Below are 50913 nucleotides of genomic sequence, written 5' to 3'. Positions count from 1 at the left end.
TCAACTCGTCGTTACGCTCCTGGAGCCTTATTTGCAGCCAGATAATTATTAAACCTATTTACGGGATGTTGTACTAGAGACCTGTTCGACCGCATGATGATAAAGAGCCCGTTCCGATTCAAGTCGGAACGGGCTCTTTGCATTGTGCGTCCGGTCCTTCCCTGACCTCGAACCCGGACACGCGTAAGGTTTGAAGGCTGAGGCCCCGGTTAACCTAAACCGCCTCGTCGTCCGCGACATCAAATGGCTATCCGGAGTAAGGTTGTATTCGCACGCGGAAACCGCGTGCAGGTCAACTGACCATAAACGGACGGGCGGGTGCCGCGCGGCCTTATTTCGCAACACCCGGTCCATTTCATTTCCGTCTTTTGCACGACATTTACCGTGCACGCGTCCCCAAGCGAGACTCCCCATGAAAGCATCGGATCTGTTTGTCAAAGCCCTCGAAGCAGAAAAAGTCGAATACGTGTTTGGCATTCCCGGCGAGGAAAATCTCGATCTCCTCGAGTCGCTGCGCCGCTCCAAAATCAAGCTGGTCCTGACCCGCCACGAACAGGCCGCGGGTTTCATGGCCGCGACCTACGGCCGCCTGACGGGCAAGACCGGCGTATGCCTGGCGACGCTCGGGCCCGGCGCGACCAATTTCGTGACCGCCGCCGCGTACGCGCAGCTCGGCGGCATGCCCATGCTGATGGTCACTGGCCAGAAGCCGATCAAATCGAGCAAACAGGGCAGTTTCCAGATTGTCGATGTCGTGCGGATGATGGAGCCGCTCACCAAATACACGCGTTCGATGGTGTCTATCGGCAATATTCCGGCGTCCGTGCGTGAGGCGTTCCGGCGTGCCGAAGAGGAGCGCCCGGGCGCGGTGCACCTCGAATTGCCGGAAGACGTGGCGCACGAAGAGGGCGACGGCGCGCCGATCCCGAAGAGTTTCAGCCGCCGTCCGATAGCGGAGGAAAAGGCTGTGGAACGTGCCGTCGAGGCGATCCGCGAGGCGAAATATCCGCTGCTGATGATCGGCGCGGGCGGAAATCGCAAGACCACCACCAAGATGCTGCGCGAGTTCGTCGACCAGATCGGTATCCCGTTCTTCACCACGCAGATGGGCAAGGGCGTGATCGACGAATCGCATCCCATGTGGCTGGGCAACGCCACGCTTTCCGATGGCGACTTCGTGCATCGCGCGATCGATCACGCCGATTGCATCATCAATATCGGCCATGACGTGATCGAAAAACCGCCGTTTTTCATGCGCAGCGGCGACGCGGGCGAAAAGACCGTGATCCACGTCAATTTCCTGGGCGCCCAGGTCGATCCGGTGTATTTCCCGCAGATCGAAGTGGTCGGGGATATCGCGAACGCTATATGGCAGATGAAGGAACTGTTGAAAAAGAGCGAGCAAAACTGGGATTTCTCGCGCTTCAAGATGATCAAGGAACATTTCGACGCGCAGCTCGCGAAGGGCCAGAACGACGACCGTTTCCCGCTGTATCCCGTGCGGATCGTGAAGGATGTGTACGACACCATGCCGAAGGACGGGATCATTTGCCTCGACAACGGCATGTACAAGATCTGGTTCGCCCGTTATTACCGGGCGCACGAACCGAATTCCATTCTTCTGGACAACGCGCTTGCTTCGATGGGAGCGGGCCTGCCGTCTGCTATTGCAAGCAAGATCGTGCATCCGGACCGGAACGTGATGGCGGTCTGCGGCGACGGCGGTTTCATGATGAATTCGCAGGAACTGGAGACGGCCGTACGACTCAAGCTGAATCTGGTGATCCTCCTTCTGCGCGACGATGCGTTCGGCATGATCCGCTGGAAGCAGGAAAACATGAATTTCCCGGATTTCGGCATGACGCTGCAGAACCCCGACTTTGTCGCCTATGCGCAAAGTTACGGGGCGATAGGGCACCGGGTGGACTCGGCGGCGGCACTCGCGCCTTTGATTCGCGAATGTTTTGCGACGCCGGGCGTGCATCTGATCGATGTGCCGATTGACTATTCGGACAACGAGCGCGTGTTGAACCGCGAGATCAAACGGCTCAGCGCACAACTTTAGACTTGACTCAGAGGCTAAGCAGAGGCTGACATGCTGAAGAAAACCTATCCGTATTACCTGGCAAACGAACCCGTCGCGGCGAACACGGACCTGGAAGTCACCGATAAATTCAGTGGCGAAGTGGCCACCCGTGTGGCGATGGCCGACGCGAAGGCGATCGATGCCGCCATTGGCCATGCGGTTGCCGCCCAGCGCGCGATGCGCGAATTCAAGCCGTATCAGCGGCAAGCGGTGCTCGATCATTGCGTGAAGCGTTTCCGCGAGCGTTTCGACGAACTCGCCGAGGCGCTGTGCATTGAAGCGGGCAAGCCGATCAACGATTCGAAGGGTGAGGTCACTCGGCTGATCGATACCTTCCGGGTCGCGGCTGAGGAATCGGTGCGTATTGACGGCGGCATGATCAACCTGGAGATCGCGCCCCGTGCAGCCGGTTACCACGGCTATTACAAACGCGTGCCGATTGGTCCGTGCTCGTTCATCTCACCGTTCAATTTTCCGCTGAACCTCACGGCGCACAAGGTTGCGCCGGCCATCGCGGCGGGCTGCCCGTTCGTGCTGAAACCCGCGAGCCGCACGCCCGTCGGGGCTCTCATCATGGGCGAAATTCTCGCCGAAACCGATCTGCCGAAAGGCGCATTCTCGATTCTTCCGGCGCATCGTGATGGTGCGGATCTTTTCACCACTGACGATCGATTCCGTCTGCTGTCGTTCACCGGCTCGCCCGCGGTCGGCTGGGAACTGAAGAAAAAAGCGGGCAAGAAGAAGGTGGTCCTCGAACTGGGCGGCAATGCGGCGGCGATCGTCGATCGCGATCAGGCCAACCGGCTGGATTACGTCGTGGACCGGCTGGCGTTCGGCGCGTTCTATCAGTCGGGGCAAAGTTGCATCGGCGTGCAACGGATTCTGATTCACGCCGATATCTACGACGCGTTGCGCGAAAAACTCATCGCGAAAACGAAGTCGCTGAAAATGGGCGATCCGAAGGATGAAAAGACCTTCGTCGGCCCGATGATCTCGGAATCCGAGTCCAACCGGCTGGCCGGGTGGATGGAAAGCGCCGTGAAGAGCGGCGCGAAAATCATTGCGGGCGGTAAGGTCGACGGCGCAATGTTCGAAGCAACATTGCTGGAAGGCGTCAAGCCTGACCAGGATCTGTACCGGAAGGAAGCGTTCGGACCGGTCGCCATTCTCGAAAAGTTCACAGACTTCGGCCACGCTCTCGAAACGGTCAATGACAGCGACTTTGGCCTTCAGGCCGGCGTATTCACGGACAGCCTCACGAACGTGAATCTTGCGTGGGACGAGCTGGAAGTGGGTGGCGTGGTGATCAATGACGTACCGTCATTTCGCGTTGATAACATGCCCTACGGCGGTGTCAAGGACTCCGGGCTGGGCCGGGAAGGCGTGAAATACGCGATCGAGGACATGACGGAGTTGCGTCTGATGGTCGTGAGAGATGCACCGAAACCGGCACCGAAACCGGCGCAGAAAGCGAAATAGGCTGTTATAGCAACGGCGGCGCGCGGCGCCGAGGTCCGTCTGGCCGGGCTTCCGGGCCGCGTCGCCGGTTGAAGGCGCGTCGCCGATCAACGTGCTGGCAAGCGGGGGAGTGCTACAATAGCCGGCTTTCCCGTAGTCCGAACGCCTCAACCGGCGGGACTGGAAGCCGAGTCGTTGGGCTGGCAGGCCGGTGTTCTTTCATATCGCTTGCCAAGTTTTTTTCATGCCCGCGGCGGTTGCCGTCATGGCCACGCAGCTGCAGTACTTGCCACCGTACTTAGCCATTAGCACCCGCTTTGTACCAGCCATACGTACTACGCCATATATGTACTACGCCGTCCGGTTGCGTCAGACCGGACCTAAGCGATGATTCGCAGCGATCGACACCCTGCGGGTCTGAAGTCCGCGCGTTGATCGTCGTTTGCCGGTTGCATCGACGAAACACGCGGTTCTTCTTCATCCGATGTCCATGAGCGGTGGAATGACCGCTCGCGCGCCGCTCCGGCGCATTTTTAGCGAAAGCGAAAGCCACCAAAGTCACCATGTCCGATTCCGTCGCCACGAACCCGTCCGCCGCTTCATCATCTGACGCCGCACCCGGGGCTGATTCCAGCACTGAGGTTCAGGCAGGTCTTGCCATGCCTGCTGCCGCGCTCGAGTTGGGCGCCACTGAATCAGCCGTGCCTGGTCCCGTGCCCACGTTCGACCAGTTCGGCCTGTCTTCCGACATCCTGCGAGCGGTGGTCGATTCCGGCTACACGATCCCCACGCCCATCCAGGCGCAGGCTATCCCCGTGGTGCTGGCCGGCCGCGACGTGATGGGCGCCGCGCAAACCGGCACGGGCAAGACGGCGAGCTTTTCGCTGCCGATCATCCAGCGTCTTCTGCCCATGGCCAGCACGAGTGCATCGCCCGCCCGCCACCCGGTACGCGCGCTGATTCTCACGCCAACGCGTGAGCTCGCCGACCAGGTTGCCGCGAACGTGCAGGCGTATTCCAAGCACACGCCGTTGCGCAGCACGGTGGTGTTCGGCGGGGTCGACATGAACCCGCAATCGGAAGCGCTGCGGCGCGGTGTTGAAATTCTGATCGCCACGCCCGGACGGTTGCTTGATCACGTTCAGCAAAAGACGCTGAATCTCGGCCAGGTGCAGATTCTCGTTCTCGACGAAGCCGACCGGATGCTCGACATGGGCTTTCTGCCGGACCTGCAGCGCATCTTGAATCTGCTGCCGAAGGAACGTCAGACGCTGCTGTTCTCGGCTACGTTCTCGGGCGAAATCAAGAAGCTTGCCGCAACCTATTTGCGCAATCCGCAAACCATCGAAGTCGCGCGCAGCAACTCCACGAACGCGAATGTGCGGCAGATCGTTTTCGAAGTCGCGGAAAGCGATAAATCCGGCGCAGTGACGCAACTGATTCGTGAGCGCGGCCTGAAGCAGGTGCTGGTGTTCTGTAACAGCAAGATTGGCGCGAGCCGGTTGGCGCGCGTGCTGGAGAAGGACGGGATTGTGGCGACGGCGATTCACGGCGACCGCACTCAGGGCGAGCGCATGCAAGCGCTCGACGCATTCAAGAAGGGCGAGATCGAAGCGCTGGTCGCAACCGATGTGGCCGCCCGGGGTCTCGACATCACGGACCTTCCGGCTGTGATCAACTTCGACCTGCCGTTCAGCGCGGAAGATTACGTTCACCGGATTGGCCGTACGGGCCGTGCGGGTGCGTCGGGTGATGCGTTGTCGCTGTGCAGCCCGAACGAGCGCAAGCAACTCGCCGATATCGAAAAACTGATCAAGCGGCCGCTCGAAGTCATGGTGCTGAAGGTTGATGTTCCGGTGCGGCGCGAGTCGTCGGCGGCTCCCCGTCGCGAAGAGCGCTCGGGCCGGCCGGAGCGCGGTGAACATCGGCATGCGCGCAGCGAGGAACCGCGTCGTCGTTCTACGTCGTTCGAGCGTTCGCATACGCGTCAGCAACCTATCGACGATTTCTTCCTGAAGCCGTACGAGCCGTCGGCGGCATCGACAAGAAAGACGCAAGACGATGCGGCGGCTGAAGCCGAACGCAAGAACACGCCGCGTCAGCCGCTCGCAGCGTTGCTCGGCGGCCTGGGCATGCCGCGGAGAACGCCTTCGGGGTCTTGAGGGTATCGGCTGGGTTGAGGTGCAAGTGAAAACACGATGAAGCGGCAGAGATGCCGCTTTTTTGTTTTTCAGCGCCCTGAACTTGTAAACCGCTTTGCCCACTGCGCTGTTGCGTCGGAGTAAAACGTTTCGATCGATCCGGTCGCGCACGGGTGCAGGCCGAGGTGCTGCGCCGCTTGCATCAACGCAACCAGCGGCGTTCCGGTATCAAGCGCCGTGGCGCCGGTTTGCTTGCTGAGTTTTTCGCCTTGCTCGTTCACCACCACGGGCACATGCAGATAGGCAGGCGTTGGAACGTCCAGACAGCGCTGCAAATAAATCTGGCGCGCGGTTGAGTCCAGCAGATCGGCACCGCGCACGATATGCGTGATGCGCGCATCCGCGTCGTCGACAACAACCGCCAGTTGATATGCCCACTCGCCGTCCGCCCGCTTGAGCACGAAGTCGCCGACTTCGCTTGCCAGATCCTGCGTCTGCATTCCTTGCCAGCGATCCTCGAAGGTCAGAATGGCGGCATCGCCGTCCGGGACGCGCATCCGCCATGCGCGCGGCGGTTTGCCATGCAGCCCGTCGCGACACGTTCCCGGGTAAGCCAGCCTGGCATGCCGGGCGTGGCGGGTGTGGCCGATCGTGAGTGAATCGGCTATTTCACGACGCGTGCAGCCGCACGGAAACACGAACCCGTCCGCCACCAACTGCTCGAAGGCTGTCTGATATGCCGTTTCGCGCTGACTTTGCCAGACCGGTGGTTCGGCGGAATGCATGCCGAACCGGCCGAGTGTGTCCAGGATTTCCTCGGCTGCGCCCGGCACGGTGCGCGGCCCGTCCACATCTTCGATCCTGATCAGCCAGGTTCCCCGATGAGCGCGCGCATCGAGAAAACTCGCCAATGCGCTCACCAGCGAGCCAAAGTGCAGCGGCCCGGTGGGTGAGGGCGCAAAGCGGCCCCGATAGCCCGATTCAGGGTTCATCCCGCCCGCCGACCCGTGGTTTGGCTTGCAACGCGGCCATCAGATCAGCGCGGGGCGCGCGACGAAAGGTCGTGCGCCGCTGCCTGCGCGCCGGAGGCGGCCACATGCGCTTCGTGCCGGCTATTGTTCGGGCCCGGGAACGACGCCTGGCCGTCTGCCGTGATCGCGGCATGCGCCTCGTCCGTATCGGCGGCCTCGTCTTCCCTGCTTGCCGTGGCTGGCGCCGCTCGATCCTCGTCGTTCTGCGCAATTGCCGCGGGTTCGAGCGCGGCATTCAATGCCGTCCGGTGATCGAACACAAAACACTCACCGTGGTAATGCGCCCCGCCCACTTCCTCGAAGTACTTGAGAATGCCGCCCTCGAGCTGGTAGACGTGGTCGATGCCCACTTCCTTCATGTGGATAGCCGCTTTCTCGCAGCGAATCCCGCCCGTACAGAATGACACCACCGTCTTGCCCTCGAGGTCCGCGCGATGCGCTTCGATCACGCCCGGGAACTCGCTGAATTTCGCGATGCGGTAATCAAGCGCCTGGTCAAACGTGCCGACGTCGACCTCGAACGCGTTACGGGTGTCCAGCATCACGACGGGACGGCCCTCGTCGTCATGTCCCCGATCCAGCCACGACTTGAGCGTGGCCGCGCCGACGGACGGCGCGCGGCCCAGTTCCGGCCGGATGGCCGGCTTCTTCATGGTGATGATTTCGCGCTTCAGCTTGACGAGCATCTTGCCGAACGGCTGGGTGGCCGACACGCTTTCCTTGAACTCGAGATCGGCGAATTTGCCTTCGAAAAGCGGGTCGGTACGAAGGTAGTCCATGAACGCGCCAATCTGCTCTGGCTCGCCCGCGACAAACAGGTTGATGCCCTCCGGCGCGAGCAGAATGGTGCCGCGCAGGCCGAGTGCGGTGCACCGGTCGACAATCAGCGGACGCCAGTCGGCGCCGCTCTCGATGGTCACAAACTTATAGGCGGAGAGGTTGACAATGCTCATGACGCAAATGCTCTTAAAGTGCTGGAAAACGGGCGTTGCCGGAGGAAAAAGCGGTCTCGCCGAGCGCCTGGCGGCGTTCATCGAATCCGTATTATCCCGCAAACGGCGTGTGCTTCCGAGTCGACCGATCGGCTGATGAGCCCGCGCCGATGCGGCACTTTTTTCAACCCGGTTTTCGTTCCGCTTATTGGTCGACTTATTGGCCGACTTATTGGCCAAATTAATTAGCCCTGGCCGAACGGCTAACGCGGCCGTCGGGGCGAAATTCGCGAATAGGCGCATGTACAATATCGCTCATGTCAGATCCCCGCTTTGTCCATCTTCGTGTTCACTCCGAATTCTCGATTGCCGACGGCATCGTGCGCCTTGACGACGTCGTTAAAGCCGCTGCCAAGGACGGTCAGGGCGCGCTCGCGCTGACCGATCTCGGCAACGCGTTCGGCCTCGTCCGTTTCTACAAGGAAGCACGCGGCAAGGGTGTCAAACCCATTGCCGGCTGCGACGTCTGGATCACCAATCCTGCCGACCGCGACAAACCCGCGCGTTTGCTGTTGCTGGTCAAGAACCAGCGCGGTTACCTCAACCTGTGCGAGCTGCTGTCGAAAGCCTGGCTGACGAATCAATACCGGGGGCGCGCGGAAGTCGAATACGAGTGGCTGGAAAGCGGGTTGTCCGAGGGCTTGCTCGCGTTGTCGGGTGCGCAGCACGGCGATATCGGCATGGCGTTTGCCGCCGGCAGCGACCAGGCAGCGGTTCGTCACGCCGAACGCTGGGCCAAGCTTTTTCCGGGCGCGTTTTATATTGAATTGCAGCGCGCTGCACTGCCGGGCGGCGAGACCTATATTCAACAGGCCGTCGCGCTCGCCGCGAAGCTCAAGCTGCCGGTCGTCGCTACCCACCCAATGCAGTTCATGACGCCGGACGATTTTACGGCGCACGAAGCTCGCGTATGTATTTCCGAGGGCGATATCCTCGCGAATCCGCGGCGTCAGAAACGGTTTACGACCGAGCAGTATTTCCGCACGCAAGAGGAAATGTGCGCGTTGTTCGCGGACATTCCGTCGGCGCTTGCCAACACGGTCGAAATTGCGAAGCGCTGCAACCTGAAACTCGAACTCGGCAAGCCGAAACTGCCGCTGTTCCCAACGCCCGACGGCATGTCGCTCGACGACTACCTCGTGCATTTGTCGAAGGAAGGTCTCGAGAAGCGGCTGATCCAGCTCTATCCCGATGAAGCCGCGCGCGAAGCGCAGCGCGAGACGTATTACGCGCGCCTCGAATTCGAGTGCAAGACCATCATTGGCATGGGCTTTCCGGGCTATTTCCTGATCGTCGCCGACTTCATCATGTGGGCGAAGAACAATGGCGTGCCGGTCGGTCCGGGCCGTGGCTCGGGCGCGGGTTCGCTGGTCGCGTATGCGCTGTTCATTACCGACCTTGATCCGCTCAAATACAACCTGCTGTTCGAACGTTTCCTGAATCCTGACCGTGTGTCCATGCCTGACTTCGACATCGACTTCTGTCAGGAAGGGCGTGACCGCGTCATTCAGTACGTGAAGCAGAAGTACGGCGCGGACGCTGTATCGCAGATCGCGACCTTCGGCACGATGGCGGCGAAAGCGGCTGTGCGCGACATAGGCCGGGTGCTCGATCTCGGCTACATGTTCACTGACGGCATCGCGAAGCTGATCCCGTTCAAGCCGGGCAAGCACGTGACCATCGCTGACGCGTTGAAGGAAGAGCCCACGCTGCAGGAACGCTTTGACAACGAAGACGAAGTGCATCAGCTGATCGAACTCGCGCAGCGCGTGGAAGGGCTCACGCGTAACGTCGGCATGCACGCGGGCGGCGTGTTGATCGCGCCGGGCAAGCTCACGGACTTCTGCCCGCTTTATACGCAGGGCGAAGACGGGGGGGTGGTCAGTCAGTACGACAAGGACGACGTGGAGGCGGTCGGTCTGGTGAAGTTCGACTTCCTGGGCCTGACCACGCTCACCATTCTCGACTGGGCCGAGCGGTATATCCGCCGGCTGGATCCATCGAAGAAAGACTGGAATTTGTCGCAGGTTCCGCTCGACGACCCCGCGTCGTTCCAGATCCTCAAGAAAGCCAATACGGTTGCTGTGTTCCAGCTGGAAAGCCGCGGCATGCAGGGCATGCTGAAGGACGCACAGCCTGACCGTTTCGAAGACATCATCGCGCTGGTGGCGTTGTACCGGCCGGGTCCAATGGACCTGATCCCGAGCTTCTGCGCGCGTAAGCACGGCCGCGAGATCGTCGAGTATCCCGATCCGCGTGTGGAGTCAGTCCTGAAAGAGACCTACGGCATCATGGTCTATCAGGAGCAGGTGATGCAGATGGCGCAGATCATCGGCGGATATTCGCTCGGTGGCGCCGACTTGCTGCGTCGCGCGATGGGTAAGAAGAAGGCCGAGGAAATGGCCGAGCATCGCGAACTGTTCCGGCAGGGCGCGGCGAAGAATGGCCTGACCGCCACCAAAGCCGACGAAATCTTCGACTTGATGGAGAAGTTCGCGGGCTACGGTTTCAACAAGTCTCACGCGGCCGCTTACGCGTTGCTGGCGTATTTCACCGCATGGCTGAAGGCGCATCATCCTGCCGAATTCATGGCGGCGAATATGTCGCTCGCCATGGATGATACGGACAAGGTCAAGATCCTGTTCGAGGATTGTCTCGTCAACAAGATGGCCGTGTTGCCGCCGGATATCAACCAGTCTGCGTACCGGTTCGAACCGGTGGCCGAGGCGGACAGCACGCGTTCGAAAACCATTCGGTATGGCCTTGGCGCGGTGAAGGGCAGCGGGCAGAGCGCCATTGAAGAAATCCTGCGCGCGCGGGAAGAAACGCCGTTCACCGATCTCTTCGACTTCTGCATGCGGGTGGATCGGCGCATGGTGAACCGGCGCACGGTGGAAGCGCTGATCCGTGCCGGCGCGTTCGATTCGCTCCATGACAACCGGGCGCAATTGATCGCCTCGGTGCCGCTTGCAATGGAAGCGGCCGATCAAGCCGCGGCCAATGCCATGCAGTCCGGTCTCTTCGACATGGGCGACGAACCGCAGCAAGGCCACGATCTCGTCGATGAACCCATGTGGTCGGACAAGAAGCGTTTGCAGGAAGAGAAGAGCGCACTCGGCTTCTACCTGTCGGGCCATCTCTTCGACGCCTACAAGACGGAAGTGCGGCGCTTCGTGCGGCAGAAGATTGGCGAACTTAAGGAAGGGCGCGAGAAGCTCGTCGCGGGCGTGATCACCACCATGCGCACGCAGATGACCCAGCGCGGCAAGATGCTGATCGTGAATCTGGACGATGGCACCGGTCAGTGCGAAGTCACCGTGTTCAACGAGCAGTTCGAAGCGAACAAGGCGCTCTACAAGGAAGACGAGTTGCTGATCGTGCAGGGTCAGGCGCGTAATGACGCGTTCACCGGCGGCATCCGCTTCACGGTGGAAGCGGCGATGGATCTCGAGCGCGCCCGCAGCCGTTATGCGCAGGCAGTGAAGGTGGAAATGAACGGCAATGCCGACTCGCTGCGACTGAAGAAAGTGCTGGAAGCGCATAGCGCACCCCCGGAACAAGCTGCTGCACCTGCGGCGGCGGTACAGGCTCCGTCGCGTGGAGGCTCGCGAGGAGGCGGTGAGCGTGACGGCGGCCGTGGCCAGAGGCAACCGGTGCATATTCCGAACGGCCTGAACGTGAGCATTGTGTATCGCAGCGAGCATGCCGAGGGCGAAGTGCGGCTCGGCGATGCGTGGCGCGTGAAGCCTACCGACGATCTCATCACGGCATTGCGCGGCGAATTCGCCGGAAGCTCAATCGAAATCGTGTATTGATGCGCGCCGGAATGAAAGTCGCCATCTCCGCCAACGCGCTGAAACTCAGCGGCGGACTTGAACGTTACGCGCTGGACCTGATTCGAGGGTTCAACGCAGCCGGTTTCACCGGCGAGCGCAAGCCGGTATTTTTCGCCCGCAAGATTGATCCGTCGCAGCCGGAAAGCCAGATGGTCGACGCGCGCCGGATCAACGTGTCGTTGCTGCCTTCCAGGCTGCGCGACACGTATTTCAACTGGGCGCTCAAACGCTCGCGCAAGAAGGCGCGGGTGGATGTGCTGATTGGCTGCAATCGCGTGGAGTCCTCCGAGATTGCGATTTGCGGTGGCACGCATATCGGTTTTCTCGCCGCGACCGGCCGGCGCGAGCGGCGCTCGGACAGCCGCCAGATTGTGCTCGAGCGTCTGCAATACGAGCAAGCCGGCGTGATCGTCGCGCACTCGGACATGATGCGCGACGAATTGCGCTCGCTTTACGGTGTGGCAGATACGAAGATCCGCGTGCTTTATCCGCCCGTCGACGGCACGCGGTTTTCTCCGGTACCGGACGAAAAACGCAGCGAACTGCGCAAGCAGTTTGGTTTCGCCGATCACGAGATCGTGCTGCTGTTTCCGTCGAGCAGCCATGAGCGCAAGGGCTTGCCGCTGATCGAGGCGGCGCTGCGTGACAGCGGCCTGCCGGTGATTGTAGCGGTCGCCGGGAGGCCGCCCGCGCAGACTTCGGAGCAGGTGCGCTATATCGGTTATGCGAAGAATATCGAAGACGCTTATCGGGCGGCCGACTTCACCGTGCTGGCGTCGAAGTACGAGCCGTTCGGACTGGTCGGTATCGAATCCGTGATGTGCGGCACGCCGGTGATTTTTCCGACAAGCGTAGGCTGTTGCAGTGCGATTGCAGAAAACGCGAAATTTACGTTCAAGCCGGGCGATGCGGATGACTTGCGCAACGCTGTCCGGCGTGCACTGGATGCAAAAAATACCCACGTGACGGCGGCGTCCATTCTCTACGACACCAGCATTGCCGCGCACGTTTCGGCGTTGTTGACACTCGCCGAGGGCATTGTGGCCGACATGCCGGTCAGCGCATCCGGTTCAATTCAGCGAGCTTGAGAAACCGGTAATACACGGTCTGCGCGTTGAATACGGCAATCATGAAACCCGCGCGGCCATCGAGAAAACCGCGTCGCAGAAAGTAGGTGCGAACGAAGGCCCACGCCCCGCGCAGCACAGCGGTGCCCAGGCTGCCGCGTTTTCCCGCCGCGTGGCGCTGGCGTGCTCCTGCCGTGGAGTAGTTATCCAGCTTGCGCAGGACCGTCTCGAAGTCCTCGTAGGAGTAGTGCATCAGCCTGCCCTGCAGGCGCACGACCTTGGTTGCATCCGGGTTCGCCAGCACCAGCCGCTCGTGGACGAGGTCATCCGAGAAGCGGGCTGTGCCACGCTTGAACAGGCGCGGAATCCAGTCCGGATACCAGCCGCTGTGCCGCACCCATTGTCCGCAGAAATTCGACAGCCGGTCGACGGAGTAGACATCGGCTTGCGGCTTCGACACCGCCGCGCGGATCGCCGCGCCCAATTCCGGCGAGACCACTTCATCTGCGTCGATTGACAACACCCAGTCGGTGGTGAGTGCATCGAGTGCGCGATTTTTCTGCGGGCCGAAACCCGGCCAGTCGGGCGCCTCGATCACGCGTGCGCGATGCGCCTCCGCTATGCCGACTGTTGCGTCAGTGCTGCCGCCGTCGATCACGACGATTTCATCGGCGAAGGAAACCGCTTCGAGACACTGCGAGAGGCGTGCGGCTGCATTGAAGGTGATGAGGGCAATACCAAGCGTTGGACGAGTCATGGGGCGTAAGCGTGAGGTATGCGAATTGCTATAATTTGATGCGAAAAGTTCCAGCGGTGAATGCTGCGTTTATAGTCGCTGTCTCGTCGGGTTTTCTCGTCCCTTACAGGGCGGGCCGGGCTCGCGAGGCAGGGTAAATTGACGCCATACGCGTCCCGCGTCAATGTTTGCCGCCCGGCCACCGTTATACCAGACCCATGGCCGCATGCTGCGGCCGGCAGGGCCTCGGGCCTGAAAAATCGCGGGATGCCGCGAGCCCAAGTGTGCGCAGGTAAGCACAAGTGAGCGCGAATGCGCCGCTGAAAAAGACGCTAACGGCTGCAGCTTCAGCGCACAAAACAGACGAAACGCAGGGCCAGCGACCCGGCATCCGGCGCTCGGCGCCATTCACCTTGAAACCATCAAGATTTACTCGGAGTTCGCCATAGTAATGAAGCCGCTGAGAATTCTGCACAGCGAATCGTCCAACGGCTGGGGCGGTCAGGAACATCGGACGTTCAAGGAAATGCTCGCGCTGCGTGAACGCGGCCACGCGCTTGAACTCGTATGCGTGCCGGGCGCGCGGCTCGGCGAGCGTCTCGGGGCTGAAGGCTTTACGGTCCACACCACGCCCATGCGTTCAGGCGCCGATCTCACCGCGATTGCGCACATGCGGCGCATTCTCAAGCAAGGCCGTTTCGATGTGCTAAACACCCACAGCGGCCGCGACAGTTTGCTTGGCGGCGCCGCCGCGCGGCTCTCCGGCACGCCGCTGATCGTGCGTACCCGCCACCTGGCGCTCGCCATCACGTCGCGGGCGACCTACACGTGGCTGCCGCACAAGGTGGTGGCGGTGAGTCAGTCGGTGATGCGGTACCTGGTGTCCGAAGGTGTGCCGCAGGAGGACATCGTCACAATCTATACGGGTATCGTCAAGCCGCAGCCGGTGAGTCGCGCGAGTTCCACGTTGCGCGCGGAACTGGGTCTCGGCGAGGACGCCGTGATCGCGGGCACGGTGGCGATCATGCGCGACAAGAAGGGGCATCCCGATCTGATCCGCGTCGCGAAGCGGTTGATCGAACAGCGGCCGAACCTGCATTTTGTCTTCGCCGGCGACGGTCCGCTCTTCGACGACATCCGCACGCACGTGCAGGCGCAAGGGCTTGCCGATCACGTCCATTTACTCGGCTTGCGCCGCGATATTCCGAACGTATTGGCGGGCTTCGACCTGTTTGTGCTGCCGACCCATCAGGAGGCGCTGGGCACGTCGTTCATCGAGGCAATGGCCGCAGGACTTCCGGTGATCGGGACGGCGGTGGACGGTGTGCCTGAAGTGATCGATAACGGCGTGAACGGCCTGCTTGTGCCGGCGCACGACGACCACGCGCTCGCTGCTGCACTGCTGCGTCTGGTCGATGCTCCCGACGAGCGCCGCCGGATGGGCGAAGCGGGTTTGCGGACCACGCAGACGCGCTTTTCTGTCGATACCATGGCGAGCGAGATGGCTGCGTTTTACCGGAGCAGCCTGAGCGAGCGGGGCGTTGCATGAATAACGCGCGCGCCGTGCCAGTGCTGATGTATCACCACGTGAGTCGGGCGGCGGGCGCGCTGACGGTGTCGCCGGTGCATTTCGCGGACCAGATGGCAATGCTCGCGCGTGAGGGTTACACCACGCTCGGCGCGGCGGCGTTCGGGGCGTATCTGGCGGGCAAGCCCGTGCCGGAGAGGTCGGTCGTGCTGACCTTCGACGACGGTTATCTCGACAACTGGGTTCACGCGCATCCGGTTCTCGCCAGACACGGTTTTACGGCGCTCGGATTCCTGGTGTCGGCTTGGGTGAACAGTGGCCCGGTGCGCCCGAACGCGGCGGACCCGGCGCCCACCGGGAACCTGCTGGATCACTCAGCGGCGAAGGCGGCGATCCAGGCCGGCGACACCGACAGGACCATCATGCGCTGGTCTGAAATCGACGCAATGCGGCAAGCCGGGACTTTCGAGTTCCACAGCCACACGCACACGCATACGCGCTGGGACCGGGTCAGCACCAACGCGGCAGCCAAACGCGCGAGCCTGCGCGACGACCTGCAGCAAGCCCGGGCGACGCTCGAACACCACCTTGGGGGCGTATCGGATCATCTTTGCTGGCCGCAAGGCTATTTCGATACCGACTACGTGGAAGAGGCTCACGCGGCGGGGTTTCGCCATCTGTACACCGTTGAACCCGGCACCAACCAGCGTCACGGCGATCCGGCGCGCATCTTGCGCCTCGACGTGCGCGACAAACCGGCCACGTGGCTGAAAAGCCGTCTGTGGGTACATGGCCGGCCGCTTCTCAGCCGCCTTTACCTGAAAATCAAATGATGGCTTGCCCATGCCCTGCCAGTCCCCTGCGGACCCGTCTGCCGCTACCCCCGGGCTTGACCGTCCTGCCCATTCCGAGCACTGATTACCATGCATGATCGCCACGTTTCCGTCATTGGCCTGGGCTATGTGGGGTTGCCCGTCGCCATTGCATTCGGCTTGCAGCGCCGCACGATCGGGTTTGATACGAGCCCGGCCCGGCTCGCCGATCTGCGCGCGGGCCTCGATCGCAATGGCGAAATCAGCCGCGAGGAACTGGCCGCTGCTTGCCTTGAACTGACCGGCAGCATCGGTGTGCTGCGGCAAGCCAATTTTCATATAGTCGCGGTGCCAACCCCGATCAGCGCCGGTGCACAGCCGGATCTGACGCCGGTGAAACAGGCGTCGGAGACGCTCGGCCGGGCGTTGAAACGCGGTGATGTGGTGGTGTACGAATCAACGGTCTATCCCGGTGTGACCGAAGAGATCTGCATACCGATCCTCGAGCGCGAATCAGGCCTCAGGCTGGGTGCGGATTTTACGGCGGGCTATAGCCCGGAGCGCATCAATCCCGGCGACAAGCAGCACACGTTCCGCAATATCGTGAAGGTCGTGTCCGGGTCGGACGCCGCGACCCTCGATCTGGTCGCCGAGGTCTATGGCTCGGTGGTGACGGCCGGCGTCTACCGTGCGAGTTCAATCAAGGTGGCGGAGGCCGCGAAGGTCATCGAGAATACGCAGCGCGACCTGAATATTGCGCTGATGAACGAGGCGGCCATCATCTTCGATTACCTCGGTATCGATACTCACGAAGTCCTGGAAGCCGCCGGCACGAAGTGGAACTTCCTCGACTTCACGCCGGGACTGGTGGGTGGGCATTGCATTGGCGTGGACCCGTATTACCTGACGCACAAGGCGCAGGTGTCCGGCTACACGCCCCAGGTGATCCTCGCGGGGCGGCGCGTGAACGACGGCATGGGCCGGTTCGTGGCCGATCGCGCCGTGAAGACGCTGATCCGGACCGGCCGCGCGCCGCTGCGTGCGAAGGCGACGGTCCTCGGGCTGACGTTCAAGGAAAATTGTCCGGATTTGCGCAATTCGAAAGTCATCGATATCGTGCATCACCTGCAAGACTACGGGCTCGAGGTTCAGCTTCACGATCCGCTCGCGGACGCGGTGGAAGCATTCGATGAATATGGCGTGACGCTGACGGGTTTCGACGCGCTGGAACCCGCCGACCTGATCGTGCTGGCGGTGCCGCACCGCGAATTCTTGGTGAAGACGGACGCGTTGCTGGCGCTGGCGAAACCAGGCGCCGTGTTCGCCGATGTCAAGTCGAGCCTGTCGCTCGACGCCATCAGCGCAGCCGGTCTCGTTGTATGGCGGTTATGAAAACCCGGGCTCACCACGACCAACCGGCATAATCTGGATTTCACGTAGGAACGCCACCCGATGAGCCGACTTTCCGGACGCGTGCGCATCTTCGCCCGCGCGTTGCCCCGGCTGGCGTTGAAGCCGCTGCGCCGCAAGCCTCAAGTCTTGAAGCGCATCCTGATTGCGCATCATCTGTTGCTCGGCGACACGCTGCTGCTCACGCCGCTCGTGGCGAAACTTCGCGCGCAATATCCTGACGCGCAGATCGTGCTGACCTGTCCCAAGCCGATCGTGCCGCTCTACGCGGGCAGGCCGTTTGGCCTCGACGTGATTCCGTTCGACCCGCGTGACTTCCGCTCGGTCAACGCGGTGCTGCGCTCGGGACCGTACGATCTCGGCATCGTGGCCGGGGATAACAGGCATGCGTGGCTCGCGCTGGCGGCGGGATGCCGCTGGATCGTCGGACATGCCGCTGACACGCCTGCCTGGAAAAACGTCCCGCTTAACGAAGCCGTGCCGTATCCCGATGCGCCCGCGGCATGGGCCGATCTCGCTGCCGAACTGGTGGCGGGGCCGCCGCCGCGGCCGTATCGGCTGAGCGATTGGCCGGCTCCCGCGCCCGCAGTGTTGTCAGAATCCGACGCGAGCGTGTTGCGAAGTCCTTACGTAGTATTGCATCCAGGGGCGAGCACTGAGGTCAAGCGTTGGCCCGATGAACGCTGGCGAGCGCTGGCGGCGTTTGTCGAAGCGCGGGGTTTCACGCCTGTGTGGAGCGGCGGACCGAGCGAGACGGCGCTGATCGATGCAATCGATCCCGATGGCCGTTACCCGAATTTCGCGGGCCGGATCGACCTGGGACAAGTGTGGCACCTCTTCTCCGGCGCGCGGGCAATTGTCTGTCCGGACACGGGCGTGGCGCACCTCGGACGTCTGACCGGCGTGCCGACGGTTACATTGTTCGGCCCGGGTAATGCATTGATACACGGCGCGGGAAATTACTGGCGCGATGCACCGTTCATGCCGGTTACTATCGCGGACATGCCTTGCCGCGATCAGCCGGATATTTTCAGACGGCACGTGGCGTGGGCTCGCCGCTGCGACCGCAATACGACGACTTGCGTCGCGTGGCGCGGTGACCATGCGGACTGCATGGGATTTATTTCGCTTGAGGTCGTCTGCAACAGCTTGCAGGCGGTCCTTCCGGGAGTGCAATGACGAAGACGTGCGTGCAGGTGGAACGCGTCCTGTGGGTGGCGTGTCCGGTGATTATGTTTGTCGCGATGTTCGCCCACATGACCGCGCTCGAGAACATGGCGCTGGGGCTGGTGGGTATCGGCACGATCGCCGCGGCTTGTTCTTCGGAACGGCCGTCGCCGCTGCACTGGCCGCTGCTGTGGCCTGTCGTTGCGTGGAGTGCATGGGCGCTCGCTTCGATCGCGTGGTCACCCTATCCGCGCGACAGCATGCACGCCTGGCTCGACGAAGTGCTGTATCCGCTGGTGTCATTCTTTGCGTTCTGGCTGATGGGCACGCGCATCACGAAGCCGGAGCGGATCGTGGTGATCAACTGGGTGGCATGCGTGCTGCTGGCCGCCGGCAGCCTGTATTACTGGGGCCGCCTGCAGCCGCCCACGAATCCCGCCGATCTCCTGCTCCACTATTACAACCGCGTCGGCCACACGAGCACGCTGGTCATCTTTTCGATGACGCTGTTCACCGGCCTGATGCTGAACCGCCGCTGGTGGCCAATCGGCCTGAGCGGACTGGTGCTGGCGCTGGTGATCGGGCTGGCGACGCTCAACCGGTTCTTCTGGCCAGCCGCGGCCGTGACGCTCGTGATTGCGTGCTACCCGCTGTATCGCAAGCACTTGCTGATAGCCGGCGTGTGCATCGCGGTGATCGGCGTGGCGGCGGTCGGCACGCTGGAACTGAGCGCACGGCTGCGCTATGGCCATGCGATGCCGAAACCCGCAGCACGGGAGCTGACGGTGGGCGGGGACCAGGTGTACGTACCCGAGGCGCTGGCGGGCATTGGCGACGTCATGTCTTCCGACACCCGACCCAAACTGTGGGCGTTCTACGGCCGGGAAGGCAAGCCGCATACGTGGACGGGCATTGGTTTTGGCAAGCCGTTGCCGGGGCGGGTGTTCCAGAATGAAATACCGCCGGCGTTGCTGGAGACGGAGCCGCAGGCGCTGACGCATGCGCACAACCTGTTCTTGAATACGTGGCTGGAGACGGGAATAGTGGGCGTGGTGCTGGAAGCTGCACTGCTGCTTGCGCTGATCCGGCGTTTCTGGCGGCTACGGCATGTGGTGCCCTGGCTTAGCTCGGCGGGCATGGCGCTGGTTATCGGCATGGTGGCAAAGAATTTCACCGATGACTTCATGTGGCAGACCACCGCGCTCGCCTTCTGGTGTTTTTCAGGGTTCCTGCTTGGACGCGGCGAACGCCTGGCGGGGAGGGTTGCGCCGGCGCGGCGGGCATTGTCGCAGCAGCAATAGCAAGCCGGTTTGTTTTGACAGGGGCATTGACCGCAGGCGGCCGATATCCTCAGGTCTGGAACACCTTGACGCGCGATCCACAAAAACGCGGCAAACCCACCCCCATTGCGGCCCAAAACCAACCGGGCTGCGCCTCCTGCCCGGGCGAACCTCTTAATGAGACAAGCTCGTCCGGCGCATTACAATAGCGGTTTGCCGTGTCGGCGGGGTTCAGCCTGCTCAGGGCCGCCCGGACGCAGGTTCAGTTCTGCTCCGCCCGCCGTCCGACCTACGACTAAGGACACCTTTTGAGTCAGAAGCCAACCTTGAGCAAGACGATCGGCAGCGGGCAGACCACCTCGCCGGCGGCCGTGATGAGCCGGCTCTGGCCGTATATCCGCCCCCTGATCTGGATTGTCGCGCTGGGCTTGATCGCCATGGGTTTCGTCGCTGCGAGCGAGGCCGGAATTCCGATGCTGCTCAAGCCGTTGCTCGATCATGGCTTTGGCGCGAAAGGCAGCGCCAGCGCCAAGTGGATCGTGCCGGCAGCGGTGGTCGGCCTCGCGGTCGTGCGGGGCGGCGCGCAATACGCGTCGGGCTACCTGCTTGCCTACGTCACCAACAAGATCCTGCTCGAACTCCGCTTGAAGATGTTCGACCGGATGATCCACACCAGCGCCGGTTTCTTCCAGCGGGAAACGGCCAGCACGATCATCAATGCCATCGTGTTCGAGGTGAACCAGATCCTCAACGTGCTCCAGAGCGTGGTCGTCACGCTCGTGCGCGACTCGCTCACCGTGGTATTCCTGCTGGGATACCTGTTTATCCTCAACTGGCGGCTGACGCTGGTGATTGCGGTGATCCTGCCGGCTATCGGCTGGCTGGTGAGCAAGATCAATCGAAGGCTGCGGCGGCTCAATCGCGAGTCGCAGTTGCTGACGAACGAGCTGTCGTACATCGTGGAAGAGACTGTTGGCGGTTATAAGGTCGTCAAGGTGCACAACGGCCAGCGCTACGAAAACGACCGTTTTACCAGCATGAGCAATCGCCTGCGCGGCTACCAGATGCGCATGACGGTGTCCGGCGGGCTCGCGCAGCCGCTCACGCAGTTTCTGGCATCGATTGCGCTGGCGATCGTGATCACCATCGCCGTGGTGCAGTCGGCGAACGACCAGACCACCGTCGGCGGATTCGTGGCGTTCGTCACCTCCATGCTGCTGGTCATCTCGCCGCTCAAGCACCTGATCGATATCAACCAGCCGCTGCAGCGCGGCATGACGGCGGCGGAACTGATCTTTGGTCTTATCGATGAACCCGCCGAGCCCGAAGGCGGCGGCCGGCCGCTCGAGCGCGCGCGCGGCGAGGTGGAGTTCCGCGAGGTGTCGTTCACGTACGGGGCCGGACAGCCAACGCTCGACGCGATTTCGTTCAAGGTCGCGCCCGGCGAGATGGTGGCGCTGGCCGGTGCGTCGGGAAGCGGCAAGACCACGCTAGTCAACCTGCTGCCGCGTTTCTTCGATCCCGCCGGCGGCGCGGTGCTGGTCGACGGCGTGCCGCTCCCCGAGTACAGCCTGCACGATCTGCGCGGACAAATGGCGATGGTGAGCCAGGACGTGGTGCTCTTCAACGACACGATCGCCGCCAACGTCGCGTATGGCCAGACGCCGGATCGTGAGCGGGTGATGGCCGCGCTGGCTGCGGCGAATCTGGCTGATGTCGTTGCGGCCATGCCCGACGGCGTGGACACGCGTGTGGGCGGCAATGGCATGCGCTTGTCGGGTGGCCAGCGGCAGCGGCTGGCCATTGCGCGGGCGATCTACAAGGACGCGCCTATTCTTATCCTCGACGAAGCCACGTCCGCGCTCGACTCCGAGTCCGAGCGGCATGTACAGGAAGCGCTGGAAACGTTGATGAAAGGGCGTACGACGCTCGTGATCGCGCACCGGCTTTCGACTATTGAGCGCGCCGACCGGATTCTGGTGATGGACGCCGGAAAAATCGCGGAGCAAGGCAGCCATGCCGAGTTGCTGCGCCTGAACGGGCTGTACGCGAACCTTCACCGTATCCAGTATCAGCAGCAGCCTGAGGGTTTTTCCGTTTAATCGACGCGCGTCCTTGGGCCGGAAAGGCCAGGGACGCGTTTTCGTTTGGGGGAGCCGGCTTTTTCCCTCACGGACGAACAGGCGCTGCAGGCGCCGCCGTGGCGCGCATCTGCAGCTTCTTGCGATACATCAAGGTCCAGACCGTGAGCGCGCCGTAGATGGCGTAGCCGATGAACGGCGAAACCACCAGGAAGCGCTCGATCGGCCAGTGCCACGCCAGCCAGCTTCGCAGCGCATTTTCACCCGTCAGGCCGAGACCCCAGACGGCGGTCATCAGGCGAATCGATCGACGCAGGAGTGGTCGCTCGTTCCATAGCGCTTCGAAGCGTTCTGCGTCGCCTTCCGCTTCACGCGCGACGGTTGCCCGCGCGAGATAAAAGGTGAGGGGGCGCCGCATCGCGAGCGACAGCAGGAACACCACGCCGATCGCGCCGGACGCCATCGACTCGCGCATCAGCAGCAACCGCGGACTGCCGCCGAGCGCCATCAGCACGATGGACATTGCGATCCCGAGCAGGACCAGGATGCTGAGGGCATCGACGCGACGGGTTCTTGCGAACTCCGCGAGACTCCAGGCAATAGGCGGAATTGCCGACGCGTACAGCGCGCCGAGCTCGCCCCAATGCGGCAACGCGAGCCGATACGCAAGCCACGGCAGCACGAGATTGACCCCGAGTTCGGCGACAAGACCTGCTCGTATCTTCATGACGAAATGATGCCGGGGAACAGACGAGAGCCGATGATCGCAACGACGACCGGAACCACCCCGCTAGCGATCCTCATTGCTGCGTGAACACGGACACGACGATCGCCAGCCACAGCGCCGCTACGCCACCCAGGAACGCGTGACGTGCGAGACGCAGGCGGGATTCATCGTCGGGGTGTTCTGTTGGAGACGTGGCGAGCCAGGGCACCGCACCGAGGCAGGCGAAACCGGCGAGAGCGAGCAGGGCGACAGAGATGTCTCCGGAACGCCAATGCGAGCCCTCGTGGATACCCCAGTAACCGAGGAACACGATGCCGATGGAAAACACCGTCGATGCGGCCGAACTGAGCGCCTGAACGGATCCCGCTGGAAATTTCATGTCATACCTCCTGACACGCGTGGAAGTACGCGAGACTGCCGCCATCATAAGGGAATCGCATAGGGGGAAAGGGGATGCCGCAGCGCGAGCGGAACCTATCCTTCCTGCGAACCTTGAACGTCGCCACCGGGTACCTCGGACTCAACCTTCGGCTTTGCCTTGTCCCGCGTCATCGACCTCACCCCGCGCTGGATCAACCGCTGCCCCGACACGACGATATAAAACGCCAGCGGCGTGAACACCAGCCCCAGCACGGTCGCCGTAATGGCGCCGCCGAACACGCCCGTCCCGATAGACCGGCGGCTCTCCGCCCCGGCGCCGGTGGACACGAGCAAAGGCACCACGCCCAGCAAGAACGCCGCCGATGTCATCACGATCGGCCGGAAGCGCGCACTTGCCGCCGCCACGATCGCCTCCGTCAACGGCGTGCCATCGGCGTACAAGGTGCGCGCGAACTGCACGATCAGGATCGCGTTCTTCGCCGACAAACCAATCACCGTGATCATGCCGACCTTGAAGTAGATATCGTTCGGCATGCCGCGCAGAAGCATCGCGATCACCGCACCTATCACCCCCAGCGGCACGATCGTCAGCACTGCGAGCGGGATGGTCCAGCTCTCGTAAAGCGCTGCGAGCGCCATGAACACGGCCAGCAGCGACAAGCCGATCAGCACCGGCGTCAAACGGGCGGCGCGAGTCTCTTCAAGCGCGGTGTCGGTCCAGTCGAAACCCACGCCCACCGGCAAGGCTTGCGCCAGCCGCTCCATCTCGGCCATTGCCGCGCCGGAACTGGTGCCGTTGGCCGGGCGGCCGCTGACGTCGAGTGAAGGCGAGCCGTTGTAGCGCGTAAGGACTGTCGGGCCGGTCGTCCAGTGCAACGACGCCACCGACGATAACGGCACCATCTGCCCGGCGGCGTTGCGCACCGAGAGGTTCATGAGACTGTCTTCAGTCATGCGCGAAGGGGCGTCGGCAGCGACCATCACGCGGCGCATGCGGCCGCCCGACGGGAAGTCGTCGATATACGAGGAGCCGAAGGTGTTCCCCAGCGCGTCGCCGATCTTGTCGAACGAAACGCCCAGCGCATAGGCCTTCGCGCGGTCGATGTCCAGCACGATACGCGGCGCGTCCGGCAGCGCTTCCGAATGCACCTCGGCGAAAGCGGGGTTGTTGCGGGCCCGTTCGAAGAGCTGCTCGCGCGCGGCGGTGAGCGCTGCCAGGCCAATGCCGCCGCGATCTTCCAGCCGCATCACGAAGCCTTCCGAATGGCCCATGCCGGGCACCGATGGCGGCATCTGGGCGGCCACGTCGCCATCCATGATCTTCGAGAGCGAGCGGTTCATCGTGTCGCGCAGCGTGGCCGCGTCGGTGTCGCGCGATGACCAGTCCTTCAGGTCGACGAAACACATGGCCACGTTTTGACCGCTGCCCTGGAAACTCCAGCCGACCACGCTTGTCACGTTCGCGACAGCAGGCTCGCGTTGCAGGATGGCTTCCGCCTGTTCCACAACCGCGAGCGTGCGCGCCTGCGTGGCGCCTGCCGGCAACTGCACCATCACCTGAAGCTGTGCCTGGTCTTCCTGGGGCAAAAAGCCGCCCGGCATATGCAGGTAGAGCACGGCACACGCGCCGGCCAGCACGAGATACACCGCGAACAGGGGACCTGCGCGGCGCAGCACGCGCGCAACAAGGCCGCGGTATCCCCGCGAGGTCCAGTCAAAGGCCGCCGTAAAGCCGAACGAGCGGCCACCGGCCGCGTGCGAGCTGTGGGACCCGTGGGACCCATGAGCGCCATGCCGCAAGGCACTCCGCGGCGGCGCTTTCAGCAAGTTTGCGCACAGCGCCGGTGTGAGCGAAAGGGCGGTGAACGCGGAGACGAGAATTGACGCGATCATCGCTACCGTGAACTGCCGGTAAATTCCGCCGACACTGCCGGGGAAAAATGCCATTGGCACAAACACGGCGGTCAGCACAGCGGTAATGCCGACGATCGCGCCGCCCATCTGCTGCATCGCCCGGCGTGTGGCGGCGCGCGGCGAGAGCCCCTCTTCACGCATCACGCGATCGACGTTCTCGACCACGACAATGGCATCGTCGACCAGGATCCCGATCGCCAGCACCAGCGCGAACATGGTGAACACGTTGATCGACATGCCGAGCACATAAAGCGCCAGCAGCGCGCCGGTGAGCGCAACCGGAATGACCACGGTGGGCACCAGTGCATAACGCAAGTCGCGCAGGAACAGCCACATGACCAGGAACACCAGCAATACTGCTTCGAACAGCGTCAGCACCACTTCATGCAGCGCGACGTGGACGAACTTGGCGCTGTCGAACGGGATCTCCACGGCCATGCCCGGCGGCAGGTTACGCGAGTATTCCGCGAGCTTCGCGCGGATCGCGCCGGAGGTTTCCATGGCGTTGCACTGCGGCGACAGGCGAATGCCGATCGTGGCCGCCGGCTTGCCGTTCAGCCGCGAAAACGACGCGTAGCTGTCGCGGCCCAGCTCGACCCGCGCGACGTCCTTCAGCCGTACAGCCGATCCGTCCGTGCGCGCCTTCAGCACGATTTCGCCGAATTCTGCCGGCGAGATCAATTGCCCCCTGACCGTGACCGATGCCGTCAGTTGCTGGCCGGTGACGAACGGCACGTCGCCGAGCGTACCGGCGGTGACTGTCGCGTTTTGCGCCGCGATGGCCTGCGTCACGTCGGCGGCGGCGAGGTTGTATTCGCGCAGTTTCATCGGATCGATCCAGACCCGCAGCGCCTCCCCGGCGTCCCAGAGTTCGGCTGAGCCAACGCCCGGCGCGCGCTTCAGGTCACGCAGCAAGGTGCGGTTGACGTAGTCGCTCAATTGCACGGAATCGTGCTGGCCGTCGGTGGACGTGAGCGCGACGAGCATCAGGAAGGTCCCCGTCGACTTGAAGACGGTGATGCCTTGCTGCACGACAGGCTGCGGCAAGCGCGATTCGATCTGCTTCATCCGGTTCTGGACATCGACCATGGCGATGTCCGGGTTCGTGCCTGCTGAAAACGTGGCTGCAATCTCGAGTTCGCCGAGGCTGTCGCTCGTGTTTTCGTAATATTGCAAGCCTTCCGCTCCGTCCAGGCTTTCTTCGATCACGCTCGCGACGGTGTTGTCCACGCTTTCCGGCGACGCCCCCGGATACATCGCGGCAATCACAATGCGCGGCGGCGTTAGCCGCGGATATTGCGCGACCGGCAAAAAGGGCGTGACCAGCGCACCGGCCACGAAAATGGCCAGGGCGACAATCCACGCAAAAACCGGACGATCGATGAAAAAAGACGGCACGCGGTTCCTGACGATTCAATGGGGTTGAATGAATGCTACCGGCATTCACGGAGGCTCATAGAGGCGGCCGCGGCCTGGATGCCGTGACAACCCATCCGGAAAACGCGCCAATCGTTGCGTTGATTCAGCGAGCGTCGGACATGGTGACGTTGGGGGCGTCTGCGCTTTCCGCTTTCGTCTTGGCTTTCGCCTGAGCGTCAGCGAACTGATATTAAAAACATAAATTAACCGTGTCCAGCTTTATTAAAGAACGACCGCTTTTGTCAGTCATGATTTCACCCCTGAATCTCAATGATCGCAGGAATTTTCACCACTGTTTAATATGGGAAGATGGTGAGAATATGCTTTTAAAACATGGTCTATTATCAAATGTGATATTCAATAATATCTGCTGCGGGAGGATCTGGTTAAACGCGAGTCGATCCGGATAGCGGATTGTCGACAGGCCATTCGGATGGCCTGTCGACCTTGCTGAGTCATCAATTTAGGTGCAGGGTCTTGCCCGAAGCCGATTGCTCCAGCATCGAGATGACGGCGTCTATATGGCCTATGCGCTTGCGTTGCGCCGGCATGAGGCTCATCGATAATACGCAATCCACGCGGTGTCTCCAATACGATAAAGACAGGCCATGACTTGATGCAATCCGGTTGATTATGCGTTCCAGATGTGCAAGATCGGTTTCTATGAGCAGATGATTCATTGTGTTCCCCGGTAGCGCCGTCATTTTTGCGGTCGCTGGTTATTGCCGTTCGGTTCAACGCTTTTATATGCGTTGTATAAGCCATTACGGCATGGTGCTTCATTAAAATCGGCCTCTGATCCATTCGATAAGAGCCGCTTCGCCGCTGCACTGGCCAATGCCCGGCTTGATAGGTCGTACGCAGGAGTCGTGCCACGCTTGGCCGCGCTCAGGGAAAACTCTGCGGCTCCTTTACTGGCAAGGATCGACAGGCAATGTAGGGTGATAAAAAAGTGATGAGTTACGGCGATGTGCGTTACGGCAGTTACAGCGTTACGCCGTGTCGCGTTACGTTGTGACCGGGGGGCTCGGAGGCGTTGATTGCGCGCAAACGATAAACCGGTCGAACGTACTAATTCATGTCGATTAGATGTGTGTCGTTATTGCCGATTTAAGTATTGTTTGTTTATCGATAAAACATACCGATAATTTACTGCTGACTGTCCATGGAGATAATAATTTGTACCGAAATCGGGTTCAAATGTTTCGCGGCGCCGAGGCAAGCGCTTTTGAAAGAATTAAATAGTGTGGTTAATCAAGAATCTTTGCTCCGGCATCGCCAATAAGGATTAATATTGTTTAAATAAAATTGAAGATCACAACGTCGTTATTACCTGTTTGCCTGTTTCTATCTCGCGAGTCGGAAGGACACCCGGCGCGGATGGCCAGGAACCTGGGTCGCATATCGCTCGAATCGCTGTTAACCAGGCGGTTTGCGAGCCCGGAAGGAGCCTCCGATGACCATTAGAAAGCAGCCCGGCGCCCAGATCATTTCATCTTCGGACTCGTTGCCCAATCCGCATCCAATCGATTTCCCCGTTGTCGGAATCGGCGCGTCGGCGGGTGGAATCCAGGCGTTGATGCGCTTGCTGCAGGGCATGCCGGCGGACGGCGGCATGGCGTTTGTCGTCGTGCTGCATATACCCCCTGACTACGCGAGCCACGTTGACGAAGTGCTGCAACGCTCAGTCACCATGCCGGTCGTGCAGGTCTTCGACACCACGCCGATTGAAAAGAACACGGTCTACCTGATTTCACCGGCGAACGATTTATGGCTTTCGGAGGGTTGTCTGCGGGTCACTCCGAGCGACCAATCGCGACGCCGGCCAGTCGCGATCGACCTGTTCTTCCGGAGTCTGGCAGACGCGCACCGGGCTCGCGCAATCAGCATCATCCTTTCGGGCATGGGCAGCGACGGCGCCATGGGCATTGCGCGGATCAAGGAGCAGAACGGCATCAACATCGTGCAGGACCCGTTGGATGCCGAATACGACGAGATGCCGCGCAATGCGCTGGCAACCGGCTTTGTCGATATCGTGCTGTCTGTCGAGCGGATGCCCGCGCGTCTGATCGAGTTGCGCGATAGCGCCCGCGCGATGAAAACGCTGCATGCCGTCGACGACCTTCCGCGCAACGAACCCGGCGTCGAGCCACCCGTCTCGAACCTCGACGCCGACGCTGACGCTGACGCCGATGTGCTTCAAGCATTGCTGACCATCCTGCGCATCCGCACCGGCCATGACTTCCGGCATTACAAACGCGGCACGATGATGCGGCGCATCGAACGGCGGCTGCAGGTGAATGGCGTGGCCGATCTGGCCGGGTACAAGCGGTTTATCGAAACGCATCCTGAAGAAACGACTGCGCTTCTGAAGGACATGTTGATCGGTGTGACGAATTTTTTCCGTGACCGCAAGTCGTTCGATGCCTTCGGGCAGCAGGTGGTGGCGAATCTGTTCACAGGACGCTCGCCTGACGAGCCGGTGCGGGCGTGGTCGGCAGGGTGCTCGACGGGAGAGGAGCCGTACTCGCTGGCCATGCTGCTGACCGAGCATGGGCCGGCCCATGGCAAGTTTCCGCTGATCCAGGTGTTCGCGACCGATGTCGACGCGAGTGCGATCGATACGGCCCGCGCGGGTGTTTATGCGGGATCGATTGTGGCGGACGTGTCGCCCGAGCGGCTAAGCCGGTTCTTTGTAAAGCCTGGCGGCCGTTACCAGGTGAGCAAGGAGCTGCGCCAGAAGGTGGTGTTCGCTGTCCACAATATCCTGAGCGATCCGCCATTTTCGGGGATGGACGTGGTCTCCTGCCGCAACCTCCTTATCTACCTCGACAGAACGGTGCAGCGCCAGGTGCTGGAGATGTTTCACTTTGCGCTGCGGCCGGGCGGCTTCCTGTTTCTCGGCGGCGCGGAGTCCACCGAGATTGCGCGCGACCTGTTCGAGCAGGTGGACAAGCGCAACCGCATTTACCAGTCGAAGCGCATTGGCACGCGCGCGATGCCGCCGCTGCCGCTCATCCGCCCCGCCATCTTCGATATTCCGAGGCGGCCCGGTCCGCGCCGCGACACGCTTGCTTCGCTGGCGGCGTTGCGTCAGCGTGTATTCGAGCGTTATGCGCCGCCCAACGTCACGGTGGATCGCGATGGCGTGATCCTGCATATGTCCGATCGCGCCGGGCGCTTCCTGCAGTATGTCAGCGGTGAGCCATCGCGCAATCTGCTCACGCTCGTCAACCCGGAGCTGCGCGCGGAGTTACGGACCACGCTGCATTGCGTGTTACGTGACGGCGACAGCGTCGTGTCGCGGCGCGTGCGCTTTTCTCGGGGCGAGAAACTTTCGTTCGTCAATATCTCGGCCCGTCCGTTCAAGGACGATGACAGCGGGCAAGAGGTGATCGTCGTATTCTTCGACGAATTCGAGAACGAGACCGTCGTGCAACAGGATGTCCCCGCGCGCGGCGACACCCCCGATGCCGCCAAACTCGTCGATCTGGAGCAGGACCTGTATCGCACGCAGACGCAGATGGACTCGTTGACTGAAGACGCCAGTGTGTCCTCCGAGGAGTTGATGGCATCGAATGAAGAATTGCAGGCGATCAACGAGGAATTGCGTTCGACCACCGAGGAACTCGAAGCGGGCAAGGAAGAGTTGCAGTCGGTCAATGAAGAACTGGTCACGGTGAACCTCGAGCTCTCCGAAACGGTCGCCGAGACGGTCAAGGCCAATGACGATCTGCGCAACCTGATCTCGTCCACCGGCATTCCGACGGTGTTTGTCGACCGCGCGATGCGCATCAAGCGATATACGCCGCCCGCGGTCGGGATTTTCAAGCTGATTGCGTCGGACATCGGGAGGCCGTTGCTGGACCTCACGCATCGGCTTGACTATCCGCAAATGGCCGCCGACGCACGCGCCGCGTTCGACACGCTCACCCTCACCGAGCGCGAGATCCGCACGGACCGCGGCGAATGGTATCTGGCGCGGGTGCTGCCATATCGCACGGCGGACGATCAGATCGACGGCGCGGTCATCACGCTGATCGACATCACTGCGCGGAAAGCGGCCGAAGCCGCGGCGCGCAGCAGTGAAGAACGGTTGCGGCTGGCGGCCATTACCACGAACGACTACGCGATCATTGTGCTGGACATGGACGGTGTGATCGTCACGTGGAATGGCGGTGCGCAACGCATTTTCGGTTATGCGGAAAACGAGGTGCAAGGCCAGCCGCTCGATCTCATCTTTCTTCCCGCCGATCGCGAAGCGCGTGTGCCCTTGCTTGAACGGCAACGCGCGAGCCAGGCCGGCCGCGCTGAAGACGAGCGCTGGCACGTGCGCTCCGACGGCACCGAAATTTATTGCAGCGGCGTCACCACGCCGATCGAATCCGATCTGTTCCGTGGTTACGCGAAGATCTCCCGCGACGTCACTGACAGGACGGGTATCGAGAGCCAGAAACAACTTGCACTCACGCTCGAGCGTGCGATTCGCGCGCAGTCCGAGGCCGCGGACCGGTTGAAGGACGAGTTTTTTTCGGTGTTGTCGCATGAGCTTAAAAACCCGCTAAACCTGATTCACGTGAAGGCCGAATTGCTCACGCGCATACCCGATGTGCGGGACATTTCAATTGTGCAGGACGCCGCCGATGCCATCCAGCGCGCCGTCGCGGGGCAGGCCAGGATCATCGACGACTTGCTCGACCTGTCGCGTGTACGCACCGGCAAGCTCGCGCTCCGGTTTGCGCCGGTGGAGGTCGCGTCCGTGCTGCAGGCCGTCGTGGCCGCGAGCGCGGCGGATGCGCAGGCGGCTGATATCGAGTTGTCGGCGGGCACCAGTGCCGCTGTGATGATTCATGCCGATGCGGAGCGCGTCGAGCAGATGATCTGGAATCTCGTGCGCAACGCGCTTAAATTCACGCCGCATGGCGGGCGGGTGCGGATCGCTTTATCGCGGGCAAGCGGGTTCGTTTGTGTCGAGGTGGTGGATACGGGGCAGGGGATCGATCCCGGGTTCCTGCCGCGTATCTTCGAGATGTTCAGCCAGGCCGATGGGGGTGGCCGGCGGGATCGGGGCGGTCTTGGGATTGGGCTGTCGCTCGTGAAGCAACTCGCTGAATTGCACGGCGGTCGTATTGAAGCTGAGTCGGCGGGGCCGGGGCAAGGGGCGCACTTCCGCTTGTGGCTGCCGGAGAACGCGCCGTTACCGCTTGTGGAAACTGCGCGTGAATACGTTGATCCGGGCATCCTGAAGGGGCTGCGTGTGTTGCTTGTCGACGACTCTGTCGAAGCGCTCGAGGCGTTTCGCACGCTGCTTGAAATGGAGGGGGCGCAGGTGCGTGCCGAGCCGAGCGCCGAGCAGGCGCTTGAAGCGGTGGCGCAGCAGGAGTTCGACGTGGTGCTGTCCGATATCGGCATGCCGACCATGAACGGCTACGAGATGATCCAGCAGATGCGAAGGACACCACGCACCGCGCAGTTGCCTGCGCTTGCGCTCACCGGTTTTGGCCGCGAACAGGATGTGACCCGCGCGCTCGATGCCGGGTTTAACGGTCATTTGAGCAAGCCGGTATCGCTGAAGGGGTTGGTCGCGGCGATCGACCGGAGTTTGCGGAGGTGAGGGGGAACCAACATCTCACTCAGGACGCGTTTAGCGAAGCATCTGCCATTACCAAGCCGTATTTGAGCCGGATCGAAGTGGAAAGCGAAACGGCACCTTCGGAAAACTTGCCGCTATAGCCAGGGCGATCTCTGTGCGCGCAGATATCTCTGCGCAAAAGTAGTGGCTTGTCCCGCCGGATTCCTACATCAAGACGATGTCGTACTGCTCCTGACTCAGGTTCGACTCCACCTGCAATGAGACCGGCTTGCCGATAAAGTCCATCAGCATCGCCAGATGCTGCGACTCTTCCTCGAGAAACAAATCGATCACCTGCTGCGACGCAACCACGCGAAACTCACGCGGATTGAACTGGCGCGACTCGCGCATGATCTCGCGCAGCACGTCGTAACAGACGGTCCGCGGTGTCTTTACCTGGCCTTTGCCATCGCAGGTCGGGCAGGGTTCGCACAAAACATGCGCGAGCGATTCACGCGTGCGCTTGCGTGTCATCTCAACCAGCCCCAACTGCGAAAACCCGTTCACAGTCACTCGGGTCCGATCCCGCGACAACGCTTTCTTCAACTCTCCAAGCACCTGCTCGCGATGCTCGACGTTCTCCATATCGATGAAATCGATAATGATGATTCCGCCCAGATTGCGCAACCGCAATTGCCGCGCAATGGTATGCGCTGCTTCGAGATTGGTTTTGAAGATCGTATCGTCGAAATTACGGGCACCTACATAACCACCCGTGTTCACGTCGATGGTGGTCATTGCCTCGGTCTGGTCGATCATCAGATAACCGCCCGACTTCAGGTCGACCCGGCGTGACAACGCGCGCTGGATCTCGGCTTCAATGTTGTACAGGTCGTAGAGCGGGCGCTCGCCCGCATAGTGGTGCACGCGCGAGGCCACGGCCGGCGTGAACTCGCTCGCAAACTCGGCCAGCATCTGATACGTCTCGCGCGAATCGACCTGGATGCGCGAGGTCTCGTCATTGACGAAATCGCGCAACACACGCTGGGCGAGATTGAGGTCCTGATGCAGCAGCGAGGTGGGCGCAACCCGCTGTGCCTGCGCGACAATTGTTGCCCACGTCTTGCGCAGATACGCGACGTCGGCCGCAAGTTCTTCACTCGACGCATCTTCCGCAATCGTCCGGACGATATAGCCGCCTTTTTCATCCGCAGGAAGGACAGCGGTCAGCCGTGCCCGGATGGCCTCGCGCTCGGCCTCGCTGGCAATCTTCTGCGAGATCCCGATATGTGGCTCCTGCGGCAGATAAACCAGCGTGCGCCCCGCGATACTCACCTGCGTGGACAGCCGGGCCCCCTTGGTGCCGATAGGATCCTTGACCACCTGCACCATCAGCGCCTGGCCTTCGAACACGATCTTCTCGATCGGCGTGTGCGGCGCGTTCGAATGCGTTTCACCGGCAATACGGGGATGCCAGATGTCCGCTACGTGCAGGAACGCCGCGCGCTCCAGCCCGATATCGATAAAGGCCGACTGCATGCCGGGCAGCACGCGCACGACCTTGCCGAGATACACATTGCCTACCCGCCCGCGCGATAACGTGCGCTCGATGTGAAGCTCTTGCACCGCACCTTGCTGAACGAGGGCAACGCGGGTTTCCTGCGGTGTGACGTTGATCAGGATTTCTTCGTTCATGGACTGTTTAGAAGTCGACGCGCGCCACGCGCAGGAGTGCTGCTGTTTCGAAAAGAGGCAGGCCCATGATACCCGAATAGGACCCCTCGATCCGTTCGATAAACGCCGCGGCACGCCCTTGAACGCCATACGCACCGGCCTTTCCGAGCGGTTCGCCGGTCGCCGCGTAACGCTGCAGTGCAGCACGCTCGACGGCGGCGAAGCGCACTACTGAACGCGATAGAACAGGGATGAGCGGAACGCCCTCGGCGTCGACCACGGCAAGCGCTGTCAGCACCTCGTGATCGCGTCCGGATAGCCGCTCGAGCATGTCGACAGCGTGGTCAGCGTTGTCGGGCTTGCCCATGATCGCGCCATCCAGGGTGACGGTCGTATCGGCCACCAGAATGGGTGCCGCACGATGTCCTCCCTTCAAGCGGCGAGCGTACGCCGCCCGGGCTTTTGCCGCGCAGACGCGCAGCACGTATGCGTCAGCCGCCTCGCCGGGCAACTCGGCTTCGAGTGCTTCGGCGTCTTCATCGGGACGCGGCAGCAGTAACTCGAAGCGCACGCCGAGTTGCTGCAACAGTTCTTGCCGGCGGGGACTTTGCGACGCGAGATAAACAAAAGGGAAGCTGGACAATGGCATGTTCGCAGGTCTTGAAGGTCACGCGCAGGCTGGCCCAGGCGTGGTCATTCAACGCCCCGATGCCACGCCTTACGCGCGATGGTAGGGATGATTCTGCGTGATGCTCCAAGCGCGATAGAGCTGTTCGGCAAGCAGCACGCGGACCATGCCGTGCGGCAGCGTGAGACTTGAAACACGCAGCAGGACTTCGGCGCGCGCCTTGACCTGTGGGTCTAGACCGTCGGCGCCGCCAATCACGAACGCCACGTCGCGGCCATCCTGCTGCCAGTCCGGCAATGCGCCGGCGAGTTGCATGGTGGTCCAGTCACGACCGCGTTCATCCAGCGCGACAAGCCGCGTATTCTTGGGCAGTGCCGCTTCGATTCGCACGCGTTCAGCGGCCATCACGCTCTCGGCGTTACGTCCCGATGAGCGCTGTTCAGGCTTGATCTCGCGCAACTCGATGCGCAGCTCGGGCGGCATGCGTTTCGCATACTCGTCGAAGCCGGTCGCGATCCAGTCGGGCATCTTGTGGCCGACCGCAAGGATATGAAGTTTCATGGCGGCAATGCAACGCGCGTGATCCGCACGACGTCCGCGCCGTGATGGCGCGACGAACGTGCACGGCCAGCGTCAGCGGCGGGTGGTCTTGCGAGCCGGCTTGGCGGCGGGCTCGTCGTCTTCGTCGTCGTCCGACACGCTCACCTGGGCGCCGCTGAAGCCCCCCGAGCTTTGCAGCTTGACGCGCACGGGTTTGTCGCCCCAGACCTCTTCGAGGTTGTAGTACTGGCGCAGCGCCGGTTGGAGGATATGGACGACCGCGTCGCCGCAATCGACCAGCACCCACTCGCCGACTTCCTCGCCTTCGGTGCTGATGACGTCGCCGCCCAGCCCCTTGACCTTGTCGCGCACGCTGTTGGCCAGCGCCTTGGTCTGACGATTCGACGTGCCGCTCGCGACGATGACACGGTCGAAGAGGGCGGTCAGGTGGGTGGTGTTGAACACCTTGATGTCCTGCGCCTTGACGTCTTCGAGACCGTCGATGATCGCGCGTTGAAGCTTTTGAATTTCCATATTTTTACCGATGGTTTTACCGATGATACAAGTGATGTTGAACAATATAGTCCCATACGGCGGACGGTACATGACTCTCGGCGTCTATCTCACCCGCCGCGTGTGCTCGCAGGCGTTCTCCCAACTGCTCGCGGATCTCGGTCGCCGACACTTCCAGCTCCAGCGCGGAATCAATCAGCAGATGGCCGTGCGGCGTGGATTGCAGCACCTCAGCCGGGGCGCTGCGCGCGGCAATTTCCGCGGCTACGGCGGGAGAAACCGTCGCGACGTCGAAACCCGCGCGCGTTTCCACGCAGACGTGCGCAAATTCGAACAGGCGTTTCCAGTCGCGCCATGAATCCAGGTGCACCAGCTGGTCGGCGCCGATCAAAAGCGCCAGCGACGCGTCCGCGCCTTCCCGTGCACGCCAGCGAGCCAGCGTCTCCACGGTGTAAGTCGGGCCGTCATGATCGATTTCATCGGTGGCGACGGTGACCTGCAGCCCTTCCGCATGCAGCGAATCCGCTGCTGCGCGGGTCATGGCAAGCCGGTGATGCGCGGCGGTTACGTCCTTTTTCTGCCACGGCTGGCCGGCCGGCAACAGCACGAGTTCGGTCAGGTCGAGCAACTCGGCGAAACGGCGCGCAAGGGCCAGATGCGCGTCGTGAATCGGGTCGAACGTGCCGCCCAGCAAACCGACACGTCGAGCACAAGGGAGGTTCGATTTCAGTGGACGGTCCTCTTCGGGGACAGATTGCAACAGGTACAGCGATCAGGACTTGTGGTCCACAGCTCTTTCATAGCGCTTTCGTGACTTTTTCGCAGCTTTTTTATAGCCACTCCCGTGCCACCAGGAAGTCGGAGTAGAGGTGCGCTTCCGGTGTGCCCGGCTCCGGTTTCCAGTCGTACCGCCAGGTCACGGCCGGTGGCATCGACATCAGGATGGACTCCGTGCGGCCGCCGCTTTGCAGCCCGAACAGCGTGCCCCGGTCGAAGACGAGGTTGAATTCCACATACCGACCGCGCCGGTACGTCTGGAATTCCCGCTGCGCTTCGCCGTAAGGCGTGTCCCGACGGCGTTCGATGATCGGCAGATACGCGGCCAGGAAGCTGTCGCCGACGCTGCGCATCATGGCGAAAGATTCGTCGAAACCGGGTTCCGAGAAGTCGTCGAAGAAAATTCCGCCGATCCCACGTGGTTCATTGCGATGCTTGAGATAAAAATACTCGTCGCACCATTTCTTGAAACGCGGATACAGGTCCGTGCCGAAAGGCGCCAGCGCGTCCCGGCAGACGCCGTGAAAATGCCGCGCGTCTTCCTCGTAGCCATAATAGGGCGTGAGGTCCATGCCGCCGCCAAACCAGAAAATCGGCGCCTCGCCCGCTTTGGTCGCGATCAGCAGGCGCACGTTCATGTGCACGGTGGGGCAGTGCGGATTGCGCGGATGCATGACAAGCGACACGCCCAAGGCTTCAAACCCGCGCCCGGCGAGCTGCGGACGCGCGGCGCTCGCGGAGGCGGGCAAAGCGTCGCCGGCTACATCCGAGAAACCGATGCCGCCGCGTTCGAAAAACTGCCCGCCTTCAAGAATCCGCGTGCTGCCGCCCCCGCGCAACCGTTCTTCCGGGCCGCGCTGCCAGGAATCGATGGAAAATTCAGCGCCGTCGAACGCGCCAAGCGTCTGCGCGATCTGCTTTTGCAAACCGGTCAGATAAGTGCGGACAGCTTGTACGTCGTAGGTTGGAGCGGTCATCTTGAACGGTTTTACGGCTTGCGGAAAAAGAGCACGGGGTGAGCGAACCTTGGTTCAGCTCAAATTGCCGGCTCCGTGTGCATTCCTTCTAAAACACACTGCCGGACGCGAAGGTCCGGCAGTGTGTTGCTCAATTTGCTGCGTTGTCGCGTTTCCGGCGACGGTTTTTGACCACGTTACCAGCGGCTCCGCTTCAGCTTTGCCGATCCGCGGCTTTGCGGTTCAGCGCGCGATAACCAATGTCCCGCCGATACTGCATGCCGTCGAACGCGATCTGATTGATCGTATCGTAGACGACGGACTGCGCGCCACGCACCGAGTCCGACAAACCCACCACGCACAGCACGCGTCCGCCCGATGTGCTGAGCTTGCCGTTTTCCAGCGTGGTGCCGGCATGGAACGTCACCGCTTCCGGCGTCTCCGGAGGAATGCCATTGATCCGGTCGCCCTTGCGCGGTGTGTCCGGGTAATTGTGTGCGGCCAGCACGACGCCGAGCGCCGTACGCCGGTCCCATTCGATCTCTGCTGTTGCCAGGGTTCCGGCAATCGCCAGTTCCACTACCTTCGAGAAATCGCCCTTGAGACGCGCCATGATCGGCTGCGTTTCCGGGTCCCCCATGCGGCAATTGAACTCGAGTGTTTTCGGGTTGCCGTGCGAGTCGATCATCAGGCCGGCATACAGGAAACCGGTGTAGCGGATGCCTTCCTGTTCCATGCCACGCACCGTCGGCAGGATGATTTCGCGCATCACGCGGGCGTGCAGTTGCGGCGTCACGATAGGCGCGGGTGAATAAGCACCCATGCCGCCAGTGTTCGGACCCTTGTCGCCGTCGAGCAGACGCTTGTGGTCCTGGCTCGACGCCAGCGCCAACACGTGCTTTCCGTCCACCATCACGATAAAGCTCGCTTCCTCGCCGTCCAGGAATTCTTCGATCACCACGCGCGCACCGGCGTCGCCCAGTTTGTTGTCGGCGAGCATGGAATCCACAGCCGCGTGCGCTTCTTCCAGCGTTGTTGCCACGACCACGCCCTTACCGGCGGCGAGCCCGTCCGCTTTGATGACGATGGGCGCGCCTTTCGTGTCGAGATACGCGTGGGCCGCGGCGATGTCTGTGAACGTTTCGTATTCGGCCGTTGGAATAGCGTGGCGTTTCATGAACGCCTTCGCGAAATCCTTCGAGCTTTCCAGCTGCGCGGCTTCCTTGGTCGGGCCGAAGATCTTCAGGCCGCGCGAGCGGAACAGATTGACGATACCGGCCGCGAGCGGACCTTCGGGGCCGACCACGGTCAGCGCAATCTGCTCTTTCTCGGCGAAATCGGCGAGTGCGGCAGGATCGGTGATGTCGACGTTGAGGAGACGTTCGTCCTGAGCCGTGCCGCCGTTACCCGGCGCGACATAAACCATCTGCACGCGCGGCGACTGCGCGAGTTTCCACGCGAGCGCATGTTCGCGACCGCCGGAACCGACGACGAGTAACTTCATTTAAATCCTCGAAGATCTTAAGAAATTCATGGCGGCAGGAGGGCGGGCCGGTTCGAATGGGCGTGAACCGATTCGAACCGTTTTAAACGGGTCCGCCGCGCCTGATCCGCGGATATCTGCTTTGCCGTGCGCCGGGTCTTTGCCGGACGTCTGCCGAATTCCCGCCGGGTGCGTTGTTGACACGGGGAAGTGGTTCGCGCCATCACGCGGCTGCGTCACGCAACTTCCCGGTTGTCAAACGCGGCTTCCCGGCCAGGTTCGGCCCACTTCAACGACTATATCGGGCCTGTATTTCAGGCCCGCATTTCAACTCACGTGCCCGTTTGCCTTTCACGTGACAAGTGAGTCCGCGGGTTTACGTTCACGCATGACCACCGCCGCATTCGTCTGCGCACTCGTCCGGGCTCCGTTGTCCAGACAATCGCCTGAAGCACACCCTTTGCACATGCACCAATCGAGCCAGAAACGGCTGCCAGCGGAGGCCGGTGTTGCTCCGCGCGCATCCCGTTGGTCACAGCGCTCAGGCAAGCCCGGGCGGCGCGGCGGACCGCTGGCCGCGTTACCCGGTGATCATTCCACGTCGATAGTCGCGTTGGTGTAAACCTCTTGCACGTCGTCCAGATTTTCCAGAGCGTCGAGCAATTTCTGCATTTTCGCCGCGTCCTCGCCCGTGAACTCGACCTCGGTCTGCGGTTTCATGATGACTTCGGCCACTTCGGCCTTGAAGCCTGCGGCTTGCAGCGCGTCTTTCACCTTCTGGAAGTCGTTGGCCGGGCAAACCACCTCAATACTGCCGTCGTCGTTCGTTACCACGTCGTCCGCGCCTGCTTCGAGCGCCGCTTCCATCAACTTGTCTTCGGACGTGCCGGGAGCGAACAGGAACTGGCCGACGTGATCGAACATGAACGCCACCGAGCCGTCCGTGCCCATGTTGCCGCCGAACTTCGAGAACGCGTGGCGGACTTCCGCGACGGTCCGGGTACGGTTGTCCGTCATGGTGTCCACGATGATCGCCGCTCCGCCGATACCGTAGCCTTCGTAGCGAATTTCTTCATACGTCGCGCCGTCGACACCACCCACGCCGCGCTGGATCGCGCGGTTGATGTTGTCTTTGGGCATGTTGGCGTCGTAGGCTTTCTCGACGGAGAGCCGCAGGCGCGGGTTCGTGTCCATTTCTCCGCCGCCCATGCGCGCGGCCACCTGAATTTCCTTGATAAGACGCGTCCAGACCTTGCCACGCTTGGCGTCGGTTGCCGCCTTCTTATGCTTGATGTTGGCCCATTTTGAATGACCCGCCATACCTTTCTCCATCGCGCACGAGCTTTTCTCGCACGCCTGTGTGTCAATAACGCCGCCAGATGCGGCGTTTTTCGCCGGCCGGCATTTTATGTTTGCGCTGCATGGTTGCAGGGCTTAAATGGCAAGGCGTGGCACGGCGCACGCCCTGTTTTTGCGGTTCAGCGGGGCTGCGCTGATTTCTGACAATTCGCGATTCCACAAACCCGCGGATCAACCAGGCAACTCAGCCGCCGACAACCTGCTGCCGGCCGAATGACGCCAGCCCAGGGAGCAACTCAGACGCCAGCCATTCATGCCAGCCAATCGTTTAACGCGCGAACCGCTTATTTGGCGGACCCGAATTTTATCATGGCGCGCCGGTTCGGCAGGCTTTGGCCTTGCTCTGACGGTGCGCGCGTCCTTTCATGTCCCTGTGCCGGTGCTTGGGTCCCGTGTCAGTTCTTCGTGCCGAACAGCCGGTCGCCCGCGTCGCCCAGGCCCGGCACGATATACGCGTGCTCGTTCAAATGCGAGTCGAGCGAGGCCACGTACAGTTTCACGTCCGGGTGGGCGTCGGAGAAAACCTTCACGCCTTCAGGCGCCGCGACCAGCGCCACGAAAATGATGTTCTCGCCGAGCACCTTGCGCCGCTTCATCACGTCCACCGCGTGGACCGCCGAATAGCCGGTCGCCACCATTGGATCGCACAGGATGAAGACGCGCTCTTCCAGGTCGGGTGGCAGGCGCACAAGATATTCGACCGGCCGGTGATCTTCCGCGCGATACACGCCGATATGGCCGACCCGCGCCGACGGAATCAGGTCCAGCAGCCCGTCCGACATGCCAATGCCGGCCCGCAGCACCGGCACGATAGCCAGCTTCTTGCCGGCGATCACGGGCGAGTCGACGGTGACCAGCGGGGTTTCGACGCGCTTGGTGGTCAGCGGCAGGTTGCGGGTGATCTCATAACCCATCAACAGCGTGATCTCGCGCAGCAACTCGCGGAATGTGCGCGTGGACGTGTCCTTGTCCCGCATGTGCGTCAGCTTGTGCTGGATCAGCGGGTGGCTGAGGATGAAGAGATTGGGAAAGCGGCTGTCCTGTTTCATGGAATTCGCGCGGTTGCCGCGGCATTAGGTGTGGATTCGAGTGAATGGGGTGATTCGTTCGCTTCTGAAGCCGCGCATCTTCCGCCAGCAAGGCGGTTTTGCATGGCTGCGCTCAAGCAATGACGCCAGTTTACCCAAATTAGGCGTGCCTAAAGCAGAGTTTGCGGGCGATACGCCGTCCGGTCTATTGCGCGGCCGACGTCTGATCCCTCATTCTTCTAGAATTGCATCACGCGGTCCGTACGAACGGACTGTGGACCAGGATTCGGCACGAGATTTCATTACCCCGGTTTTAATCGTTTCAACCGGTTTGAACGCGGACAACCAGAAAGGGACAGCAATGGACATGGGAATCAAGGGGCGCACAGCGCTCGTGTGCGCGGCCAGCAAGGGTTTGGGACGCGGTTGTGCCGAGGCGCTGGCGGCGGAGGGTGTCAATCTCGTGATCGTGGCGCGCACGCCAGGACCGCTTGAGGCCACGGCCGAGCATCTTCGTTCAAGCTTTGGGGTGAATGTGACGACGGTAGCGTGCGACATCACCACGGACGAAGGCCACGCCGCGGCGCTGGCCGCGTGCCCCGCGCCGGACATTCTCGTGAACAATGCCGGTGGGCCGCCACCGGGGGATTTCCGGCAATTCTCGCGTGACGACTGGATCAAGGCGCTTGATTCGAACATGCTGACGCCGATCGAACTGATCAGGAAGACGCTCGACGGCATGATTGAGCGTGGCTTCGGACGAATCGTGAATATCACGAGTTCCTCGGTGAAGGCGCCTATCGACGTACTGGGCCTCTCGAACGGCGCGCGTTCCGGGTTGACGGGTTTTATCGCGGGTTTGTCGCGCAAGGTCGCGGCCAGCGGGGTCACCATCAACAACCTGCTGCCGGGTTCCTTCGATACCGACCGTCTCGTCACTACGTTCCAGGCGGACGCGAAGGCGAACAACATTTCGGTGGAAGAGGCCAAGAAGCGCCGCATGAGCAAGCTGCCGGCGGGCCGGTTCGGCACGCCCGAGGAGTTCGGCAAGGCCTGTGCTTATCTGTGCAGCGTCCATGCGGGCTATATCACGGGGCAGAACCTGCTGATCGACGGCGGTGCTTATCCGGGCACGTATTGATCGTCGAATCCCATAAAACATCACAACCGGGAGGCATCCGATGACCCCACGCGTCGCGCTGATCGCGCACGACATGAAGAAAGATGACATCGTGGCCCTGGCCGGCGAATTCGCGGCCACGCTGGCGCAGTGCCGGTTGGTAGCGACCGGCACGACCGGTGCGCGGATTGCGGCAGCCCACGGACTGGAGGTCGAGCGCAAGCTCTCCGGACCGTTCGGCGGCGATCTGCAGATTGGCGCCGAACTGGCGGAGGGGCGGGTCGACGTGGTGGTTTTCCTGCGCGACCCCATGACGCCGCAACCGCACGAGCCGGATATCAACGCACTGGTGCGCGCGTGTGACGTCCACAACGTGGCGTGCGCGACGAATCTCGCGACGGCACGCATGATTCTTGATGATCTGAAACTGCGCCTGAGCCGGGTTTAGGCTGTGCTGCATAGCGACCGGCTGACGCCGGCAACAGGAGACAAAGGTGACAAAGGTGACAAAGGCAATTCGATTCGATAAAACCGGTGGCCCGGAAGTGATGAAATGGGTCGACGTCGAAGTAGGCGAGCCCGGCAAGGGCGAGATTCGGGTGAAGCATCATGCGGTCGGATTGAATTACATCGACGTGTACTTCCGTACCGGGCTATACCCCATGCCGCTACCCGGCGGTATTGGCATGGAAGCGGCAGGAGAAGTGACCGCGGTGGGTGAAGGCGTGACGAATTTCAAGGTAGGCGAACGGGTCGCCTACGCATCGCGGCCGCCGGGCGCCTACGCGGAGGAACGGGTGATGTCGGCGCAATATGTCGTGCACCTGCCCGATGCAATTGCGTACGAGGACGCGGCGTCAGTGATGTTGCAAGGTCTGACTGCGCAATATCTGCTGCGGCGGACGTATCGCGTGAAAGCCGGCGATACGATCCTGATCCACGCGGCGGCGGGCGGTGTAGGCATGCTCGCGTGCCAGTGGGCCAAGGCGCTCGGGGCGACGGTGATCGGCACTGTTGGATCGGACGAGAAGGCTGAACTCGCGAAGGCGCACGGCTGCGATCATCCAATCGTCTATACCCGCGAGGACTTCACGAAGCGGGTGCGCGAAATCACGAACGGCGCGGGCGTGCCGGTGGTCTACGATTCGATCGGCAAGGATACCTATACGGCATCGCTCGACTGTCTTGCACCGTTGGGCATGTTTGTGAGTTTCGGCAATACATCGGGGCCGTTGCCACCTATCGATTCGTCCGAGTTTGCCGGACGTGGTTCGCTTTATTTCACGCGGCCCACGTTGTTCAGCTATATCGCCAAACGCAGCGATCTTGAGGAGATGACGGGCGAACTGTTCAATGTGCTGAGCACGGGCCAGGTAAAAACGAGCGTGCGGCAGCGTTATCCGCTGGCACAAGCCGCAAGGGCGCACGAAGATCTGGAGGCGCGCCGGACCACGGGATCGACGATTCTCCTGCCTTGATGAGAGCGTGAGGCGGGGAACGCGGCGGGCGGCGGCGTTCTTTCATGCCGCGCCATCCCTCTCGGTCGGGGCGAATGAATGCGAATAAAACTAGTCCGCGGGTGACGCACCGGACTGGACGCCTTGCGACCTGCATGATTAAAACACCCGCGGCAAGACCACCGCAAAAAGCCTCGCTGCGAGGGTCTTTCTCCGCTCTATTTACACATTCTTTACGTCCGCCCCCCCGATCTTTGAGCCGCCTTTTATGCTGGCGCGCTTAATGTTCGGGCCATTGCTCAATACCTGGGGAAAACCCGGCAGTGAACCCAATATCGGACCCGGCGCCGGCAACACAAAACGTACCGGCTAGTCATACTGGGAAAGCTGCGTGTCAGTATGTTGATGTCGAAGCAAAGAAACCGGCCTTCGCCCAGGATGCGATGGCTCCAAGAAGCTAAAAAATGAACCGCCCAAACCCAGACGAGCTACTCGGAAAGTTGCAGAGAGAAGAAGAGAAGCGTCATCGCGGACGGCTGAAGATATTCTTTGGCGCGTCGGCGGGAGTGGGCAAGACCTACGCCATGCTGCTTGCAGCGCGCAGCAGGAAGCAGCAGGGCGACGATGTGGTTGCCGGCATAGTGGAAACGCACGGCAGAAGCGAAACGGCCGCGTTACTGGAAGACCTCGAACAACTGCCGTTGGCGAACACGATGTACCGGGGCCATGCGCTCCAGGAGTTCGATCTCGACGCAGCGCTTAAGCGTCACCCGCAGCTTCTGCTTGTTGATGAACTTGCTCATTCGAATGTCCCGGGCGCACGTCATCTGAAGCGCTGGCAGGACGTGCATGAGCTGCTGGACGCGGGTATTGACGTGTACACCACCGTCAATGTCCAGCACCTGGAAAGCCTGAACGATATCGTGGGCCAGATCACGCAGATCCGCGTATTCGAGACGGTTCCGGATCGCGTGCTGGATGAGGCCGATGAAGTCACGCTGGTCGATCTCCCGCCCGAGGAGTTGCTTGAACGGCTGCGCCACGGGAAGGTCTACATGCCGCAGCAGGCGGAGCATGCAGTCCGCAATTTCTTTCGCAAGGGCAACCTGATCGCGCTGCGCGAACTGGCGCTGCGGCGCACGGCGGATCGCGTCGATGCCCAGATGCGCGAATATCGCGCGGATCGTTCTATCGACAGGATCTGGCAGGCGCGCGACCGGCTGGTGGTGTGCATTGGGCCGGGGCCGGAAGCACCTACGCTCGCGCGTGCTGCCGCGAGGCTCGCGGCAAGCCTTCGCTCCGACTGGATCGCGGTGTATGTCGAAACCCCGAGACTGCAGAAACTCTCCGACGCCCGTCGCGAACGTACGCTCGCCGCGCTCAAGCTCGCCGCCGAACTGGGCGCGGAGACGGTGACGCTGGCCGGCGACGACGCCGTCGCCACGTTGATTGGCTATGCGCAGGCGCGCAACGCGTCGAAGCTGGTGGCGGGTGCAACGACGCATCGCGGCCTCGCGCGCTGGTTAAAGCGGTCGTTCGGCGAGCGTTTGGCGGAACACGCGGGCGACCTCGATCTCACGCTGATTCGAGCGCGGGAGAGCGATGGAAGCGAAGCCGCCGGCTCGGGTGACGGAAGCGGATCGTCGTCGCAAGAGGCGGGGGTTGCTCCCGACTGGCACGACGCGTTGAGCGCCGCGCGCGAGCGTCGCTCGGCACCACGGGGCTATGCGCAGGCTATCGCTATCTGCGCGGTCATCACGCTGCTCGCAAGCCAGATCCGCGATCATTTCGATCTCACGAACCTCGTGATGTTTTATCTGATCGGCGTGATTTACGCGGCGGCGCGCATCGGCCGTGGTCCGGGCGTGCTGTTGTCGTTCCTGAGCGTCGCGGCCTTCGACTTCTTTTTCGTGCCGCCGCGTATGTCGCTATCGGTCTCCGATACCCAATACCTGCTGACCTTCGCCGGCATGCTGCTGACGTCGCTGGTGATCAGTCACCTCACGTCGAGCTTGCGGCGCGAGGCGCGCGTGGCGTCGAAGCGCGAGCGCCGCACCGGCGCAATGTACGCGATGGCCGGCGAACTCGGCGCAGCGCTTGCAACCGAGCAGATCGTCGGTATCGGCATGCGGCACGTGAGCGAAGTGTTCCGCGCGAAGGTCGCGATGCTGCTGCCCGATTCCAGCGACAAAGTCCGCCAGAAACTCGACCCGTCGGATGCATCCGCAGCTGCGCTGCTGCTTGATGCCAGCGCGCTCGATCTGGATGTCGGCCAATGGGTCTACGACCAGCAGAAGCCGGCCGGACACGGCACGGACACGCTGCCTGCCGCGGCCGCGCTTTATCTGCCGCTCAAGGCGCCAATGCGCACCCGTGGCGTGCTCGCGGTCGTTACACGTAACGCCGGGGAGCTCGATGTCCCCGAACAAAAGCGCATGCTCGATGCATTCGCCGCGCAGATCGCGCTGGCGCTCGAACGGGTGCATTACGTCGAGATTGCGCGTGACGCGCTGGTGAGCATGGAATCCGAACGCCTGCGCAATTCGCTGCTGTCCGCCATCTCGCACGATTTGCGCACGCCGCTCACGACTATCGTCGGGTTTGCATCGGTGCTCGCAGAGGCGCGCGGTGACGCCCGCTCACCCGCCAATGCCGAATTGGTCGCGGCGATCCATGATGAATCGCTGCGCATGACCAGCATTGTCACGAACTTGCTGGACATGGCGCGCTTGCAGGCGGGTGGCCTGCGGCTGAACCGGCAATGGTCGCTGCTTGAAGAGACGGTCGGCGCAGCGCTGCGGGCGTGTCGGCGGGTCTTGACCGGCCGCCCGGTCGAGGTCCGTCTGCCCGCCGACCTGCCGTTCCTGCAACTCGATGCCGTGCTGATGGAACGGCTCTTCTCGAACCTGCTGGAGAACGCCGCGAAATACACGCCGGCGGCCTCGAAGCTCGTCATTGGCGCTGAGAGCGTGAAGGTGGACGGCAAACCGTTCGTGCGTGTTCATATCGACGATAACGGTCCGGGTTTGCCCGCCAACACGGAGGATCGCGTGTTCGAGAAATTTACGCGCGGCGAGAAGGAGTCGGCCAAGCCGGGCATTGGACTCGGGCTCTCGATTTGCCGCGCGATCGTGCAGGCGCACGGCGGTACAATCGGCGCGAATAACCGGCTGGACGAGAGCATTCCGGACCCTCGGGTCCTGGGCGCGCGCTTCTGGTTCACCTTGCCCGTGGATGCCGCGCCGCCCGTGCCCAGTTTCTCCGACGAAGCCGAACAAGACTTCGCCGATTTTTCTCCGTTGGACCCTAAAGCCCCATGAAGCCCCATGAGCGAACCTAATCTCACTGTTGTGCTGATCGAGGACGAGAAGCAGATTCGCCGTTTTGTGCGCGCGTCGCTCGAGGCTGAGGGCATTGCCGTGCATGAGGCGGAAACCGGCAAGCAGGGGCTGGTGGAAGCGGCGACGCGCAAGCCGGACCTGGTCATTGTCGATCTCGGTTTGCCCGATACCGACGGCCTCGACGTGATCCGCGAACTGCGAAGCTGGACCGAGTTGCCGGTGATCGTGCTGTCGGCGCGTACGCAGGAAGAGGAGAAGGTCGCAGCGCTCGATGCGGGCGCCGACGATTACCTGACCAAGCCGTTTGGCGTGTCGGAACTGATGGCACGGATCCGGGCGCATTTGCGGCGCCGCAACCAGGCGGCGTCGAGTGAATCGCCCTTGGTGAAATTCGGCGACGTAGTCATCGACCTGGGCCTGCGCCAGGTCACGCGTGCCGGTGCGCCCGTGCATCTGACGCCCATCGAATACCGGCTGCTTTCCACGCTGGTGCGCCATGCCGGCCGCGTGCTGACGCACCGCCAGTTGCTACGCGAGGTGTGGGGCCCATCGCATGTGGAGAGCCACCACTATCTGCGCATCTACATGGCGCACCTGCGGCAGAAACTTGAACGCGATGCCGCGCAGCCGGAACACATTGTCACCGAGACGGGCGTGGGTTATCGGCTGGTCGGGGCTGTCTGAAGCGCGTCAAGGACGTCGTCTATTGGCACCTCGCCGCCAACAAACCCGATCACTTCGTCGCGCACCTCGCGTTTAATGCAGTCCACCGCCATGCACGCAACGTCTTCGCGTGAAACGGGTGCTGCATCTGCGGTACGTTGGGCGCAGAGCGCGATCGTGCCGCGGCTGATGTCGTCGGAGAGTGGTCCTGGTCGCAAGATCACGTACGGGACGCCGCTTGCCTGGACATAGTCGTCGGCTTCGCGCTTCATTTTTGAGTAGTGCTTGAGGGCAAGCGGACTGGATTTTGGCCAGTACGCGGAGATCGCGCTGATCACCACCAGTTGCTTTGTCCGGCGGCGTTTCGCGTAGTCGGCGGTGCGCTGGACAGCGTCGCGATCGATAGCGCGTTCCTCGTTCACACCTTCGTTTTCCGCTGATCCGGCGGCGTAGATCACGTGCGTGACGTCGTCGAATGCATGGGAGAAATCGTGTGTCAGATCGCCGAGTACTATTTCGGCGCCGAGTGCGGCGAACTCACCACGGTGTGCGGATTTGCGCAGCAAGACTTTGAAGGGGAGGGATGCGGCGCGTAGTTGCCGTGCAATGTGGCGGCCGGTCCGGCCGTGCGCGCCGATAAGCAGGACTTTCATTGCTGGTTCGCTCCTTCTGTTTGTGGGCAGGAGCTAAAACGGTAAGCGATTTTTGGAATCCATGCACTCGGGAGGCGCCCGCCCCCGCGAGCAAACCTCGTTACTCAATTTACTCGATTTACTCAACTACGCGAGCCGGCCCTGCCTGACCCCTGCGCGCGCGCCGTTGCTCCGACCAGATCCGGATCCGGTCCATATAAAGATAAACCACCGGTGTTGTATAAAGCGTCAGCAACTGACTCACGATCAACCCGCCCACAATCGCGATCCCCAGCGGCGCACGCATTTCCGATCCCTCGCCCGTGCCGAACGCCAGCGGCAACGCACCCAGCAATGCCGCCGCCGTCGTCATCATGATCGGCCGGAAGCGCAGCAAGCACGCCTGCTCGATCGCCTCGCGCGACGTTGCCGCCCCATGCCGCTGCGCCTGGATCGCGAAGTCGACCATCATGATCGCGTTCTTCTTCACAATACCAATCAGCAAGATCACCCCGATCAACGCGATGATGCTGAACTCCGTCTTGAACAGCAGCAGCGCGAGCAACGCACCAATGCCCGCCGACGGCAATGTCGAGAGAATCGTGATCGGGTGGATATAACTCTCGTACAGAATCCCAAGCACGATGTACACCGCAGCCAGCGCGGCCAGGATCAGGATCGGCTGGTCCTTGGTGGAATCCTGGAATTGCTGCGCCGTGCCCGCAAAACTGCCGTGAATCGTGCTGGGCACGCCAATGGTCGCCATCGTCTCGTAGATGGCGGCGGTGGCGTCGGAGAGCGATTTGCCGGGCGGCAGGTTGAACGAGATCGTCGACGCTACGAACTGGCTCTGGTGATTCACGGACAACGGCGTGTTGCCCGGTTCGAATTTGGCAATGGCCGAGAGCGGGATCATGGTCTCCTGCGACGTCGATACAGCCGCACCCGACGACGAACTGGACTTGCCGCTTGCGGCAATGGCGTTGGTCGCGGCATTGCGGATGGACGCCAGCGCCAGCGCGCTGGTGGTGTCGGTGGACGAAGCGCTGCTGCTGGAACTCGTGGACTTTGATGTCGTCGTGGTCGCATTCGTCGATGCCGCCCCGCCCGCGGTGCCACCCGACGTGCTCACATAAATCTGCTTGAGCATCTCCGGGTCTTGCCAGTATTTCGGCGCGACTTCCATCACCACGTGGTATTGGCTCAACTCGTTGTAGATGGTGGACACCTGGCGCTGGCCGAATGCGTCGTAGAGCGTATTGTCGATCTGCGCCGGCTGGATGCCCAGGCGCGCGGACGTCGCCCGGTCGATTGTCACGAACGATTCCAGGCCGCCTTGCTGCTGGTCCGAATTGACGTCGGTGAGTTCGGGGCGGGTGAGCAGGGCGTCGGTGAGCTTCGGCCCCCATGTATAGAGATCGGTGGTGGAATCAGCCAGCAGCGTGAACTGATATTGCGCATTCGATTGCCGTCCGCCCGCGCGAATGTCCTGCACGGCTTGCAGGAAGGTCCGCACGCCCGCGACCTCGGAAAGCGGCGCGCGCAGGCGCTGGATCACCTCTTCAGCCGACACCTTGCGGTCCTTCTTGGCTTTCAGCGAAATGAACATGAAGCCCGAGTTGGTCTGCCGACCACCGGTAAAACCGGCGACGCTTTCGACAGCCGGATCGGCTTGGACAATCCGCATCATCTCGGAAAACTTGCCTTTCATCGCCTGGAAAGAGGTGCTCTGGTCGGCCTGAATGCCGCCCACAAGCCGCCCGGTATCCTGCTGCGGGAAAAATCCCTTCGGCACGATGATGTACAGGTACACGTTCAACCCGATAGTCGCGAGCAACACCAGCAACACGATCCTCGGATGCCCGAGCGCCACGCCGAGCGTGCGCGCGTACTCGTTCTGCATCCGCACAAACTGGCGTTCAAGCCAGCGCGAAAACCGGCCCGGCGGTTTCTGGTTGTGCGGTTCGTGCAGCAAACGCGCGCACATCATGGGCGTGACCGTCAGCGAGACGACCAGCGAAACGGCAATCGCCAACGACAATGTCAACGCGAATTCACGGAACAACCTGCCGACAATGCCGCCCATCAGCAGGATAGGAATAAATACGGCGACTAGCGAAATGCTCATCGACAGCACCGTGAAACCCACTTCCTGCGCGCCGAGTATGGCGGCTTTCATGCGCGGGACGCCGTTCTCGATGTGCCGCGAGATGTTTTCAAGCACGACGATGGCGTCGTCGACCACGAACCCCGTCGCAATGGTCAAGGCCATCAGCGAGAGGTTATCGAGCGAGAAGCCGAGCAGGTACATCGCGGCGAAGGTGCCGATGATCGAGATCGGCACGGCCACGCTTGGAATCAGCGTCGCGCGCCAGTTGCGCAGGAACAGGAACACGACCATCACGACCAGCGCCACCGCGACCATCAGCGTGAACTCGGTATCGTGCAGCGACGCACGGATCGTGGTCGAGCGATCGGAGGTCGGCGTGATCTCGACGTCGGCCGGGAGCGCGGCCTGGAGTTGCGGCACCATCGCCTTCACGCGGTCGATGGTGTCAATAATATTCGCGCCCGGCTGCCGGTAAAGAATCACGAGCACGGCGCGCTTGTTGTTGATCAGGCCCAGGTTGCGCAGGTCCTCGACGGAATCGACCACTTCACCGACATCGCGCAGATGCACCGGCGCGCCGTTCCGGTAAGCGACTACCAGGTCGCGATACTGATCGGCCTTGCTCGCCTGGTCATTCGTATAAAGCTGGAAGTGGGTGCCGTTGAACTCGATGGCGCCCTTCGGGCTGTTCGCATTCGCCGACGCCAGCGCCGCGCGGACGTCTTCCAGGCCAATGCCATAGTGGAACAGCGCGTTCGGTTCCAGCTCCACCCGTACGGCCGGATTTGCCGAGCCGCTCACGTCCACTTCGCCCACGCCGGGCACGGTGGAAAGCGTTTGCTGCAGCACGGTCGCGGCGGAATCGTAAAGCGAACCGGCTGTACGCGTGGGGGAGGAGAGCGCGAGAATCAGGATTGGCGCGTCGGCGGGGTTGACCTTGTGATACGTAGGATTGCTTTTCAGCGCCGTGGGAAGATCGGCACGCGATGCATTG

General features: G+C 62.0%; 35 protein-coding genes (1 of these 35 cut by a window edge). 17 read left to right on the top strand and 18 right to left on the bottom strand.

Features of this window, described 5'->3' with window-relative positions; all coding sequences use genetic code 11:
- The first annotated feature begins 412 nt into the window (after positions 1-412).
- The 3 genes from AWB69_RS20180 to AWB69_RS20165 all read left to right on the top strand — a co-directional run bounded on the left by AWB69_RS20180 (position 413) and on the right by AWB69_RS20165 (position 5706).
- The gene (locus tag AWB69_RS20180) at positions 413-2065 is read left to right on the top strand and encodes an acetolactate synthase large subunit (RefSeq protein WP_062087939.1); all 1653 of its coding nucleotides are present in this window, start codon (positions 413-415) and stop codon (positions 2063-2065) included.
- A 30-nt stretch (positions 2066-2095) separates the two neighbouring features.
- Positions 2096-3565: an aldehyde dehydrogenase family protein gene (locus tag AWB69_RS20175; RefSeq protein ID WP_062087937.1), complete on the top strand. Its 1470-nt coding sequence runs from the start codon at positions 2096-2098 to the stop codon at positions 3563-3565.
- 638 nt (positions 3566-4203) lie between these two features.
- Positions 4204-5706, top strand: a complete 1503-nt coding sequence (locus AWB69_RS20165) for a DEAD/DEAH box helicase (RefSeq protein ID WP_062087933.1) — start codon at positions 4204-4206, stop codon at positions 5704-5706.
- Between the two features lie 68 nt (positions 5707-5774).
- Here the strand turns inward: AWB69_RS20165 and gluQRS are convergent, their stop codons facing one another.
- Complete coding sequence (gene gluQRS / locus AWB69_RS20160) at positions 5775-6677, bottom strand: tRNA glutamyl-Q(34) synthetase GluQRS (RefSeq protein ID WP_062087931.1); 903 nt, start codon at positions 6675-6677, stop codon at positions 5775-5777.
- A gap of 44 nt (positions 6678-6721) precedes the next feature.
- Positions 6722-7669, bottom strand: a complete 948-nt coding sequence (locus tag AWB69_RS20155) for a sulfurtransferase (RefSeq protein ID WP_082913487.1) — start codon at positions 7667-7669, stop codon at positions 6722-6724.
- A 287-nt stretch (positions 7670-7956) separates the two neighbouring features.
- Here AWB69_RS20155 and dnaE point away from each other — a divergent pair, with 287 nt between their 5' ends.
- On the top strand, positions 7957-11523 hold the full coding sequence (gene dnaE, locus AWB69_RS20150; protein WP_197500282.1) for a DNA polymerase III subunit alpha: 3567 nt from the start codon (positions 7957-7959) through the stop codon (positions 11521-11523).
- 11 nt (positions 11524-11534) lie between these two features.
- Positions 11535-12632 carry a glycosyltransferase family 4 protein gene (locus AWB69_RS20145; RefSeq protein WP_062087959.1) on the top strand — a complete coding sequence of 366 codons (1098 nt, stop codon included), beginning with the start codon at positions 11535-11537 and terminating at the stop codon, positions 12630-12632.
- Here the strand turns inward: AWB69_RS20145 and AWB69_RS20140 are convergent.
- Positions 12601-13368, bottom strand: coding sequence for a glycosyltransferase family 2 protein (locus tag AWB69_RS20140; RefSeq protein WP_062087927.1), 768 nt, complete (start codon positions 13366-13368; stop codon positions 12601-12603). The genes AWB69_RS20145 and AWB69_RS20140 overlap by 32 nt on opposite strands.
- Before the next feature lie 430 nt (positions 13369-13798).
- On the opposite strand from AWB69_RS20140, the gene AWB69_RS20135 reads away from it, so the two are divergent.
- The 6 genes from AWB69_RS20135 to msbA all read left to right on the top strand — a co-directional run bounded on the left by AWB69_RS20135 (position 13799) and on the right by msbA (position 21646).
- The gene (locus tag AWB69_RS20135; protein ID WP_062087924.1) at positions 13799-14896 is read left to right on the top strand and encodes a glycosyltransferase; all 1098 of its coding nucleotides are present in this window, start codon (positions 13799-13801) and stop codon (positions 14894-14896) included.
- Positions 14893-15708, top strand: coding sequence for a polysaccharide deacetylase family protein (locus tag AWB69_RS20130; protein ID WP_062087922.1), 816 nt, complete (start codon positions 14893-14895; stop codon positions 15706-15708). The genes AWB69_RS20135 and AWB69_RS20130 overlap by 4 nt, the downstream gene beginning before the upstream one ends.
- A gap of 90 nt (positions 15709-15798) precedes the next feature.
- On the top strand, positions 15799-17079 hold the full coding sequence (locus tag AWB69_RS20125) for a nucleotide sugar dehydrogenase (protein WP_062087920.1): 1281 nt from the start codon (positions 15799-15801) through the stop codon (positions 17077-17079).
- Between the two features lie 60 nt (positions 17080-17139).
- A complete protein-coding gene (locus AWB69_RS20120) occupies positions 17140-18276 on the top strand; it encodes a glycosyltransferase family 9 protein (RefSeq protein WP_062087918.1) in 1137 nt (378 codons plus the stop codon).
- The gene (locus AWB69_RS20115; RefSeq protein WP_062087916.1) at positions 18273-19565 is read left to right on the top strand and encodes an O-antigen ligase family protein; all 1293 of its coding nucleotides are present in this window, start codon (positions 18273-18275) and stop codon (positions 19563-19565) included. The genes AWB69_RS20120 and AWB69_RS20115 overlap by 4 nt, the downstream gene beginning before the upstream one ends.
- A 353-nt stretch (positions 19566-19918) precedes the next feature.
- Entirely contained in the window at positions 19919-21646 is a 1728-nt protein-coding gene (gene msbA, locus AWB69_RS20110) for a lipid A export permease/ATP-binding protein MsbA (RefSeq protein WP_197500281.1), read from the top strand.
- Between the two features lie 67 nt (positions 21647-21713).
- Here the strand turns inward: msbA and AWB69_RS20105 are convergent, their stop codons facing one another.
- The 4 genes from AWB69_RS20105 to AWB69_RS47840 all read right to left on the bottom strand — a co-directional run bounded on the left by AWB69_RS20105 (position 21714) and on the right by AWB69_RS47840 (position 26746).
- Positions 21714-22352: a VC0807 family protein gene (locus tag AWB69_RS20105; RefSeq protein ID WP_062087912.1), complete on the bottom strand. Its 639-nt coding sequence runs from the start codon at positions 22350-22352 to the stop codon at positions 21714-21716.
- 73 nt (positions 22353-22425) lie between these two features.
- Positions 22426-22731, bottom strand: coding sequence for a hypothetical protein (locus tag AWB69_RS20100; protein ID WP_062087910.1), 306 nt, complete (start codon positions 22729-22731; stop codon positions 22426-22428).
- Positions 22732-22826: 95 nt separating this feature from the next.
- The gene (locus AWB69_RS20095; protein WP_062087908.1) at positions 22827-26045 is read right to left on the bottom strand and encodes a multidrug efflux RND transporter permease subunit; all 3219 of its coding nucleotides are present in this window, start codon (positions 26043-26045) and stop codon (positions 22827-22829) included.
- Between the two features lie 479 nt (positions 26046-26524).
- The gene (locus AWB69_RS47840; RefSeq protein ID WP_075643954.1) at positions 26525-26746 is read right to left on the bottom strand and encodes a hypothetical protein; all 222 of its coding nucleotides are present in this window, start codon (positions 26744-26746) and stop codon (positions 26525-26527) included.
- Positions 26747-27522: 776 nt separating this feature from the next.
- On the opposite strand from AWB69_RS47840, the gene AWB69_RS20090 reads away from it, so the two are divergent.
- Positions 27523-31680 carry a CheR family methyltransferase gene (locus AWB69_RS20090; RefSeq protein ID WP_063977861.1) on the top strand — a complete coding sequence of 1386 codons (4158 nt, stop codon included), beginning with the start codon at positions 27523-27525 and terminating at the stop codon, positions 31678-31680.
- Between the two features lie 183 nt (positions 31681-31863).
- Here AWB69_RS20090 and rng read toward each other — a convergent pair whose 3' ends face one another.
- The 9 genes from rng to upp all read right to left on the bottom strand — a co-directional run bounded on the left by rng (position 31864) and on the right by upp (position 40617).
- Complete coding sequence (gene rng, locus AWB69_RS20085) at positions 31864-33333, bottom strand: ribonuclease G (protein WP_062087906.1); 1470 nt, start codon at positions 33331-33333, stop codon at positions 31864-31866.
- Between the two features lie 7 nt (positions 33334-33340).
- Positions 33341-33961 (bottom strand): Maf family protein, encoded by a 621-nt coding sequence (locus AWB69_RS20080; protein WP_062087905.1) that lies wholly within the window; start codon positions 33959-33961, stop codon positions 33341-33343.
- A gap of 69 nt (positions 33962-34030) precedes the next feature.
- Positions 34031-34501: a 23S rRNA (pseudouridine(1915)-N(3))-methyltransferase RlmH gene (gene rlmH, locus AWB69_RS20075; RefSeq protein WP_062087903.1), complete on the bottom strand. Its 471-nt coding sequence runs from the start codon at positions 34499-34501 to the stop codon at positions 34031-34033.
- Positions 34502-34573: 72 nt separating this feature from the next.
- Positions 34574-35014 (bottom strand): ribosome silencing factor, encoded by a 441-nt coding sequence (gene rsfS, locus AWB69_RS20070; protein WP_062087901.1) that lies wholly within the window; start codon positions 35012-35014, stop codon positions 34574-34576.
- Between the two features lie 16 nt (positions 35015-35030).
- Positions 35031-35756, bottom strand: a complete 726-nt coding sequence (locus AWB69_RS20065; protein WP_082913486.1) for a nicotinate-nucleotide adenylyltransferase — start codon at positions 35754-35756, stop codon at positions 35031-35033.
- A 67-nt stretch (positions 35757-35823) separates the two neighbouring features.
- Positions 35824-36747 carry an oxygen-dependent coproporphyrinogen oxidase gene (hemF, locus tag AWB69_RS20060; protein WP_062087897.1) on the bottom strand — a complete coding sequence of 308 codons (924 nt, stop codon included), beginning with the start codon at positions 36745-36747 and terminating at the stop codon, positions 35824-35826.
- 193 nt (positions 36748-36940) lie between these two features.
- The gene (purD, locus tag AWB69_RS20055) at positions 36941-38230 is read right to left on the bottom strand and encodes a phosphoribosylamine--glycine ligase (protein ID WP_062087895.1); all 1290 of its coding nucleotides are present in this window, start codon (positions 38228-38230) and stop codon (positions 36941-36943) included.
- Between the two features lie 570 nt (positions 38231-38800).
- Entirely contained in the window at positions 38801-39529 is a 729-nt protein-coding gene (locus AWB69_RS20050) for a YebC/PmpR family DNA-binding transcriptional regulator (protein ID WP_062087893.1), read from the bottom strand.
- Positions 39530-39963: 434 nt separating this feature from the next.
- On the bottom strand, positions 39964-40617 hold the full coding sequence (gene upp / locus AWB69_RS20045) for a uracil phosphoribosyltransferase (protein ID WP_062087891.1): 654 nt from the start codon (positions 40615-40617) through the stop codon (positions 39964-39966).
- Positions 40618-40957: 340 nt separating this feature from the next.
- Between upp and AWB69_RS20040 the strand changes: the two genes are divergently transcribed.
- The 5 genes from AWB69_RS20040 (at position 40958) to kdpE (ending at position 47198) form a co-directional block, all read left to right on the top strand.
- Positions 40958-41737, top strand: coding sequence for an SDR family oxidoreductase (locus AWB69_RS20040; protein WP_062087889.1), 780 nt, complete (start codon positions 40958-40960; stop codon positions 41735-41737).
- Positions 41738-41777: 40 nt separating this feature from the next.
- On the top strand, positions 41778-42164 hold the full coding sequence (locus AWB69_RS20035; RefSeq protein WP_062087887.1) for a methylglyoxal synthase: 387 nt from the start codon (positions 41778-41780) through the stop codon (positions 42162-42164).
- Positions 42165-42219: 55 nt separating this feature from the next.
- A complete protein-coding gene (locus AWB69_RS20030; RefSeq protein WP_062087955.1) occupies positions 42220-43194 on the top strand; it encodes a quinone oxidoreductase family protein in 975 nt (324 codons plus the stop codon).
- Between the two features lie 443 nt (positions 43195-43637).
- A complete protein-coding gene (locus AWB69_RS20025) occupies positions 43638-46493 on the top strand; it encodes a sensor histidine kinase (RefSeq protein ID WP_062087885.1) in 2856 nt (951 codons plus the stop codon).
- Positions 46494-46499: 6 nt separating this feature from the next.
- A complete protein-coding gene (gene kdpE, locus AWB69_RS20020; RefSeq protein WP_062087883.1) occupies positions 46500-47198 on the top strand; it encodes a two-component system response regulator KdpE in 699 nt (232 codons plus the stop codon).
- Here kdpE and AWB69_RS20015 read toward each other — a convergent pair.
- Entirely contained in the window at positions 47174-47830 is a 657-nt protein-coding gene (locus tag AWB69_RS20015; RefSeq protein ID WP_062087881.1) for an SDR family oxidoreductase, read from the bottom strand. The two genes, kdpE and AWB69_RS20015, sit on opposite strands and share 25 nt — an antisense overlap.
- A 118-nt stretch (positions 47831-47948) precedes the next feature.
- A protein-coding gene (locus AWB69_RS20010) for an efflux RND transporter permease subunit (RefSeq protein WP_062087879.1) crosses the window boundary here: on the bottom strand, positions 47949-50913 show its 3' portion. Its footprint extends 335 nt past the window's final position; only the last 2965 of its 3300 coding nucleotides appear in the window; its start codon lies beyond the right edge, outside the window — the gene reads right to left on this strand; the stop codon is at positions 47949-47951.

The organism is Caballeronia udeis, assembly GCF_001544555.2.
Lineage (GTDB): Bacteria > Pseudomonadota > Gammaproteobacteria > Burkholderiales > Burkholderiaceae > Caballeronia > Caballeronia udeis.
The sequence above is the reverse complement of the archived record's forward strand: the minus strand, read 5'-3'. Positions and strand labels throughout refer to the sequence as shown.

Excerpts from the sequence above, each read along its gene's own strand:
- AWB69_RS20035 (WP_062087887.1), top strand. The coding sequence starts at position 41,778 with ATGACCCCACGCGTCGCGCTGATCGCGCACGACATGAAGAAAGATGAC.
- rsfS (WP_062087901.1), bottom strand. The coding sequence starts at position 35,014 with ATGGAAATTCAAAAGCTTCAACGCGCGATCATCGACGGTCTCGAAGAC.
- AWB69_RS20135 (WP_062087924.1), top strand. The coding sequence starts at position 13,799 with ATGAAGCCGCTGAGAATTCTGCACAGCGAATCGTCCAACGGCTGGGGC.
- AWB69_RS20080 (WP_062087905.1), bottom strand. The coding sequence starts at position 33,961 with ATGCCATTGTCCAGCTTCCCTTTTGTTTATCTCGCGTCGCAAAGTCCC.
- hemF (WP_062087897.1), bottom strand. The coding sequence starts at position 36,747 with ATGACCGCTCCAACCTACGACGTACAAGCTGTCCGCACTTATCTGACC.
- upp (WP_062087891.1), bottom strand. The coding sequence starts at position 40,617 with ATGAAACAGGACAGCCGCTTTCCCAATCTCTTCATCCTCAGCCACCCG.
- AWB69_RS20100 (WP_062087910.1), bottom strand. The coding sequence starts at position 22,731 with ATGAAATTTCCAGCGGGATCCGTTCAGGCGCTCAGTTCGGCCGCATCG.
- AWB69_RS47840 (WP_075643954.1), bottom strand. The coding sequence starts at position 26,746 with ATGAATCATCTGCTCATAGAAACCGATCTTGCACATCTGGAACGCATA.
- rng (WP_062087906.1), bottom strand. The coding sequence starts at position 33,333 with ATGAACGAAGAAATCCTGATCAACGTCACACCGCAGGAAACCCGCGTT.
- AWB69_RS20015 (WP_062087881.1), bottom strand. The coding sequence starts at position 47,830 with ATGAAAGTCCTGCTTATCGGCGCGCACGGCCGGACCGGCCGCCACATT.
- AWB69_RS20120 (WP_062087918.1), top strand. The coding sequence starts at position 17,140 with ATGAGCCGACTTTCCGGACGCGTGCGCATCTTCGCCCGCGCGTTGCCC.
- AWB69_RS20105 (WP_062087912.1), bottom strand. The coding sequence starts at position 22,352 with ATGAAGATACGAGCAGGTCTTGTCGCCGAACTCGGGGTCAATCTCGTG.
- AWB69_RS20145 (WP_062087959.1), top strand. The coding sequence starts at position 11,535 with ATGAAAGTCGCCATCTCCGCCAACGCGCTGAAACTCAGCGGCGGACTT.
- AWB69_RS20115 (WP_062087916.1), top strand. The coding sequence starts at position 18,273 with ATGACGAAGACGTGCGTGCAGGTGGAACGCGTCCTGTGGGTGGCGTGT.
- msbA (WP_197500281.1), top strand. The coding sequence starts at position 19,919 with ATGAGCCGGCTCTGGCCGTATATCCGCCCCCTGATCTGGATTGTCGCG.
- gluQRS (WP_062087931.1), bottom strand. The coding sequence starts at position 6,677 with ATGAACCCTGAATCGGGCTATCGGGGCCGCTTTGCGCCCTCACCCACC.
- AWB69_RS20125 (WP_062087920.1), top strand. The coding sequence starts at position 15,799 with ATGCATGATCGCCACGTTTCCGTCATTGGCCTGGGCTATGTGGGGTTG.
- rlmH (WP_062087903.1), bottom strand. The coding sequence starts at position 34,501 with ATGAAACTTCATATCCTTGCGGTCGGCCACAAGATGCCCGACTGGATC.
- AWB69_RS20180 (WP_062087939.1), top strand. The coding sequence starts at position 413 with ATGAAAGCATCGGATCTGTTTGTCAAAGCCCTCGAAGCAGAAAAAGTC.
- AWB69_RS20025 (WP_062087885.1), top strand. The coding sequence starts at position 43,638 with ATGAACCGCCCAAACCCAGACGAGCTACTCGGAAAGTTGCAGAGAGAA.
- purD (WP_062087895.1), bottom strand. The coding sequence starts at position 38,230 with ATGAAGTTACTCGTCGTCGGTTCCGGCGGTCGCGAACATGCGCTCGCG.
- AWB69_RS20090 (WP_063977861.1), top strand. The coding sequence starts at position 27,523 with ATGACCATTAGAAAGCAGCCCGGCGCCCAGATCATTTCATCTTCGGAC.
- AWB69_RS20175 (WP_062087937.1), top strand. The coding sequence starts at position 2,096 with ATGCTGAAGAAAACCTATCCGTATTACCTGGCAAACGAACCCGTCGCG.
- AWB69_RS20165 (WP_062087933.1), top strand. The coding sequence starts at position 4,204 with ATGCCTGCTGCCGCGCTCGAGTTGGGCGCCACTGAATCAGCCGTGCCT.
- AWB69_RS20140 (WP_062087927.1), bottom strand. The coding sequence starts at position 13,368 with ATGACTCGTCCAACGCTTGGTATTGCCCTCATCACCTTCAATGCAGCC.
- AWB69_RS20155 (WP_082913487.1), bottom strand. The coding sequence starts at position 7,669 with ATGAGCATTGTCAACCTCTCCGCCTATAAGTTTGTGACCATCGAGAGC.
- AWB69_RS20040 (WP_062087889.1), top strand. The coding sequence starts at position 40,958 with ATGGACATGGGAATCAAGGGGCGCACAGCGCTCGTGTGCGCGGCCAGC.
- AWB69_RS20050 (WP_062087893.1), bottom strand. The coding sequence starts at position 39,529 with ATGGCGGGTCATTCAAAATGGGCCAACATCAAGCATAAGAAGGCGGCA.
- kdpE (WP_062087883.1), top strand. The coding sequence starts at position 46,500 with ATGAGCGAACCTAATCTCACTGTTGTGCTGATCGAGGACGAGAAGCAG.
- AWB69_RS20130 (WP_062087922.1), top strand. The coding sequence starts at position 14,893 with ATGAATAACGCGCGCGCCGTGCCAGTGCTGATGTATCACCACGTGAGT.